Genomic DNA, 55483 nt, shown 5'->3' with positions numbered 1-55483 from the left:
CTTGGAGCGGCCGGAACTGGCCGATGCCCTGAAGGCGGAGATCCGGGCACTCCTCGGCGATGCCTGAACGTTCCATGCGTGCGCCCGGCCAAGCTATGCGGCAAGCGCATGTGGGAATGTTATCACCGGGCTTGCGATTTGTGCGCCGCGATGCGATTTTTGCATTGCGAGATCGCGATGGCGTCGCGGTCCCGTAGCCCTTCTTGGGCGTTTCCTCCCTAGACTTCGGGCCGTCCTTCGGGGCGGCCTTTTTTCTTGTCTGAAGCGCTGCGGTGCTCGCACTGCGGGATCGCAGATCTACTCGGCCGCCACGCGGAGGGACGCTGCCTCAACCGTCTCGGCAGCGACCTCGGCGAAGACCTTGGCCAGATTGTCGGCCAGACTCGTGAAACCGGCCGTCACCGCCAGCGACTGCTCGTTCATGTACAGCGCGCGGTTGATCTCGATCTGCAGCGCGTGCCGTCCAAGTCCCGGCTCGCCGTAATGCTCGGTGATGAAGCCGCCGGCATAGGGCTTGTTGCGCACCACCTTGTAGCCGAGGATCCTCAGGCGGCTCTCGACACCCTCGACCAGCGAGGGCAGGCAGGCCGTGCCGAAGCGGTCGCCGAGCACGAAATCGGCCTGGGCGCTCTCGTCGCGCCCGAGGCTCGAAGAGGGCATCGAGTGACAATCGATGAGGAAGGCCTGACCGAAGCTCCGCGCCGTACGGTGGATCAGACCGCGCAGTGTCCGGTGATAGGGCTTGTAGAGCGTCTCGATGCGCTGCACCGCCTCCTCCACCGGCAGCCGCTCCCGGTAGATCTCCTGCCCATCGGCGACGATGCGGGGCACCGTCCCCAGCCCTCCAGCCACCCGCATCGAGCGGGTGTTGGCGAAGGAGGGCAGACGGCCCGCGAACATGCGCGGGTCGAGTTCGTAGGGCTCGCGGTTCACGTCGAGATAGGCGCGGGGGAAGTTCGCCCGCATCAGGGGTGCGCCGAGGCCGACGACCGAGGCGAACAGCCGGTCGACATGGGCATCCTCCGACCGACGCAGGGCGAGGGCGTCGAGCCGGGAGGCGGCCAGGAACGAGGCGGGATAATGCGCGCCGGAATGCGGCGTGTTGAACACGAAGGGAATCGCGTGCTGCGCCGGCTCGTCCACGACGAAGGGTGGATCGAACGCCTCGGGTCCATCGGGCTGTGAAGGGCTCATCGGGACGCGGAGGCCTGAGCGTGGCGCGGGAGGGACATCGCGCCACTTTGCGGCGCCTCGTCTGCCCTGTCCACCATGCGCCGCACCGAGGCGTGAGTGGGGTATGACAGGGGGCCGCGAGTCGGGTGCGACGCGGCACCGGTCCCATTTAACGCTCTGTTTACCAAGCCGACGCTTTATGAAATGAACACCCACCGAGGTCTCTCGCAAAGCGCCGGCCGCGCTGTCGTGCCCCGAGGGGGCATGGTAGCGACTGGGTGTTTCCTGAGACACTCCAAGGCGCATGGGCACCGGGACGCCGTTCGATGAAGATCCTGCTCGCGGAAGACGACAACGACATGCGCCGGTTTCTGGCCAAGGCGCTCCAGAACGCCGGCTACGACGTGCTGTCCTTCGACAACGGCCTGTCCGCCTATAACCGCCTGCGCGAGGAGCCGTTCGAACTCCTCCTGACCGACATCGTCATGCCGGAGATGGACGGCATCGAGCTGGCGCGCCGCGCCACCGAGCTCGATCCCGACATCAAGGTGATGTTCATCACTGGTTTCGCCGCGGTGGCGCTGAACCCGGATTCGAAGGCGCCCAAGGATGCGAAGGTGCTCTCGAAGCCCTTCCACCTGCGCGACCTCGTCAACGAGGTCGAGAAGCTGCTGGCTGCCTGAGCGGACGACGGCGCCGCGATCGTCCGAGGCTGTGTCCCGGCCGCAGTAGGAAGATCTGAGCGGCTCGCCTATACCCGTCGCTTCCCCCACTCGGGCGCGACGGACCTATGCAGCCGGTCACGATCTACACCACGGCCTGGTGCCCCTACTGCTCGGCGGCCAAGAGCCTGCTGCGCGAGAAGGGCGTGTCCTTCAACGAGATCGACGTCGAGAAGACGGCGGGCGCACGCGCGACCATGGTCCAGCGGGCCGGCGGGCGCACTTCGGTGCCGCAGATCTTCGTCGGCGACCGGCATGTCGGCGGCTGCGACGACCTCTACGCCCTGGAGCGGGCCGGCGACCTCGATCCGCTGCTCGCGGCATGACGGACCTGTCCGAACACAAGCCGTTCGTCGCGGCCTGCGTGCAGATGCGCGGCGGGCGAGACCCGGCCGCCAATCGCGAGGCCGCCGTGCAGGCGGTGCGCGAGGCAGCGCGCCGGGGCGCGGCCTATGTGCAGACGCCGGAGACAACCTCGCTGATCGAGCGCGACCGCGCGGCCCTGTTCGAGAAGGTCGGGCCGCAAGAGCGCGACGCAACGCTCGCCGCCCTGCGGGAGGTCGCGCGGGCGGAAAAGATCGTCCTGCAGATCGGTTCGCTGGCGATCCGCGAGGGCGAGAAGATCGCCAACCGCGCCTTCCTGATCGACGCCGCGGGCGAGATCCAGGTCTCTTACGACAAGCTCCACCTCTACGACGTCGATCTGCCCAACGGTGAGAGCTGGCGCGAGTCGGCGACCTATTCCGGCGGCGATTGCGCCGTCGTCGCCGAGACACCGCTCGCCAGCCTCGGGCTGACGATCTGCTACGACATCCGTTTTCCCGCCCTCTACCGGGCGCTGGCCGAGGCCGGCGCCACGGTGATGACCGCACCGGCCTGCTTCACCCGCCAGACCGGCGAGGCGCATTGGCACATCCTGCAGCGGGCACGGGCCATCGAAACCGGCTCCTTCATGATCTCCGCCGCGCAAGGGGGCCGGCACGAGGACGGACGCGAGACCTTCGGCCACTCGCTCATCGTCGATCCCTGGGGCCGCATCCTCGCCGAGGCCGAGGGCGACGCCCCGGGCATCATCCTCGCCGAGATCGACCTCGCGCGTGTCGCGGATGCGCGCGCCCGCATTCCCACCCTGTCCCACGCGCGCAGCTTCGGCGTGCGCCGCGCCTGAACCCTCCCCATCTCTCCCTCATGATCCGCTTCACCCTCGCCTGCGACTCGGGCCACCAGTTCGAGAGTTGGTTCCCGTCCAACGCGGCCTACGACGAGCAGTCGGCCCGTGGCCTCGTCACCTGTCCATTTTGCGATTCGGCCCGGGTCGCCAAGGCACCGATGGCCCCGGCGGTGGCACGCACCGACCGCGGCCGGGCCGATGCGCCCGCGCTGCAGCTTCCCGTCCCGGCAAGGTCGGCCGAAGCCCCAGGTCCGGCCGAGGCTCCGATGCCGATGATCGCGGCCGAGCCGGAGCGGCAGTTGCGTGCCCTGCTGCGCGCTGTCCGCGAGCACGTCGTCGCGAGCGCCGAGCATGTCGGCGACCGCTTCGCCGACGAGGCGCGGGCGATTCATTACGGCGATGCGGAAGGCCGCGCGATCTACGGTGAGGCGAGCCCGCAGGAGGCGCGGGCGCTGCTCGATGAGGGCATCGACGTGATGCCCCTGCCGCCGGCTCCCGACGACCGGCACTGACCCTCGATCACACGGGTACGGCTCAGGCCTCGATGCGCATTGCGGGGAAGCGGAATTCGACCGCGGTGCCCGTGGGATGTCGCGGCCGGACGCCATTCGTGCCGAACCCGTCATCCTCGACCGCCAGGAGCAGATCCTCCCCATGGCAGGCGATGTGAAGGGTGAGCCGTCCGGCGCGTGATGGGAAAGCATGGCGGATGGCGTGGGAGACGACCTCGTTGACGATCAGCGCGAATGGTCCCGCCGCCTTGGGCCGGATGCCGGACGGTGCAAGATCGTACGAGACGGCGATGTCGCGCCGGCCCGACGCCTCGACCAGGGTCTCGGCGATCTCACGGGTGAGATCGGCGAGATCGTGCTGAGGGCATCGACGCGCCCGATCGCCTCGCCGAGCGCGGCGCGAACCGTCGGATCGGTGCTGTTGCTGCTCTGAAGCGTCAGCATCGCCGAGATCATCTGGAGATCGTTGCGGGCGCGGTGGCCGATCTCGCGCAGCAGCAGAGCGTTCGCATCGAGGGCCGCTTTCGTCCGGTCGCGCTCGGCGGCGAGCGCGTGGCGCTCGCTCACATCGAACTGCGAAGCGAAGAAGAACAGCAGCGTGCCGTCCTCGTCGTGGACGGGGCTGATGTACAGCGCGTTGTGGAAGGTCGAGCCGTCCTTGCGGTAGTTCAGAAGCTCTTCATTCACGTCCTGCTCGGCATCGACGACCGCACGGATCCGCGCCACGGCGTCGAGATCGGTGCCGGGCCCCTGCAGGAAGCAACACTTGCGGCCCGTCACCTCCAGCCGGGTGTCCCCGCTAAGCCGCAGGAACGCGTCGTTGGCGCAGATGATCCGATTGTCGAGCCGGCGCGGGTCGGTAATGATTGTCGCCATCCGCGTCGCCCGGACGGCCGCCGCGAAGGGGTCGCCCTTGCCGGACCGGGCGCTGCCCGAACACGCGCCGTCAGTCGTCAGTCGTCGCCAGGCTCCATCCGCGTGTGATCGCTCCCCAGGTCAATCCGCGGCGCGGGCCGTCAAGGACGCAGCCTCGTCTGCCCCAGTCGCCAAAGCAGACAGAGATGACCATATCTAGCGAAATCGAGTGAGTCGTGAGTGAGACGACCGGCGGTTCGCCGACCGCGCGCCGCGATGATCAGAGGAACCAGCGATGCTCCTGTTCCGTAAGCGGCCCGAGATGCCGACGCCGTCCGAGGCGCTCCCCGGCCGGCCGCATCCCCTACCGACCGCCGAGCGCCACTTCGTCAACGGCAACCCGCTGAAGGGGCCCTATCCGGACGGCACCGAGACGATCGTGCTCGGGTTCGGCTGCTTCTGGGGGGCCGAGCGCAAGTTCTGGCAATTGCCGCAAGGGATCCACGTGACCGCCGTGGGCTATGCCGGCGGCTACACGCCGAATCCGACCTACGAGGAGGTCTGCAGCGGCCTGACCGGGCACAACGAGGTCGTGCTCGTGGCCTTCGATCCCGCCGTGCTGCCGCTGGAGGCCGTGCTCAAGACCTTCTTCGAGAGCCACGACCCGACGCAGGGCTATCGCCAGGGCAACGATGTCGGCACGCAGTACCGCTCCGGCATCTACACGAGCGATGAAACCCAGGCCGCGACGGCACGGGCGGTGCGGGACAGCTATGCGCGGGCGCTGGACGCGCGGGGCTACGGACCGATCACGACCGAGATCGTGCCGCTCGACACGTTCTACTTCGCGGAAGAGTACCACCAGCAATACCTCGCCAAGAACCCCGGCGGCTATTGCGGGCTCGGCGGCACCGGTGTGTCCTGCCCCGTGGGTGTCGGCGTGGCGGCGGAATAAATCCGCCCCGGCTCCTGCAAGGCTGACCCAAGCTTGACCGTCTTGCAGGGGCGAAGCGCCCATGCCAAATCCCGGCCCCCTCGAATGGCCGGGACTGAGAGACTATGCTGGAACGTGGCTTCGAACGCTTCCTCTTCGCCTGCCGGTGGCTGCTGGCGCCGTTCTACGCCGCGCTGACGGTTGCCCTCGTCGTCCTGCTGGTCCGGCTGCTGATGGAGCTTGGCCACGTGGTGGCGCACGCGCTCGAATCCACCGAGTCGCAAACCATTCTCGGCGTGCTCGCGCTGGTCGATCTGACCTTCACGGCCTCGCTGCTGATCATCGTGATCTTCTCGGGCTACGAGAACTTCGTCTCGAAGTTCGATCACACCGACCACAAGGACTGGCCCACTTGGATGGGCACCATCGACTTCAGCGGGCTGAAACTGAAGTTGATCTCCTCGATCGTCGCGATCTCGGCGATCCAGCTCCTGAAATCGTTTCTCGACGTGAAGAACTACAGCGACCGCGATCTCTCGTGGCTGGTGGGCATCCACATGGTCTTCGTGGTGTCCGGCCTGCTGATGGCGCTGACCGATCGGCTCTCGGCCGGACATCACGAAAAATAGGCAACGACTACCGCGCGTGCAGCACCGCGCGGCAGGCATCCGGCAGGCCGGCGAGCGTCATCGGCGGGCGGGGCTTCGGCGGCGTCTTCGGCTTGGGCGGGTTCAGCACCGCCGCGCTGAACCAGTAATCGAGCTCGGCCCCGCAGCCGTCACCCGGAGGAGGGGGCGCCTGATCATCGCAGGAGGCCTCGCCGCCGGGGCAGGCGAGGCGGATATGGTAGTGGTAGTTGTGCCCGTACATCGGGCGCACCTTGGTGAGCCAGCCGCGATCCCCACCCGCCTCGCGGCACAGGGCCTTCTTGATCGCGGCGTTGACGAAGATCCGCGCCACCTCCGGCTGCTTGGCCGTCATGCGGATCAGCGCGGTATGGTGGCGCGTCCAGACGTCGGGATCGATGTCGAGTCGGTCGGAGCGCACCATGTCGGTGGCCGAGGTCTCCTCGCGCTCGGCCCGGGTCATGCGGCGGTCCGGCATGGGAGTGAGCCAGACGTCCACATCGAGACCGAGCTGGTGCGAGGCGTGGCCTGTGAGCATCGGCCCGCCGCGGGGCTGCGACATGTCGCCGACGAGAAGGCCGGGCCAGCCGGCCTGCGGCGCGCGGGCGGCGAGCCGCTCGATGAAATCCACGAGATGGGGCGTGCCCCACATCCGGTTGCGCGAGGGCCGCATCACCTGCCAGGTCGCCCCGTCGAGGGGCAGCGCCTCGCCACCGGAGAAGCAGCCCTTGGCATAGGAGCCGAAGGAGCGGGCCGGACCGCTGGTCGGCCCGGTGACGCGGCCGAACAGGGCCTTGGCCGGCGTCGAGGGATCGTCGGGATTGGCCAGCGGCGGCAGCGGCTTCGGATTGACGCTGCCGCGGTCCTGCGCCGCGGCCGATCCCATCAGAGCCGGCAGGGCGAGCGCGAGGGTAGAGAGAGTCAGGCGGGGCAGCGGCATGCGCGTCGGCTCGTCCGGGAATGCAGGGCAGGGGCGGAACGGGCCGGAACGTGCCCGGCCGCATGGGCGTTTTTTATGGCAAGCTGTAACAACGTTGCAGGGTGAGCGCCATGGATCCGGTTCGTTCCGAAGCTGCGGCCGATGTGGAACTGCCGCCCCGCAGCCTGATCGCCAGCGATCGCGTCATCGGCACCGAGGTGCGCAGGATCGACGGAAGCAAGGTCGGCCGCATCGAGCGGCTGATGCTCGACAAGCGCTCGGGCCGCGTCGCCTACGCGGTGATGAGCTTCGGCGGCTTCCTCGGGATGGGCGAGGAGTACTACACGCTGCCCTGGGCGGTTTTGCGCTACGACACCGGCCTCGACGCCTACGTCGTCGACATCACCGAGGCGCAGTTGCGCGACGCGCCCGCCCGCTCGCCGGAGGGCGGCGACCCGGAGGACGAGCGCGCCTGGGAGGAGCACGTTCACCGCTACTACAATGCGGCGCCGTATTGGGGGATTTGAGGAGGCCTGAAGAATCGTCCTGAATATCGAAATCAGGACGATTCTTCAGGCACTTGTTTTTGCATCGTCTTTTTCCGAAAGCCGCGGGCCACCTTTCGGGACGATGTTCTACGGCCGCGTCAGAAATCCGATCGGCTCCCGCGGCGGCTGGCCGAGCCAGACCAGGACTGCCCCGAGGCCGAGCCCGAACAGGGCCGCCGGGACGAAGCCGAGCGGTGTCAGCAGAACCGTATCCGCCCAAGGCGCCGTCTGCCGGATCGTCGTCCCAAGGGCGGTGATCCGCTCCTGCGGCAGGGATTGGATCAGTTCGGCGAGGCTCGTCACCCGCAGGCCGTTATTGGCGATGGAGCGGGCGCCGTCGTAGCAGAGCTGCACGAAGCCCGCCGCCATCACCACGAGCCCGAGCGCCCGACTGAAGAACGGCAGTCCGAGGAAACGGGAAACGGTTCGCAGCATGTTCGTCCTCGCGCGGAAGCGGCCGGCTCCCGCGACGTCTCTGTCCCGCCGTGACTAGGCCGTGGGGGGAAGTCAGGCAAGAACTCTGGCCGGAACGCCGGCGGCGAGAGCCGTTCGGAGTGTCTCTTGCTCAGACCTTCGGCACGCGGGGAGCGGAGCGCGCGAGAAGGGCGGCCCCAAAGATGCCCGACAGCAGCGAGCCACCGAGCACCCCGAGTTTCGTCTCGGTCCCGTGCAGGCCATCGGTGAAGGCGAGCGCGCCGATGAACAGGCTCATGGTGAAGCCGATCCCGCACAGGAGCGCGACGCCGTAGACCTGGCGCCACGTCGCCCCCGCCGGCCGGGCGGCGAAGCCCGCGGCGACGGCGAGACGGACACTGAGGAAGATGCCGATCTGCTTGCCGAGAAACAGGCCGAGCGCCACGCCGAGGGTCACCGGATCGAAAAGCGCCCGGGCCGGCAGACCGACCAGCGTCACTCCCGCATTGGCGAAGCCGAAGATCGGCACGATGACGAAGGAGACGAACGGGTGAAGCGCGTGCTCCAGCCGGTGCAGCGGCGAAGTCGCATCCTCCGGTCGTCCTGGACTTGGCCGGATCGGCACGAACAGAGCGAGCAGCACCCCGGCCACGGTGGCGTGGACGCCGGAGCGCAGCACGAAGAACCAGAGCGCGAGGCCGGCGACGAGGTAGGGCGTCAATGCCTGCACGCCGAGGCGGTTGAGGACGAAGAGCCCGGCGAGGAGGCAAGCGGCGCCCGCCAGCATCCCTGAGTCGATCTGCCCGGTATAGAACAGGGCGATGATGACGACCGCACCGAGGTCATCAACGATCGCCACCGCCGAGAGGAAGATCTTGAGCGAGACCGGCACCCGCGACCCCATCAGAGCCAGCACGCCGAGGGCGAAGGCGATGTCGGTGGCCGCCGGGATTGCCCAGCCGCGGGCGGTCGCCTGCCCGGCATTGAAGGCGAGGTAGACGAGCGCCGGCGCCACCATGCCCGCCCCCGCGGCGAGCCCCGGCAGCACCCGGGCCGGCCATGTCCGCAACTGCCCGTCGATGGCCTCGCGCTTGATCTCCAGCCCGACGAGCAGGAAGAACACAACCATCAGCCCGTCGTTGATCCAGTGCAGCAGGCTGAGGGGCCCGACCGGGACGTGCAGCAGATGGTGGTAATCGTCGGCCAGCGGTGAATTCGCCACGACGAGCGCGGCGGCGGCGGCCATCATCAGTACGAGGCCGCCCGCGGATTCGTTGGAGAGCAGGCTGCGCAGGGCCGAGAGCGGACGAGGCGCGATGGGACGGGGCGAGGCTGTCATCGGGCAACTGACTGCCCCGCGGAGTCCGCTCAGGCAAGCTCAACTAGGATGTCGAAGCCCCGAGCGCGGCGCGGATCAGCCGCTTGCCGTCCTCGCTCGACCATTCGGCCGGCCCCTTCATCACACCGAGCGTGCAGCCCTTGGCATCGATCAGCATCGTCGTCGGCAGCCCCGTTGAACCGACCGCGGACTGGATCGCGGGCAGCACCTTGCCCTCGGGATCGCCGTAATAGGTCAAATGAGCGATGCCGTTGGCCTTGAACCAGGCCGGTGGCTTGTCGAGGTTGCGCGTCTCGACATTGATCGCCACCACTTGGAAGGCCTCGGCGCCGAGTTCCGCCTGAAGCCGGTCGAGGGCCGGCATCTCGGCCTTGCAGGGAGCGCACCACGTCGCCCACAGATTCACCAGCAACGTCTTTCCGCGTAAGGCGGCGAGGTCGGTCGGCGCCCCGTCCGCTCCCTTGAACGCGACGGCCGGTGCGGGTTTCGGCGAGGCTGAGGCATCGAAGGCCGCGACGTCGCCGCGGGCCAGCGGCGCGAGCCGGGCCGACACGGGGCCCGCCTCAGTGCAAGGACCGGAGGCCACGAGGTTGCCGAGGTTCGAGCCGGTCCCGTATAGGGCGAGGCCGCCGACGAGGACGGCGGCGAATGCGCCGCCCGCGGCAAGGATTATCGGGGTCGCCTTCACGGCCGAGCCTCGTTTCGCGTGCGGAAGGTGGGATCAGCCATGAGCAACCGGATGTGGGGCGGCCGCTTCGCCAGCGGACCGGCCGAGATCATGGAGGAGATCAACGCCTCCATCGGGTTCGACAGACGGCTCGCGCCCCAGGACATCCGCGGCTCGCTGGCGCATGTCGCGATGCTGGGCAAGCAAGGCATCCTGCCGGCCGAGGATGTGGCAGCCATCGAAGCCGGGCTCAAGTCCGTCGAGGCGGAGATCGAGCGCGGCGAATTCGTCTTCCGGCGCGAACTGGAGGACATCCACATGGCGGTGGAGAGCCGCCTGACCGAGATCGTCGGCCCCGCCGCCGGGCGCCTGCACACTGCCCGCTCGCGCAACGACCAAGTCGCCACAGACATGCGGCTGTGGGTGCGCGACACTCTCGACGCCCTCGACGCGCAGGTCGCCGACCTCCAGCGGGCGCTGGCCGAGACGGCGGTGAAGCATGCCGGGACGGTGATGCCGGGCTTCACCCACCTGCAATCGGCCCAGCCCGTCACCTTCGGCCATCACTGCCTCGCCTATGTCGAGATGCTGGCGCGCGACCGCGGTCGGTTCCGCGACGCGCGGGCTCGGCTCAACGAGTGCCCGCTCGGCGCCGCCGCGCTCGCCGGCACCTCCTTCCCCATCGATCGCCACGCCACGGCCGCCGCCCTCGGCTTCGACCGGCCGACCGCGAATTCGCTCGATTCCGTGGCCGATCGCGACTTCGCGCTGGAATCGCTCGCCGCCGCCTCGATCTGCGCGGTCCACCTCTCGCGCTTTGCCGAGGAACTGGTGGTGTGGACCTCGGCCCAGTTCGGCTTCGTGCGGCTCTCCGACGGCTTCACCACCGGCTCGTCGATCATGCCGCAGAAGCGCAATCCCGACGCCGCCGAACTCGTGCGCGCCAAGGCGGGTCGCATCATCGGCGCGCTCACGGGCCTGCTCATCGTGATGAAGGGCCTGCCGCTCGCCTATTCAAAGGACATGCAGGAGGACAAGGAGGGCACGTTCGACGCCCTTCAATCGCTCTCCCTGTGCCTCGCCGCCATGGCCGGCATGGTGCGCGACCTCGAACCCGTGGCCGAAACGCTCAAGCGCGCGGCGGGCTCAGGGTTCGCCACCGCCACCGACCTCGCCGACTGGCTGGTGCGCGAGCTGAACATGCCGTTCCGACAGGCGCATCACGTCACCGGTCGCGTCGTCGCGGCAGCCTCCGAGCGCGGAATCGGCCTGGAGGAGCTTTCCCTCGACGTCATGCAGGCAATCGAGCCGGGGATCACGGAGGCGGTCTTCGCGGTTCTCGGGGTCGAGAATTCGGTCGCGAGCCGTACCAGTTACGGCGGAACGGCGCCGGGCAACGTGCGCCGGCGGGCGGAGGCTTGGCTGGAAAAGCTCGGCTCTGTGGAGAAGTAGGGGTAACCCTGCGGGAACGGGCACGGAAAATGCGGCGTTCAGGTTTCAGCTAACTGAGCTTGGCTATCGGACCGTCCGAACCTGCGGAGTGCCGTCGATGAACGTTGTGAGTTGGATCACCGTCGAGGAGACCCCGGCCCTGGCGGCGGAGGCGATGGCGGTCATCGATGCTCGCCTCGCGCGCCTGACCGACGCGGAGCGTGGTGCCTTCTGGGCGTCGATCCGCAAGGCCTACAACACGCCCTACAATGATCCGGTGAAGCCGGCGCAGCCGAACCCGGTCGAGCCGGCGCCGGGCGCCGCCCCGACGGCCGTCGAGATCCGTCTCCCCGAGATCGATCCGTCGATCGACCTGCCCGCGGCAGCGCTTGCCGCCGCGGCCCTGACGGCGGAGATGCGGGCGGCCTGACGGCGCATCCGGTAGCGAAGGCTGCGTCGATAGGCGGGGCCAATGACCGTTTTCGGTTGATCGAAGCGGGCAGGGCTTTCCTGTTCCGCCGCGGCCCGTCATCCTGACGACGCGTGAAGATGGCCCGCCCGGCCGTCCGTACACCCGAGTAGAGATGCAGCGGCACCGATTTTCGATCTTTGACCCCGCCGGTCGTCCCCTCGCAGCCCTCGTGCTGGCCACCGCGGTTGCGGCGACTCTGGCCGCATCGCCCGGGCGAGCGCTGGCGCAGCAGGGTGTGCAGGGAGCGGAGATCATCCCCGCCCGTGCGAGCCGCCGCCAATCGAAGAGTTCGGCGCTGCCGCCAGGGATGCAGCAGGCGGTGCCGCTCGCGGTGTTCGGCGACTGGAACGTCTTCACCAACGGCGCACAGGGCCGCGACAAGCTCTGCTACGTCATCGCCCAACCGACGACGCGCAGCCCCAAGACGCTCGCGCGCGACACCGGCTACCTGTTCGTGACCTTTCCCAAGGGCGGCGCCCAGGGGGAGATCGCGGTCATGCTCGGCTTCAAACCGAAGCCCGCCGCCGCGCAGGGGAAGCCCGGTGCGGCTGCCGCGCCGAGTGACCCGTACCTGACGGTTGGCAATACCCGCTACGGCCTCGTGGTGAAGGACGAGAACGCCTGGATCCAGAACCAGGCGGACGAGCCGCGCATCGTCACAGAGATGAGCCGAACGCAGACCGCCACAATCCGCACCGTCTCCCAGCGCGGCAAGCCGACCCAGGACGACTACGCGCTGGGCGGGTTCGCGGAAGCGCTCAAGCGCGCCCGCGAGGAGTGCAAGTAGGCCGGGCTCCGGTGTTGCGGTCGCGGTTGTTCGTCGTGCGCCCCTGACCGGACCGTGCCGGCCTTTCTGCGGGGCAGGGGAATACGGATCCTGGCTTGATCGTTACCGAGCTCAAGCAGAAAAGCCGGCGGCTCCGTGGGAGCCGCCGGCTTTTCTCGAATGGGTGTCCGTCAGTGGAACGGGTCACACCGCGCGCAGGCGCGGCTGGCGGCCCTTCTCCCGCGCAGCGCGGGCGGCGCGGGCGGCTTGCTCGACCGTGCGGAACAGGGTGCCGTCGAGGCCGTCAAAGCGGCGCTCGGACGAGAAGAAGCGGACGCCGCCGCGCTCGGGCACGGCAATGCCGGCAGTGACCTCGCCGATCTCGATCACGCGGGCGGGGGCAGCGTCCGCGCCGGAAAGGTCGAGCGCGTCGTCGTCGAGGTAAGCGGTCTGAACATGGGGCATGATGGGGTGAACTCCTGCGGCCTTCGTCGGCCGGTTGTCGGCAAGGCGTTCGTGGGCGCTGGATCGCTGCATCGTCTGATCCCGGCAGCCGGGGCTACCTTTCAGCGCGATGCTCTAGCCCACGGATGTGACTGTCCGCCGACAACACCCCCACACCCGGCTGTCCCATGCGCCGGGCTGTTTCGAAGTTTTCCAAATAACCAGGCCGATCAAGGCAAGTCCTCCTCTTTCGCGAGGACCACGGCGCAAGTGCGTCGTGATGCATTAGCGTTTGATAACGCGGCGCAAGCGTGCCACTACAAATCACCGCGGCGCGAAGTCGTTCGCACGTCCTTAAGATGAGTGGTCTAACCCCGACCGTCAACGGAATGTTCTTTCGAAGTTCAGCTTGACAGGGAAAGATCGCGCCGTGATTCGCGGCCCGGTTGGCGCGTCTTAGCTGTCCGGAGAAGCGCTTAGTCGCGACGCCGAGGCCCGCCTGCTCGAGCACATGGTTCAGTCAGGAAGCCGCTCTGCAGGACCCAGCGGGCGATCGCGTCGATGCCAATTCCGAGCGGCGGCGTCAGCGGCTCGTCGAGGATCTCGAAGGTTGAAACGTCCATCCTGCCACTCCTCGAAAGCGGCGCGGCTCGGCGGTTCGGATCGCACGCCGGCCGGGCAATCAGCCCACGACGACACGTGGCGGCACGAGCGAGAACGGCGGACGCGGCAGCGCTGAACGGAGAACCGCGCTTCTCACGCCCATCGCGGCGCCGGTAGCAACCCTGATCGCGATGGCACTTCCGCGTGCGCCGCACGAAGCCGCACCGCCCTGAGGCACGGGATGGCACGGGGCACTTCCGAGATACTCCGCATGCCGTGGAAGCCCCCCGCGGCGGGGGCCGCTCTCAGGCCGCGGCGACGATGCGGCCGAGCTCCGCATGGGCGGAGAAGACCGAGAAGGCTCCGGCTGCCAGGAGATCGCGCCCGTCCCTGTCGTGGCCCCAATGGCCGCCGCCGGTGAAGCCGACGACCCGCATGCCCGCGGCACGGGCCGCCTGCACCCCCGGCACGCTGTCCTCGATCACGAGGCAGCGCTCCGGCGCCGCACCCATCCGCTCCGCCGCGAACAGGAACAGGTCGGGGAAGGGTTTTCCGCGCGCGACCTGGGTGGAGGAGAAGACGTGGTCCTCAAACAGCGGCAGCAGGCCCGTCAGAGCGAGCGAGCGGCGCAGCCGCACCGGATCGCTGCTGGAGGCGACGCAGAAGGGCAGGTGCAGGAGGCCCAGGGCCTCCGCGATGCCGGCCATGGCGGTGAGTTCCGCCTCGAAGGCAGCCAGCGTCTCCGCCTTCACCCGCTCGACGAAGCCGTCCGGAGCCGTCACCCCGTCCTCGCGGGCGACGCGCTCCATGATCGAGGTCATGGAGGTGCCGGCGAACCGCTCGCGCACGCTGTCGAGGCTGATGGCGAGCCCGATTTCGTTGAGGCCGCGTGTCAGGGTCGCGAGGCTGATCGGCTCGCTGTCGATCAGCACGCCGTCGCAGTCGAAGATCACGAGGGCGAGGGGCGGCGAGGCGGGGAAGGCGTCCGTCATCGGCGGCTCGTCTCGCACGGCCATCGGAGCACCGCAACGCGGTTGTCGCCTCGCGTGCCGGCGTGTAGCCCGGCAGCATGCGCACCTATCTCGGCCTCGCCACGACCTTCCACGATCCGGCGCTCGCCCTCGTCGGGCCGGACGGGACCGTGCTGTTCGCGGAAGCCGCCGAGCGCTACCTGCAATACAAGCGTGCCCCGAACTGCGAGCCCGATCCCGGCACTCGCATGGCGGGCCTGCTGAAGCGTCACGTTCCCGAGGGCACGGACCTCGTCATCGCCACCTCCTGGGGCGAGCAGTTTTCCGACTTCCTGAAGGGGCAGGCGGCCTCGGGCGCCTTCGACCTGCCGGCGCTCGCCGAGCATCCCTCCACCCTCAACCGCTCCTTCGTGCCGGAGCGGGCCGAGCGGGTCTTCATCGCTGATCTTCACGCCATGCAGGCGCGGGCCGGCAACGGCACGATCCTCGCCCTCGACAACGAGACGCGGGGCTTCGGCGCCCCACCCCGCGCGAAAATCGCCGGAAGGCGCCGCTACGCCCACCACCTCGCACATGCCGCCTACGCCCTGTGGGGCAGCCCGTTCGAGGAGGCGACCGCGCTCATCGTCGATGGCATGGGCGAGACCGGCGCGGCGGCGATCTACCGCCTGAAGGACGGCCGGATCGAGGAGGTGCGGCGCCAGCGCGGGCGTGGCTCGGTCGGCTTCCTCTACGGGCTGGTGACGGACCTCGCCGGCTTCGATCAGATCAAGGGCGAGGAATGGAAGATCATGGGGCTCGCGCCCTATGGCAACACCGACCCGGACCTGATGGCGATCCTGCGCCGCCTCTACACGGTCGAGGACGGGCGCCTGAAATTCGCCGACGCGGCGACCGTGCAGGCGGTCGCCGCCGAGATTCTGGTCCGGCGCCCGAAGGATGTCGGCGAGCAGGGCTGGGCCGACCTCGCCCGCTGCGGCCAGGATATTTTTTCGGAGTTGATGGACGTGCTGGTGGCGGAGGCGTGGCGGCTGGCGCCGTCGGAAAACCTCGTGATCGCGGGCGGCTGCGGGCTCAACTCCTCCTATAACGGGCGGGTGCTCGAGCGTTCGGGCTTCCGGCGCCTGCACGTCCCCTCGGCGCCGGCCGACGACGGCAACGCCATCGGCGCCGCCTGGCTGGCGCTCGCCGAGGATGATTCCGACTGGAAGGGTCCGCCGCGCGCCGCGCGCCCGCTCACCCCCTATCTCGGCTCAACCGTCTCGACCGAGCCGCTGGAGCGGATGGCGGAGTGGGAGCCCCGCGCCCGCCGCCTCGGCCACGACGGCGTGACGCGGGAAGCCGCAAAAATCCTGGCCGAGGGCGGGCTCGTCGGCTGGGTGCAGGGCAGGGCGGAGTTCGGCCCCCGGGCGCTCGGCAACCGCTCGATCCTCGCCGACCCGCGCCCGGCCCACGCCAAGGAATCGCTCAACGCCAAGGTGAAGTACCGCGAGGCGTTCCGCCCCTTCGCCCCCTCGATCCTGGCCGAGGCCGGACCGGACTGGTTCGAGGATTATTGCGATAGTCCCTACATGGAGCGGACACTGGTCTGGCGCGAGGCGGTGCGCGAGCGCGTGCCGGCGGTGGTCCATGCCGACGGCACCGGCCGGCTGCAGAGCGTCACGCGGGAGCGCAACCCGGCCTACACGGCGCTGATCGAAGCGTTCGCGGAGCTGACCGGGGTGCCGATCCTGCTCAACACCAGCTTCAACGTGATGGGCAAACCGATCCTCCACACGGCGGAGGACGCGATCCTGATGTTCTTCACCACCGGCCTCGACGCCATCGTAGTCGAGGACTGGATCCTGACGAAGAAGGCGCCCGCCTGAGGCGGACGCCTTACCTTCTCGCACGGGGCAGCGAGAACGTTATTCGCAGACCTCGACCCGGCGGTAGGTGAACTCGACCTCGTCGAGCCAGACCTTGCGCCGTTCGTAGTGGCAGATCGGGCCACGGCGCGGCGGCGGCGCGACGTAGACCGGCTCCTCCTCGACATAGACCCGGCGCGCGGGCGGCGGCGGAGGCGGAGCGGCGCCGTTGAGGAGAGCACCAACGGCCAGGCCGCCGATCACGCCGGCCGCCGCGCCGCCGATCAGGGCGCCGTTGCGGCCGTCACGGGCGGAGGCCGGGGCGGCGGAGAGGAGGGCGGCGCCAAGAAGAGCCGCGCAGACGCCCTTTCGGGCCAGGACGGAGAGGGACAGGGCAGGCACGAGAACCGATCCTTTGGACAACCGAACTGATCAGGCAAGGAAACGATAGGCAAACGACAGGCATTGCGCCCGAGTTAATCGGGGCAAGCTTAAGGATTGGCGAACGTGCCGTTGCCGGGGGTTCAGATCACCGCATCGAGGCCCTTCACGACCGCGCGCGGCGGCTGGTCTGGGTACTCGTCGGGCTGGCCTTTGCGGTTCACCCACACCGCGTCGAAGCCGAAGGCGGTGGCCCCCGCGATGTCCCAGCGGTTCGAGGAGAAGAACAGCACGCCGCTCCGATCGATGCGGAGCCGATCGAGGACCATCCGGTAGGCGGCGGGTGCCGTCTTGAAGGTCTGCACGGACTCGACCGAGAGCACCGCGTCGAGCCGGGTGCCCAATCCCGCCGAGGCCACCGCCCGCTCCAGCATCGCGGCGTTGCCGTTGGAGAACAGGACCGTCTTCACGTGCCGCTCGCGCAGGCGGTCGAGGACGCCGGGCACGTCGGCGTAGGCGTCGAGATCGCGATAGGCGTCGAGGAGTTTTTCTCGGGACGCCCGGTCGATTTCGGGGTGCCGGGCCAGCGCGAAGTCGAGGGCGCGCTCGGTCAGGTCCCAGAAGCCGACGTAGCGCTCCATCAGGCCGTGGATCCAGGAATATTCGAGCTGCTTGGCCCGCCACAGCTCGGACAGGTTTTCCGCCCGCGGTCCGAGTGCGCCCGCATGGCGGTGAACCGCCGAATGCACGTCGAACAGGGTGCCGTAGGCGTCGAAGACGGCGTGGGTCTTGCCGGCGAGGAGATCGGAAGCGCTCATGCGGCGTGAGATGGGGCAGGCTCCGAAGACCTACCTGCGGCGCAAGCGCACGCCGAACGCCCCCATCACCGCGAGCAGTGTGCCGGCGTAGGTCAGCGCTCCGGCGATGCCGAGCAGCCCCAGTACGGCGATCTCACGCAGATGGGGTAGGGCCGGCACGGCCCGCTCGGCGAAGGGAAGGCCGTAGACGGCGAGCCCCGCCAGCACCGCGCTCGCCACGACGACCGCGGCGACGGTTACGCCGAGCACCCGCCCCGGCGCGGTCCAGCCACGGCGCAGCGCCAGCCCGTAGAGCAGGGCTAGGTTGATCCACTGGCCGATGGCGGTGGCGAGCGCGAGGCCGGCGACGCCGTAGGGCCCGGTGAGCACGAGTTTCAGCGCGACATTGACGGCGATCGCGGTCAGCGAGGCGTAGAGCGGCGTCGTGGTGTCCTGCCGGGCGTTGAAGCTCGCGACCGCCGAACGCACCAGGACGACCGCGGGGAGGGCGAGCCCGTAGGCCGCGAGCACGGAGGCCGCGCGGGCGGCATCCTCGGCAGTGAAGGCGCCGCGCTGGAACAAGGCCGCCATGATCAACCCCGGCAGGGTCAGGAAGGCGACCGTGAAGGGAGCCGAGAGCGCGAGCGAGAAGCCGGCGGCCCGGTTCTGCGCCGCGTGCGCGCCGGCCACGTCGCCCGCGGCGATGCACCGGCTCATCTCGGGCAGAAGCACGGTGCCGGCGGCGATGGCGATTACGCCGAAGGGGAGCTGGTAGAGGCGGTCGGCGTAGTAAAGCGCCGAGACCGCGCCGGTCGGCAGGAAGCTCGCGATGATGGTGTCGGCGAAGGTCGCGATCTGGAAGCCGGCCGAACCGATCACGGCAGGCCCCAGGATCTTGAAGAAGCGGATCAGATCGGGATCGCGCAGGGTCGGCTTCGTCAGCCGCGGCGCGTAGGCGCGCGCGCGCGCATCCCACCAGACCAGCGCGAATTGCAGCACGCCGGAGACCGAGACGCCCCAGGCCGCGGCATAGGCCGCGTTCGGAAACAGGAAGGCCAGCGCCAGCGCGACCAGCATGGCGAGGTTGAGCAGAACCGGCGCGCCGGCCGCGGCGGCGAAGCGGCGATGCGCGTTCAGGATGCCGGAGAACAGCGTCACCAGTGTCATGAACAGAAGGTAGGGGAAGGTGATCCGCGTCAGACTCACGGCGAGCGTGAACCGCTCCCCGTCCCCGGAAAAGCCCGGCGCCAGCGCCCGCACGATCCAGGGCATCGCCGGCAGCGCGAGGGCCAGCAGCACGAGCTGAACGATCAGCATCAGGGTGAAGACGCGGTCGGCGAAGCGCGCGGCCGTGCCCGCCGCGCCGGCCTGCTCCAGATGGGTGTAGGCCGGCACGAAGGCGGTGTTGAACGCGCCCTCGCCGAAGATCGCCCGAAAATGGTTCGGCAAGCGGAAGGCGACGACGAAGGCATCCGCCACCGGTCCCGCGCCCATCACGGCGGCCGTCACCACGTCGCGGGCAAAGCCCGTGACCCGCGAGACCAGCGTCCAGCCGCCGACGGAGAGGATCGAGCGGATCATGTTTTGCGGTCGGTCCCGTGCGGACGGGCGATCCCATCGGCCCCTCAGGACGAGGGCGAGGGCGGGATCGCCACATCAGAAGCCTTCGCCGTGCAGTAGGCCGTCGAGACGCGGCGCGACTAGGGCCGCGGGGTCACGCCGCGCATGAAAAAGCCGCCCCGTCGGAAACGGGGCGGCGTCATCAAATCCCGACGCGGATCAGGCCTTGGCTTCGCCGTACAGCTTCTCGACGTACTCCCAGTTCACGAGGTTCTCGATGAACGCCTTGAGGTAGTCGGGACGGCGGTTGCGGTAGTCGATGTAATAGGAGTGCTCCCACACGTCGACGCCGAGGATCGGGGTCGCGCCGTGAACCAGCGGGTTCTCGCCGTTCGGGGTCTTCAGGATCGCGAGCTTGCCGTCCTTGACCGCGAGCCAAGCCCAGCCCGAGCCGAACTGGCCGACGCCGGCCTGGATGAAGTCGGCCTTGAACTTCTCGTAGCCGCCGAGATCCTCGTCGATCTTCTTGGCGAGTTCGGCCGGGGGCTGACCGCCGCCGTTGGGCTTCATCCAGTTCCAGAAATGGAGGTGGTTGTAGTGCTGGCCAGCGTTGTTGAAGAGCGCCTGGTTGGTGTTGTAGCTCGCCTTGACGATCTCCTCGACACTCTTGCCCGCGAGGTCGGTGCCCTCCAGCAGCTTGTTGCCGGTGTCGACATAGGCCTTGTGGTGCTTGTCGTGGTGGAACTCGAGGGTTTCCTTCGACATGTAGGGCCCCAGCGCGTCGTAGGCGTAGGGCAGCTCGGGCAGGGTGAACGTCATGCGTGTCTCCTGGGTTGTCCGGGTCTCGCGGGGAGCGGAGGCGAAGCGCGCGGGCGGATTGAAGCGCGCGGCCGGCGAGGTGACGGGCGGGTAGGTAAGTCGGTGGGCCGGGCTCGGCAACGCCACCGGAGCCATGTCCGCGCGCCTGTCACCGGCAAAAGCGCGGCATCCACCGTTTTGCGCGGGCCTTCGGCTGTGCAAGGAGAGACGGAAAGGCCGGTTTCCATGGACAATGGGGCCGGGCGATTTTGCAATGCGCGGGCCGGGGGTTATCCTGTTCTCCCACGCCGCCCGCGACAGTCAGTCGAGAGTAACATGGTCGTCGCGCTGCTCGCGCTCAGTTCCGTCATGATCCTCGGTGGCATCGCCGCCGTGGTCCAAGGCTTTCCCTATGTCCGTCTGGAGAGCGGGCTCGCGATGGTGATTGGCGGCTCGACCGCGGCTTCGGCGGGCGTGGTCCTGCTCGGACTGACGGCGGTCGTTCACCGCCTGCTCAAGCTCCACGGCGCCGTTTCCGAACTGCGCGCCGCATCCCCGCAGTCGAGCGTTCCGGCCGAACTTCCCGCTGGGTCGGTGCCCTGGGAGGCCTCGACGCCGGAGGCACCGGCCTTCGTGGCTCCCGAGGTCGCACCGCCGGAGCGGCCCTCGCTCGCCGGCATCGGGGCGGCCGGTGCGGGCGCGGCCGGCCTTGCAGGACTGTCGATCGGCGCGCTGCGACCGGGCGGCCGGGGCTCCGAGCCGGTTTTTGAGGATCCGGCCCCAACCGCCGAACCGCAGCCGAGTGCCGCCGAGCCGCTTCTACCCGATCTGCTGCCGGAGCCCGCGCCGCATGCGAGCGACGACGACCTGTTCCGCACCCCTGAACTCATGCACGAGCCCGCACCTGCGCCGGCCCCTCCCGAGCCGGTGACGTCCGCAATCCCGGTCGTCGAGCCGAAGGACCCGGAGCGGGTCGAGGTTCAGGCACCTTCTGTCGAACCGATCGGCCTGCGCTCCTTCCTCGACGAGCCGGCGTCTGCTCCGGTGCCGGCGGCACCAGCCGAACCGTCGCCCGAGCTGGAAGCCGCCGCACCGGAGCTGCAGGAGCCGGCGCCGCAAGCACCCGAGCCGGAGAAGACCGCCTCCGAGGAGCGGCACGCGGTCGGCTCCTACGCGTCGGGCGCCAACACCTACGTGATGTTCTCCGACGGCTCGATCGAGGCCGACACGCCGCGCGGTCGCTTCACCTTCGGCTCGCTCGACGAGTTGAAGAGCTTCGTGAATGCTGGCGGCGAGGAGGCGCGGGGCGCAGCCTGAGAGCGGCTGCGATCCGTCTTCCTGCTGCCGCAGGCGCCTCCGGTCCCGTCATGCGACTGGATTGCTTCGGCTCCGCCTTGCCTTGATGGGGAGGGGCTCGGATCGTTGTCGCAAGCACCCGCGCGCGGTCCGGCGGCGCGATGCACTGCGGAAAATCCATCATCGACTTCCGCGATCGCGCCCATAAGACGGCAATACGCGGCGGCCATTCGCCTCTCAGGCCAGGGGGTTGAGTGCTGGGTTGCGCTCCGGCAGCGGCGCGGCGAGGGTCAGGTGAAAGCCCTCCGGCGCGTAATCCGTCGTGATCTGCGCCTGGACCTGGGTCGTCAGCACCCGCTGCAGCAGGCGTGAGCCGAAGCCCTGGCGGGTCGGCGGGGCGACGGTAGGGCCGCCGCTTTCGCGCCAGTCGAGGTGCAGCACGCCGGCCTCGACGCTCCAGGTGATCGCGACCCGGCCGCGGCCCGTCGAGAGAGCCCCGTACTTGGCCGCGTTGGTGGTCAGCTCGTGGATCGCCATGCCGATCGGCACGGCGATTTCGGAGGGCAGATCGACCGCCGGGCCGTCGAGAACGATGCGCAGGTCCGGCGAGGTCTCGGTTTCGCTCTCGGCATAGGGCATCAGTTCCGAGGCCAGCAGGTCACGCAGACTCGCCGTCTGCCACGTCGCCTCGGTGAGCACGCTGTGGGTGTGGGCGAGCGATTTGATGCGGCCGACGAAGGCCTCGTGGAAGCTGTCGATGCTGGTGGCGGTGCGCGCCGTCGAGCCGACGATGGCCTGGACCGTGGCGAGCGTGTTCTTCACCCGGTGGTGCAGCTCGCGGATCAGGAGGCTGCGGCGCTCCTCGGAGAGGTGACGGTCGGTCACGTCGGCGACGACGCCGATCAGGCGCCGCGGCAGGCCGCCCGGCCGGGCCCGCTCGAAGCGACCCGCCATGTCGATGGTGCGCCACTGACCGTCATCGTGACGGCGGATGCGGCCGGTGGCGTGCAGGATCGTGTCCTCGCGAAGGGCCCGCAAGATCGCCTGCCGGAACACGAGGCGATCCTCGGGATGCAGGATCTCCTTGAGGAATGTGGACTTGCCGATGCTGCCCTCTTCCGGCCGGCGGCCGAAGATCGCGAACATCCGCTCGTTCTCCCAAGTCGCCCGGTCGTCGAGGACGTGCCACTCGAAGATGCCGAGGTTGGCGACCGTGGTGGCGACCCGCAGGCGCTCCTCGCGCTCGGCCAGGGCCTCCCGGGCCTCGACCCGGGTGGTGACGTCCTGCACCACCCCGACGATGCCGACCGGCGTGCCGTCGGCGGCGAGAAGCGCCTCACCGCGGGCGTCGATCCAGATCTCGGCACCGTCGGTGGCGCGGTGGAAGCGGGTCTGAAACGCGTAGGGCCGCCGCTCGGCGATGGCGGCTGCGACCGCGGCCTGAATCCGCTCGGCATCCGCCGGATCGACCTGGCCGCGCATCCCCTCCCAGGTGACGGAGCGCCCCGGCGCGTAGCCGAGGATCTGCGCCGCGCGCCGCGAGAACACCATCTGCCCGGTGACGAGATCCCAGCGCCACTCCCCGAGGCCCGCCGCCGTCAGGGCGTCGCGGTTCTGCTCGGCCCGGACGAGATCGTCTGCATCGACGAGGGTCACCACCGCGACCGTTTCCGCCGCGTCCTCGCCGGAGAGGGTCAGGCGCAGATCGAGGCTGCCGCCGTCGGCTCGCAGCCAGCGACGGATGCCGGCCCTCACATCCGGGCTTCCTTCGCCGAAGGCTTCGCGGCCGATCACCCGATCGATCGGGCGGCCGTCGAGTGTGCCCGGAGCGTAGCCGAGCCAGCGGCACAGGCAAGCATTGGCGGTGCGGACCGTACGCCGGTCGGGTGTGAAAACGGCGAGGCCGACCGGTGCGCCGTCGAAGGCCGCACGGTACAGGGCGGGCGACAGGTCCGCCGGTGGAGAGCCCTTGTCCGCGCTGTCGTGCACGCCACTTCCCGTTCAGCCGCCCGCTGCGGGTGCAAGCGGGACCGTCCGGAGGGCGGCACCATGACGGAGGCCGCCGCGGACGACAAGATCCCCCCTTCAGGCAAGCCTCATCGACCGCTGCCGGTCAACAGCCGCGGCAGGGCCCCTGTCAGCATGAGCCCTGCGCGGATCACCGCAGCCGCATCCCCTGCCTTGCCCCGTACCAGCGCCCGGCCGAGGCGCACCGGCAGGTTCACGGCGAGCGCGGCGGCCAGCACGGCGAGAAAAGCCGCCCGGCCGTGATGCTTGCGCGCGTAGAGCGCCTGCGCCCGCAGGAAGTAGAACAGGCGCCGATCCTTCACTGCCTCGGTGGTGCCCTGGCCGCGGTGGCGGATCTCGGCCTGTGCGACGTGGCACACGCTGAAGCCTGCAGCAGAGGCGCGGGCGCAGAGGTCGGCATCCTCCCAGTAGACGAAGAAGCGCTCGTCGAACCCAGCGAGCCGGGCGAAGAGCGGGCGCCGGATCATCAGGAACGCGCCCATCACCGCATCGACCGCCCGCGTCTCGGCATGGTCCCAATCGAGCAGGAAGTGCGGGCGAACGCGACCGGGCAGCAGCCGGTCGAGGAACAGGGTGTGGGCGATCAGGCTCACGCCCGTCGGGTGGCGGGCACACGTGCGGTGCGTATGCCCCGCCTCATCGACCAGCCGGGCGCCGACGATGCCGATGCCGGGGTCGGAAACGAGCCGCGCGCGGGCGATGGCGATGCCGTCCCGGCTCACCTGCGTGTCGGGGTTGAGAAACAGGATGACCTCGGACGATCCGTGGGCGGCGCCCTGGTTGCAGGCGCGGGCGAAGCCGAGATTCTCAGCGTTGCGCAACACCGTGAGCGCGAGACCCGGTCGGTCCAGACTCTCAGCCGAGCCGTCGCTTGAGGCGTTGTCGACGACGACGACGCGCAGGTGCTCCGCCCCGTCGCTTTCGGCGAGGCTCGCGAGGCAGGCCCTGAGCTGGTCCGCGGCGTTCCAGTTGACGATGACGACGTCGATGGCCGCCGTGAGGACTGAAGTCACAGCGGCGCGTCCGCCGGCCGGCCGAGCCGCCCGGCCAGCCCCTGCGCCAGCGCCGTGAGCAGGCGCGCGAGCACGCGGGGCGAGAACCGGTGCCGGCACCAGTAGAGCCCGATCTGCAGCGGGAGGTAGGCAGCCTGTTTCAGCTTCCACCGGACCGGCACGTGCGGCAGGCGCCAACCATAGGCGGTGTTGCGCACGTAGACCGCCATGCGGAACAGCGGCTGGTCGGGCATCGCCACGGGCAGGAACCGCGCCCGGATGGTGCCGCGGCCGACGCTGTGCGGGATGGCGGTGCCGGGGTCCATCCAGCAGCTCCAGCCCCGTGCCCAGGCGCGAAAGCACCATTCGAGATCGACCGCGTCGATGAAGAAGTCCTCGCGAAACGGGCCCACCCTCGAGAAGGCTGCGAGATCCACGAGCGAGCCGGACGTCGCCAGGAACTCCACCGGCCGAAGGTTTTCGTGGGGCGGAACGCCGGGGCGCGGCGGATAGACCGGCGCCTTGTGGCCGGGCTTCGGCGCGGGTGCCGGCCCGACCAGGGCAGGGGGGGGGGTCGTGCCCGCGGCCCGATCCAGGGCGTGGCCCAGGGCGCGCGCCGTCTCGACGGTCGTGTCGGCATCCTGGTCGAGCAGGAACAGGCGGGAAAAGCCCGCTGCGATCGCCGCGTCGGCGAGGGCATTGAGGGCGGCGGCGATGCCGTGATTGCGCCCCTCGCCGAGCCGGGTGAGCCCATCCGCGCTCCGCAGCCGCGCCAGCGCCTCGGGCGGAATGCCGCCATTGTCGTAGACGAGAACGGGCATGCGCCCGGCGAAGCGCTCCACGATCCGCGCGACCTGTTCGGTCGAGGGACGGAAGAACACGACCGCGACGGCGGTGTCGGCTGAGGGATCGGGGCGCTGCACGTCGGACCTGTTTCGCGGCCAACGGCCTAGGCGCCGTCTCCCGGGCGCGCAAGCCCGGCGGTCCGAAACCCTACTCGACCACGAGCTTGTAACCCTGTCCGGGCTTGACCGTCGCGCCGCGCTGCAGGCCGTTGAGCACGAGGAAGCGATCAACGGCGCGATCGGACACGCTCATGCGGCGGGCCAAGCCCTCTACGGTGTCGCCCGGGGCGGCGGTGACGATCCGCAGATGCGCCGGCTTGAGGGAGGCGGCCTCCTCCGGCTCGATCGGCCGGAGGCTCTCCAGCCAGCGTCGGAAGGCCGGCTCGGGATCGGTGGCGCCCTTGGCCGCCATGATCATGCGGTAGGTGGTCTCGCCCATACGGATCGCCGCCAGCCGAAACGTCCAGTCTTTGCCGCGCGAGAGAGCCGTTGCGGCCGAGCGCCCGCCGATGATGCGGTTCTCGACCGAGCCCGCCTCGATGGCGTCGTTCCAGGTCGCGCGCAGCACGTCCTCAAGGCTGCGGTCGCCGCTCGCCTCGACCTGATCGAACAGCAGGCGGCGGCTGCCCTCCTGCGTGGTGCCGAGCACGGCATTGCGGGTGTTCTCGATGGCAAAGGCATCCGGCACCTCGAAGGCAATGCCGAGGCCGGGATGCAGGAAGCGCCGTCCACGCACGAGCCCCTCGCCGGGATTGTCGCCGTAAGAGAGGCCGTCGATCGCCGCGAGGTAGCGGGCGCGGTCGTCGTCGCCGAGGCCGGGGGCGCCGATGCGCCGGGCGGCGCGGGTGACGAGCGCGATTCGCTCGGCGGTCGCCGGATGCGTCGCGAGCATGTCGGGCTCGGCCGCGCTGCCGTTGCCGGACTTGAGCGCCATCGTGCGCTGGAGCGCGTCGAGAAAGCGGCCGGCCCCGAAGGGATCGTAGCCGGCCTGGGCCAGCACGCGCACCCCGTTGGTGTCCGCCTCCAGCTCCTGCTCGCGGGAGAAGCGGGCAAGTGTGAACTTCGATTGATGCTCGAGCTGCGCGCCCGTGACGGGATCGTTCAGCACGTCGGCCACGACGCGGCTCACGAGTTGCGAGCGCAGGGCCAGCTCGCTGCGGGCGGTCGCGTGGCGCAGCGTCACGTGGGCGATCTCGTGGGCGAGCACGGCCGCGACCTCTGAGCTGTCGCTCGCGAGCGACAGCAATCCGCGGGTCACGTAGAGACGGCCGCTCGGCAGGGCGAAAGCGTTGACGACGGGCGAGTCGAGCAGCGTGACCGCGTAGCTCTCCTCCGGCCGGTCGCTGGCGCGCACCAGACGTTCGGTAATCTCGGTGATCAGCCGGTGGGCGGCAGGCGCGCGGTACTCGCCGCCGAAGGAGGCCACGAGCTTGGCGTGGTCCGCCTCGTCCGAGCGGGTGCGCCCCGTCGTCTTGGGCGCCTGCTCGGGCACCTTGATCACCGCGGGCGTGAGCACGCTCCCGGTCTGATCGGCGGCGCAGGCGGCGAGCAGGCCCGCGAGCGCGGCAAGCGCCCCGAACCGCGCAACGCTCTGCGCAAGCCGTTCCCGGCGGCGTCCGCACGCGCCCCGCCGCTTCGATTCGTGCTGCCGATCCCCCGCCATGCCGTTCTAGCGCCGCAGCGCTCGCTCCCCCTCGACGACCTCGATGCCTTCGACACCGGCAAGATCGATAAGCGGTCCCCGCCCGATCTCGACCATGCCGCGGATTCTCACGAGGCGGCCCTTCAGCGTGGCCGCAGACAAACCATGTTCGCTCAGCGTCCGCCAAGTGCGTTTCTGCACCGTTACGGTCAAGCCCTGCTCACCCCGGCGAGCGAAGTCGAGATAGGTCCGCGCCGAGCGCTCACCGACATGCAGGATGCGCCCCTCCACCACCGCGAAACGCCCGGCCCGCGCGCTCAGGGCCGCCGCATCGGTCGCGGCGAGCGGGAGTCCCGCCCACAGGCCGAGCCCGGCCGCCCGCGGCGCCGCTTCAAGGGTGCGGAGCGCCGGACGGCAGAGCGCGTCGGCTTCGTCGGCATCGGCATAGGCGAGCCCGGCTGCCACCAGCCCCGCGGCGAGATCGACGGGCTCGGCCTCGCCCGCGATCCCGTCGGCACGACGGCGGCCCCAGCGATCCTCAGGACCGCGCTCGGTCAGCATCAGAGACGCGCCCCGGAAGGGCATGAGCCATGCGCGGGCACGGGCGTCGAGCGCCGGCTCGTCGGGCCAGCGCAGACCCGAAAGCACCGCCCGGCGGCCGGAGGCGAGGATCAGCTCGCCGCGGCGCCCGACATCGGCCAGACGATCCTCCCGCGCGGCGGCCGGCCGGCACGTTTCCTCGGCTCCTGGGGCTGCCGAGACACTGAAAGAGTTCAAGCTCCCGCCGCAGGCGGTCGCCAGGATCCAAGCCAGGGCCGGAGCGCCGCGGCGGCCCGTTCGACGCCCGCAGGGAACACCGTCGCGACCATCACCGCGCACCATCACCACCGCTCGCGCTCGGCCTCTCGTCACGGGCGAGGATGCCGCGCGAAAAGCGCCCGGATCGCGGCGATCGAGGGCATCGAGGCCCCACAATCGCGGATTGTCGCCCCGTGAGTCCGCCGGGCCACAGGTCGAAGATTCGGGGTCCGCAGCGCAAGCTGTGTAATCTTCACCGTCCGGGACCCGAGTGGTTGGCGGTCCCGCGCGATGATGCTAAGCCTGGATGGACGTCTCCGTAGCTCAGCTGGACAGAGCACAGGTTTCCTAAACTCCACAATTGGGCGCCGCGATGGGAAACCGCGCGGCGGATCCGCTCAAATTCGGGGAAAGCTTCCGGCGTCGTGGCGCCCTGCCGATCCCGAGCCAAGCCTGAAGCCCCTTGCGGGTTGCGGGAAGGTGTAGAGACTAGACGGGCGGCACCTAAAGGCCTCGCTTGAGGCCCAGGGTGAAGGGATAGTCCAGGCCACGAACGCGCGGGCAGTGCGGCGGCGAAAGCCGAAGTGGTATGAAACCTGGGGTCGCAGGTTCGAGCCCTGCCGGGGACGCCACTCTTTCTTCGACCCTCTGATTGCGGCGCATCTGCCCTTTCACGCTCCGATAGGCCTGCGACGCCGCGCCGCACCTTTAACAAATGACATATTGCGTGCGTCGTCGCTGTTGCCACTTGCTTGGCCTTGCAACAGGAAAGTTTTCGATCGAAGCATCGCCCAATAGAGTGTGGGCAGAGTGCAGATGGCAGGCCAGAAGACCGATGAGCGCGACGTCCTTCTCGGACGCCGTATTGCTGAGCAGCGCAAACGCTCGAAGCTGACGCAGCGCGCCGTTGCCGATAGCTTCGGGATGTCGGCTGCTCAGCTCCAGAAGTACGAGAAGGGAGTCAATCGGATCAGCGCCATCCATCTCGCGATCCTGAGCCGTCTCACCAATACTCCTGTCTCCGATTTCCTCGACGGCATTCCTCATCCTGATCCCGAAACGGAACGCGGCTTTTCGGACAACGGACAACAGTCTTACACGGCCGAGCCCTGGTCTGATCTTGCTCGAGCCTTCGCTCGCCAGTTCGTCGAGACGTTCAGCGAGGAACAGCGCCGCGAACTCTCCGCCGCCGTCGAAACGCTGAGCCGCGAACTCAAGACCTGACCCGTCACAGCCTCGAATCCGTCCCACGGCTCCAGATTGCCGGCCGCACATGATCTCGGGCGGCGCGTCGAAAGCGGTATCACATCGTTCGTTAAAACGGACGATTTCGCCATTCCGGCTTGACCGTCCGAAACGTCGATGCGACAAGCCGCGCCTCTGGAGACCGGGTCAAGCGCCGTTGCAACACGAGGCGCGCCCGACAATCGGGGGTGCATGATGCCTCGTTCCGACTACCTCTTCACCAGCGAATCCGTCTCCGAAGGCCACCCCGACAAGGTGAGCGACCGGATCTCGGACACCGTGGTCGATGCCTACCTCGCCGCGATGCCGGAGGCGCGGCTCGGCGTCGAGACGCTGACGACGACGAACCGCGTCGTGATCGCGGGCGAGGTACGCGGCCCCGATTCCGTGACCTTCAAGGACCTTGAGGAGCTGACCCGCGAAGCCGTGCGCGACATCGGCTACGAGCAGTCCGGCTTCCACTGGAAGAACAACGACGTCGCCATCCACCTGCACGCGCAGTCGGCCGACATCGCCCAGGGCGTCGACGCCGCCGGCAACAAGGACGAGGGCGCGGGCGACCAGGGCATCATGTTCGGCTACGCCGCCGATGAGACCCCGGCCCTGATGCCGGCCCCGATCTTCTACGCCCACAAGATCCTCAAGGATCTCGCCGACGCGCGGAAGGCCAAGCAGGGCGACGCGGCCAAGCTCGGTCCCGACGCCAAGAGCCAGGTCACCGTGCGCTACGCCGATGGCCGTCCGGTCGAGGTGACGCAGATCGTGCTGTCGACGCAGCATCTCGACGAGTCGCTCGACTCGGCCGACGTGCGCGCCATCGTCGAGCCCTACATCCTCAAGGCCCTGCCGGAGGGTTGGGTCAACGAGGGCACCGCCTGGCACGTCAACCCGACTGGCAAGTTCGTGATCGGCGGCCCCGACGGCGATGCCGGCCTCACCGGCCGCAAGATCATCGTCGACACCTATGGCGGTGCGGCGCCCCACGGCGGCGGCGCCTTCTCGGGCAAGGATCCGACCAAGGTCGACCGCTCGGCCGCCTACGCCGCCCGCTATCTGGCCAAGAACGTCGTCGCCGCCGGGCTCGCCCGCCGCGCCACGATCCAGCTCTCCTACGCCATCGGCGTGGCCAAGCCCCTATCGATCTACGTCGACCTGCACGGCACCGGCACCGTGGACGAGGCGAAGCTCGAGTCGGTCCTGATGGACGCCCTCGACCTCTCGCCCCGCGGCATCCGCACGGCGCTGCAGCTCAATAAGCCGATCTACGCCCGCACCTCGGCTTACGGCCATTTTGGCCGCGAGCCCGATGCCGACGGCGGCTTCTCCTGGGAGAAGACCGATCTGGCGGCCAAGCTGAAGTCGGCCTTCTGAGCCCGACCCGCATGAAGGGGAGGGATGACAGCATCCCTCCCGAAACGGGTGGGACCGGTGACGCCGAGCGGGCCTTCTACGGGCGTCGCAAGGGCAAACGGCTGCGTCCGGGCCAGGAGCAGCGCCTCGAAGGGGCGCTGCCGCGCTTGCGCGTCGCGCTGCCCGAGCGCGGCGAATTCCTGGATCCGCCGAGCCTGTTCCCGGTTCCGATCGACGAGGTCTGGCTGGAGATCGGCTTCGGCGGCGGCGAGCACCTCGCGGCCCAGGCCGAGGCCAACCCGCGGACCGGCATCATCGGCTGTGAGCCCTTCGTCAACGGCGTGGTCAAGCTGCTGCGCGCGGTGGACGAGCGGTCTTTGCGCAACGTCCGCGTCTGGGACGAGGACGCGACCGCTCTGCTCGCCGCTCTTCCGGATGCGAGCCTCGCTCGAGTCTACCTGCTCTATCCTGATCCCTGGCCCAAGCGCCGCCAGCGCAAGCGCCGATTCGTATCGGACGCCTCACTCGCCGAGATCGCCCGGGTGCTGCGCCCCGGCGGCCATTTCCGTTTCGCCAGCGACATCGACGATTACGTTGGCTGGACCCTGGTCCGCGCCGCCCGCTGCCCGCAGCTCCGCTGGACGGCCGAGACCGCCGATGACTGGCGCCGACCGTTTCCCGGCTGGCCAGGCACCCGCTACGAGGCCAAGGCCCTCGCGGCCGGCAGGCGGCCGAGCTACCTGACGTTCGAGCAGGTCAGCGAGGGCTGACAGCGCCGCGATCTCCCTCTCCACTCCGCGGGAGAGGATGGCCCCGGTAGGAGGTCGGGTTAGAGAACCCAGACTTCCGCTCGATCGAGGCCGGCTGTGAGGGCACCGTCGTGCTGCCCCTCTCCCGCCTGCTCCGCAGATACCCTCTCCCACAGAGGGGAGAGGGTATCTTCAGGCGCGCCTCAGCTCGCCTTCGTTTTCGCGGAAGCCTTCTTCGCAGCCGCCGGCTTGGTCGCAGCCTTCGCCGCCGTCTTGCGGACCGCCGGCTTCTTCGCCTCAGCGCCGTCCGCCTTCTTCGTCGCCGTGCGGGCGCGGGCCGCCGTCTTGCGAACCGGCTTCTTGCCGCCGCCCGAGGCGCGCTTGGCATTGATGAGGTCGATCGCCTGCTCCAGCGTCAGGCTCTCGGCCGCCATGGTTTTCGGCAGCGTCGCGTTCACCGAGCCGTCGCTGACATAGGGACCGTACTTGCCCGCCTTGACCACGAGGTCGAGCCCGCCCGGATCCTTGCCGACCACGCGGCCGGGATCGGAGGAGGGGCGCCCGCCACCCTGCTCCTTGGCGACGATGAGATCGATGGCGCGGTTGGCGCCGATCTCCAGCACGTCGTCGTCCTTGCCGAGATTGGCATAGGTCTTTCCGTGCTGCACGTAAGGCCCGAAACGGCCAAGATTGGCCAGGATCGGCTCGCCGGTCTCTGGATGCTTTGCCACCTCGCGCGGCAGCGACAGCAGGCGCAGCGCGATCTCGAGCGTCACGCCGCTCGGGCTCATGCCCTTCGGAAGCGAGGAGCGCTTGGGCTTCTCCGCCCCCTTCTCGGACGACGCCTCGCCCAGCTGCACGAACGGCCCGAAGCGTCCGTCACGCAGGGTCACGGGCAGGCTGGTGGCCGGGTCGTCACCGAGCACCCGCACGCCGGGCTGGCTACCCTCGGCCGAGGAGCCATCGCCCTCACCCTCGACGCCGGACGCCGAGAGCTGCCGGGTGTACTTGCACTCGGGGTAGTTCGAGCAGCCGATGAAGGCGCCGAACTTGCCGAGCTTGAGCGAGAGCTGGCCCGAGCCGCAGGTCGGGCAGGCGCGCGGGTCGCCGCCATCCGCCTTCTCGGGGAAGATGTGGGGGCCGAGCAGCCCGTTGAGCGCCTCAAGAACTTCCGCGACGCGCAGTTCCTTGGTTCCGCCGATGGCAGCAGAGAAATCGCGCCAGAAGTCGCGCAGCACCGCCCGCCAATCGATCTCAGCGTTGGAGACCCGATCGAGCTGCTCCTCCAGACTCGCGGTGAAATCGTACTCGACATAGCGCTTGAAGAAGCTCTCGAGGAATCCGGTGACGAGCCGGCCCTTGTCCTCGGGCATCAGCCGCTTCTTCTCGATCTTGACGTATTCGCGATCGCGCAGCGTCTGGAGGATCGCCGCGTAGGTCGAAGGACGGCCGATGCCGAGCTCCTCCATCCGCTTTACGAGGCTCGCCTCGGAGTAGCGCGGCGGCGGTTCGGTGAAGTGCTGGGTCGAGGCGATACGCTCGCGCTTCAGCGGATCACCCGCCTTCATCGCCGGCAGGCGCTTCGAATCCTCGTCTTCCTCGTCGTCCTTGCCCTCTTGGTAGAGGGCGAGGAAGCCGTCGAACTTCACGACCTGACCTGTCGCGCGCAGGTCGATCCGGCGCGGGCCGACACTCGCGGTGACATCGACGGTGGTGCGCTCGAGTTCAGCCGATTCCATCTGGCTCGCGATGGTGCGCGTCCAGATCAACTCGTAGAGCCGGGCCTGCTCGGGCTCGAGATAGCGGGCGACCTGCTTCGGCAACCGGCCCATATCGGTCGGGCGCACGGCCTCGTGGGCCTCCTGCGCGTTCTTGGCCTTCACCGAGTACTTGCGCGGCGCGCCGGGGACGTAAGCGTCGCCGAACTCGCGGCCGATCACCCGGCGGGCATCCGCGATCGCCTCCGGCGCCATGTCGACGCCGTCGGTTCGCATATAGGTGATGATGCCGACGGTCTCGCCGCCGACATCGACGCCCTCGTAGAGCCGCTGCGCGACGCGCATGGTCTGCGCCGGCGCCATGCCGAGTTTTCGCGAGGCTTCCTGCTGGAGCGTGGAGGTCGTGAACGGAGGCTGCGGGTGGCGCTTGGCGGGCTTGGCCTCGACGCTCGCCACCTGGAAGGTCGCGAGTTCGAGGTCGCGCTTGAACGCCGCCGCTTCCTCGGCATTGCCGACATCGAGGCGCTGGATGCGCTTGCCATCGGCTCCCACGAGGCGTGCCTCGAACACGCCGCCGTTCTCGGTCGCGAGCGTGGCCACGATCGACCAGTACTCGCGGGGCTTGAAGCGCTCGATCTCCATCTCGCGCTCGACGACGAGACGGAGCGCAACCGACTGCACCCGGCCGGCGGACTTGGCGCCCGGCAGCTTACGCCACAGCACCGGCGAGAGATTGAAGCCGACGAGGTAATCCAGTGCCCGTCGAGCCAGATAGGCGTCGACCAGCGCTTGATCGATCTCACGGGGCTTCCTCATCGCCGCATCGACGGAGGCTTTGGTGATGGCGTTGAAGGTCACCCGCTCGACCGGGATGCCCTTGAGCGCCTTGCGGGCCGTGAGCGCCTCGATGACGTGCCAGGAGATCGCCTCGCCCTCGCGATCCGGGTCGGTCGCGAGGATGAGCTTCTCGGCGCCCTTCACGGCGCGTGCGATCTCGGACACGCGCTTCGAGCCGCGATCCTCCAACTCCCAGATCATGGCGAAATCGGCTTCCGGATCGACCGAGCCATCCTTGGCCGGCAGGTCGCGGATATGGCCGAAGGAGGCCAGAACCTCGTAATCGCGCCCCAGGTATTTGTTGATCGTCTTGGCCTTGGCCGGCGACTCGACGACGACGACTTTCATGAACCTCTGCCTCTCGCCAGAGCCTCACCGCGGGTACGGTTTTGGGGATGGCGCGGATGCGTACCGGTCGGGGGCCGGCTCTCGCGCCGCGCAGAAGTGGGTGAGCGGCGCGGCGTTGTCAAATCGGGAGAACGGGTGAGGCGCCGCCTCAGATGCCCGCGTACCACTCGTAACCGCGGTCTTCCCAGTAGCCGCCGTTGCCGTCGCCGATGCCCTTCAGGCCCTCGGTCACCTCGATCCGCATGACATATTTCGCCTGCTTGTATCCGAGTTGCCGCTCAACTCTCAGACGAAGCGGAGCGCCGTTCGAGACGGGCAGAGCCTGGCCGTTGAGGTCGTAGGCGAGGATCGTCTGCGGGTGATAGGCGTCGGTGAGATCGATGCTCTCGTAGTAGCGCACGGGCGTGCCCTGCACCTCCTCCCCCTCGTCCGTCGGGGCCTCGGCAGCGGCGGGCTGCGAATCGCTGGCTTGGTTCTCGGCGCCTTCCGGCCGCGACTCCATTCCGGGAGCGGCGGTCTTTTCCGTCTCCGCCGCCTCGTCGTCGCTGCCAGCCGCATATTCCATCGTGTCGGCGCAGTGGAACACGATGTAGCGGGCATTCGGCTTCAGGCCTGCGCGCTGCAGCACCTCCGAGAGCGGCACGCCGGTCCACTTGCCGATGGCGCTCCAGCCCTCGACGCAGTCGTGCCGCGTCGTCTGGGTACGGGCAGGCAGCGCCCGCAGGTCGGAAAGGCTCAGATCCTGCGGCCGCTCGACGAGGCCGTCGACGCGCAGCTTGAACCCCTCGAAACCCTTGGCGGCGAGCGCCTTGTAGGCCCGGTCCGGCGGCTCGATCGTGCCGTTCGGCTTGAACCAGGGCGAGATCTCCGAATCCGGAAATTCCTTGGCGAGCGAGGCCGGCGTGAGCAGCAGGCGCTGCACGAACAGATTGGCGTTCTCGCCCGCCTTCAGGGCGCGCTGGCCGGTCGGGCTCGCGGCGAACCGGTCGCAGCCGCCGAGCGCCGAGACGCCGAGGAGGCCGGCCGCCGCCGTGAGGAAGCCGCGGCGCTGGGGGCGGGGGATCTGCAGGCGGGGTCTCACAGGGCAGGGGGTCATGGGATCTCTCCCGAGCCGGCGGGAAGTTTTTTACGCTCGATCACGAACCAGCCGGTGATCATGCTGCGCATGTTGTTGGCCACGCCGGAGAGCAGCACGAGCAGAACGTGGACGATCACGAACAACACCAGCAGGTTGGTGACGATGAAGTGGACCGTGCGGGCCGATTGCCGGCCACCGAACAGGTCGGGCAGGGGTATCACGGCGTTGACGCCCGGCGACATCGACAGGCCGGTGATCAGCATCAGCGGCAGCAGCACCGCGACGACGACGAGATAGGAGAGCTTCTGCAGCACGTTGTAGCGCTTGGCCTCGTCGCCCTCGGGAAAGTGCAGGGTCAGGTGCTCGCGGATCGAGGAGCCGAACCCGCGCATCTGGTCGCCGTCAGGGATGAGGCGACGGCGCAGCTGTCCGGTGCCGATGCCGTAGAGCAGGTAGATCAGCCCGTTGATGACGAAGGCCCAGGCGAACAGAAAGTGCCAGCGCCGCCCCGTGGCGAGATCCTGGTGCGCCGGCAGAGTCGACCATGAGGGGAAGGCGCGGCCCGCCGGCTGGCCGTTGAGGTTCGACAGGCCGAGCACGCCTGTGGTGTCGAAGGTGTGGCCGGCGATGGTGACGATGCCGCGCGGCGTGCCGTCGTCCCGCTGGTCGTCGGTGATGGCGACGAACGGCTTGTCGAAGGTCGAGGCCGCGCCCCAGTAGAGCGCCGGATGAGCGTTGAAGATCTGCAGCCCGCTCATCAGCAGGATGGCGAGGCAGACCACGTTGATCCAGTGCGCCAGCCGGATCACCAGCGGGTGGCGAAACATCCATCGCCGCCGCACCGTCTCGACGATGTCGGGTCCCGAGAGCATCGATCCTGCGGCCACGGCGCGCTGTTCCCTGCAGAAGCGTTCCCGGCGGACATCGCGGACGAGCCGGCCCGGGAAAGCACGAAAAGCTTTCGCTCGAGACGAAAAAGCCCGCCCGGTCTAACCGGGCGGGCCAAGGATCGCCTAGATGGCGAGCCGGTCACAGTCGGGTGACGGGTGGATCACATTCCGCCCGCTCCGGACTCCATGCCGGAGCCGGAATTCATGCGCTTGGAGCGCATCATCTTCTTGCTCTTCATGGGCTTTTTCATCTTCTTGGTGCTGCGCTTCATCGGGCGCTGCTCCTGGCCCATGTCGTCGCCCATCGCACCCTGCTGCATTTGGCCGCCCATCTGGCCGCCCGTTTGCCCACCCATGCCGGGCTCCATGCCGCCCCGCTGCATGCCCTGAGCGTAAGCGCCCGACGAGAGAGCGAGACCGAGCGAGAGTGCGCCGGCGGTCAGGAGAAGTCGCGTATTCATGGGCTACCTTTCGTTTCGGGTAGGCAAGCAAATACCGGGACAGGCATTCGACGCGCTCAAACCCCAACAGATGTTCGGAAAACGGAAGCGGGGCCGGTTCGTTCAGATTTTTCTCGATCACGGGCTCGCGATGACGAAGAAAATCTCCCATCGGCGATGGGACGAGATCGTTTTTCCCTCACCCCGTCGCCCGTGCCGGTCGTCCCAACGCTCCCGTGCCTTGCCGCGTCCCTTCCGGACACCTATAGCGCGGGGCCGACGCCAGAACCGCCGCATGACCGCTCAGACCGCACCCGCCTTCCCGCACCGGCACCTGCTCGGCATCGAAGGCCTGAGCCGTCCCGATATCGAGTCGCTACTGGAGCGCGCCGATGCCGCCGTCGCCCTGTCGCGGCAGGTCGAGAAGAAGCGCACGGTCTTACGGGGTCGCACGCAGATCAACCTGTTCTTCGAGCCCTCGACCCGCACACAGTCTTCGTTCGAACTCGCGGGCAAGCGCCTCGGCGCCGACGTGATGAACATGTCGGTGGCCTCGTCCTCGGTGAAGAAGGGCGAGACGCTGATCGATACGGCGGCGACGCTCAACGCCATGCGGCCCGACATCATCGTGGTACGCCACCATTCCGCGGGCGCCGTGCATCTGCTGGCCCGCAAGGTCGATTGCGCGGTGGTGAACGCGGGCGACGGCGCCCACGAACACCCGACCCAGGCGCTCCTCGACGCCCTCACCATCCGCCGCAACAAGGGCGGCATCGAGGGCCTTCAGGTCGCGATCTGCGGCGATGTCCTGCATTCGCGGGTGGCGCGCTCGAACATCATCCTGCTCCAGGCGCTGGGTGCCCGGGTGCGGGTGATCGGCCCCTCGACGCTGCTGCCCACCGGCATCGAGCGCTTCGGCGTCGAGGTCTTCACCAACATGCGCGAGGGGCTGAAGGGCTGCGACATCGTGATGATGCTGCGCCTTCAGCGCGAGCGCATGAACGGCTCCTTCGTGCCGAGCGTGAAGGAGTATTTCCGCTATTACGGCCTTGATGGCGATAAGCTGGCGCTCGCCAAGCCCGACGCCCTGGTGATGCATCCCGGCCCGATGAACCGAGGCGTCGAGATTGCCTCCGACATCGCCGACGGGGCGCAGTCCCTGATCCGCGAGCAGGTCGAGATGGGCGTCGCCGTGCGCATGGCCGTGCTGGAAGCGCTGGCGACCCACCTGCCGAACGGGTGACCCGAATGAGTGCGCTCATCCTCTCCAACGCCCACCTCCTCGATCCAGCCACCGGCCGCGAGGGTCCCGGGGCCGTTCTCGTGCACGACGACCGTATCGCCGACGTTGCTTGGGGCGCCGCGCCCGGCGCGCCCGAGAGCGCTCAGAACATCGATTGCGGCGGGCTCACCCTCGCGCCCGGCCTGATCGATCTGCGCGCCTTCGTCGGCGAACCCGGCGCCGAGCACCGCGAGACCCTGGCCTCGGCCAGCGCCGCAGCGGCGGCAGGCGGGGTGACGACCCTGGTCTGCATGCCCGACACCAACCCCGTCATCGATGGGCCGGCCATCGTCGATTTCGTGCTGCGCCGCGCCCGCGACACGGCGAGCGTCAACGTGCTGCCGGCCGCCGCCATCACCAAGGGGCTGGCCGGTCGCGAGATGACCGAGTTCGGCCTGCTGGCGGAAGCCGGCGCGGTGGCCTTCACCGACGGGCTGAAGGCGGTCACCAACGCGCAGGTGATGCGCCGCGCGCTGACCTACGCCCGGGACTTCGGCGCCCTGCTGATGCAGCATGTCGAGGAGCCGGATCTCGTCGGCGACGGCGTGATGAACGAGGGCGAGATGGCCTCGCGTCTCGGCCTGCTCGGCATTCCCCGCGAGGCCGAGACGGTGATGCTGGAGCGCGACATCCGCCTCGTGCGCCTCACCGGCGGGCGTTACCACGCGGCGATGATCTCCTGCGCCGATTCGGTCGAGATCGTGCGGCGGGCGAAGGAGGCGGGCCTGCCCGTCACCTGCGGCGTCTCGGTCAACAACCTCGTGCTCAACGAGGGCGACATCGGCCACTACCGCACCTTCTGCAAGCTCTCGCCGCCACTTCGCCGCGAGGACGACCGCAAGGCGGTGATCGCCGCGCTCAACGAAGGCGTGATCGACGTCATCGTCTCCGACCACAACCCGCAGGACGTCGAGACCAAGCGCCTGCCGTTTGCCGAGGCCGCCGACGGCGCGCTCGGCATCGAGACGCTTTTGGGGGCCAGCCTTCGCCTGCTGCACACCGGCGACGTGACGCTGAAGACGCTGCTCACTGCGCTCTCCGCCAATCCGGCCAAGCTGCTCGGCCGCGAGGCAGGGCGTCTCGAGACGGGGGGGCCCGCCGACCTCGTCCTGATCGACCCCGACCTACCCTACCTGCTGGACAAGCGTCAGCTGAAGTCCCGCTCCAAGAACTCGCCCTTCGACGAGGCCCGGCTCCAGGGCGCAGCGGTGCTGACGCTCGTCGGCGGCCGGATCGTCCACCACTCCGACCTTTCGGCCGTCGCCGCATGACCACGCTGCTCGCGGCCAGCTGGCCGGCCCTCATCGCCGCCCTCGTGTTCGGCTACGCCTGCGGTGCGATCCCCTTCGGGTTGATCCTCACGAAGTTCGCAGGCCTCGGCGACGTGCGGGCGATCGGCTCCGGCAATATCGGCGCGACCAACGTGCTGCGCACCGGCCGCAAGGGACTCGCGGCCGCGACCCTTCTCTGCGACGCGCTCAAGGGCACGCTGCCGGTGCTCGCCGCTGGCCACTGGGGAGAGGGGCCGGCGCTCGCCGCCGGGCTCGGCGCCTTCCTCGGCCACCTCTTCCCGGTCTGGCTCGGTTTCAAGGGCGGCAAGGGCGTGGCGACCTTCATCGGCGTACTGCTGGCGCTGAGCCCGCTGACCTTGCTCGCCTTTGCCGCGGTCTGGCTCGGGCTGGCCTATGCCCTGAAATACTCCTCGCTTGCGGCGCTAGCGGCCTCGGCTGCCACGCCCGTCATGCTGTGGGCACTCGGACACGGAGCGGTTGCAGCGCTCTTCCTCGTGCTCGCGGCGCTGCTATGGTGGAAGCACGCGCCCAACATCCGCCGACTCGCCGCCGGCACCGAGGGCCGGATCGGGCAGAAGGGCTGAAGACGGCCCCCTCCCGTCAGGAGGGGACCGGATGCAGCTCACCGACGAACAGCGCCTCGATTGGCTGCGGCTGATCCGCACCGACGGCATCGGCCCGCGCACCTTCCGCGGCCTGATCAACCGTTTCGGCAGCGCGGCCGCCGCGCTCGACGCCCTACCGGACCTGACGAAGCGCGCGGGCAAACACGCCGTTCCGCTCTCGAAGGCGGAGGCCGAGCGCGAGATGGCCGCCGCCGCCCGCCTCGGCATCCGCTTCCTCGCCATGGGGGAGGCGGCCTATCCCAAGGCGCTGCACGCCACCGAGACCGCGCCACCGTTGATCGCGCTGCGCGGTGACCCGGCCACGCTTCTGAAAGCTTCGGTGGCGATGGTCGGCTCGCGCAACGCCTCGACGGCCGGCCTCGCCTTCGCCGAGCGGCTCGCCCGCGGGTTCGGCGAGGCCGGTCTCGTCGTGGTGTCCGGCCTCGCCCGCGGCATCGACGCCCGCGCCCACAAGGCCACGCTCGCCACCGGCACCGTCGCGGTCCTCGCGGGCGGTCAGGACCGGATCTATCCGGAGAACCATGCCGGCCTCGTTGAGGAGATTGTCGGAGCGGGCGGGGCAGTGGTCGCCGAGATGCCGATGGGCTGGGTACCGCGTGGGCGCGACTTTCCCCGGCGCAATCGCATCATCTCGGGGCTCAGCCTCGGCACGGTCGTCGTGGAAGCCGCACGCCGCTCCGGCTCGCTCATCACCGCCCGCTTCGCCTTGGAGCAGGGTCGCGAGGTTTTCGCGGTTCCGGGCTCGCCCCTCGATCCGCGGGCGGAGGGCACCAACGACCTGATCCGTCAGGGGGCGACTCTGGTCTGCGAGGTCGAGCACGTCCTGTCCGCTCTCGCCCCGCTGATGGCCGGGGGCGTGCCGCCCGCGGACGGCCTGAACGACCGCCCCGAGGCGTCGGGCACTCTCGATTACTGGGATGAGATCGATTTCGACGGTAGCGCTTCGACCGCCCTGCCGCTGTTTGCCGATGCGGCGGAGGCGGCCGACCCCTTCCTCGAATCCCAGGACGACCGCGCCCGGCTGATCGCCTGTCTCAGCCCCACCCCGGTCGGGACGGACGAGCTCGCCCGCTCGTCCGGCTTGCCGGTTCGGATCGTGCAGACGACGCTGCTCGAACTTGAACTCGACGGACGGATCGAGCGGCACGGGAGCGGGACGGTTTCCTTGGCTTCGCGGGCATGAGCCAAGTGATCCCGCTGGCGAATACGGGCGAGGCAGGCGGCAGACCGGTGCCGTTGCAGTTCTCGATCGCTGTTTCCGAGGATGCGCGATGGTGCCGTGAGGACACAGCAGATCGACCTCCGTCAGCGCGATGAGAAACCGGAGCCTCTCGGACCTCGCAACAGCGTCAAACGACGTGCTCCTATAACCAAAGAACCGTTCATCCGGCGCTCGCGCTTAAGAGTCTGTCAAACACTGCGCATTGCCGTTGTGACGAATCATGATTATTGAGCCGCAATCCGACCTCGATTCGGGTAGAAGGATCGAAATCGGTAGTTCCGCGAAAGCCCCCGGACGAGGCGGCACGCGGGCGGGGGCTTGAAAGCGGTGGTGCGGTTTCTTCGTCATGCTCGGATGCGGGTAGTCCTCATTGGACGTCCGCGGCGGCTCGCCGGCGCGGCGGCGCTGATGCTGGCCCTCACCCTCTCCTCGACCGCGGTCCTCGCCTACGCCGACCTGCTGCCGGCGAGCCTCGATCTGGATCTCGGCCTGTTCGAGGACGCCGCGCCGGGCAGCCTTCCGCACGTCGCCCAGAAGATCGCGTTGGGCGGGTCACTGACCATCGTCGCCTTCGGCTCCTCTTCGACGGAGGGCATCGGCGCCAGCACGCCCGCCGCCGCCTACCCCGCCCGCCTCGAAGCCGGTCTACGGCGTGCCCTGCCGCATCTCGCCGGCAGGATCACCGTCGCCAACCGCGGTATCGGCGGCGAGGCGGTGGACGAGATGCTGGCCCGGCTCGACCGCGACGTGATCGCCCCTCGGCCCGATCTCGTGATCTGGCAGACCGGAAGCAACGATGCCCTTCGTGGTGTCTCCCTCGACCATTTCCGCGAGGCGACCGAGGCGGCGCTGGAACGCATCCGCGCGGCGGGCATCGACGTGGTGCTGATGGAGCCGCAATGGTGCCCGGCCCTCGACGCGACGCCCGGCGCCGACCGGTTCCGCGACGCGGTGCGCGCCCTCGGCCGCGACCTCGACATCCCGGTGATCCGCCGCTCGGAGCTGATGCGCGACTGGATCGGCCAAGGGCGCCTGACCCACACCGAATTGTTCGCCAAGGACGGCCTGCACATGGCGGATGGCGGCTACGCCCTGCTCGCCGAGGCCGCGCAGGATACCGTGCTCGACGGCGCCGACGCGGCGCCGGTCGCCGTCGCTGCGGCGGGGGCGGATTGAGGCACTCCCTCGGGGCGGCTCGCCTCGCCCGCTGCCTCGCAGCCGGCCTGCTGCTCACAGTCGCACCGGTCGCGGCGGCCGACACGCGCCTGCTGCCCGAGAACCCACGCTACGCCCGCAACAGGGCTTGCGCGGATGTGACCGTGGCGGCGCCGGCGCGGCGGCCCGGCACGCACCCGCTCGACGACAGGATCAGCCCCAATCCCGCTCTGTCGCCGATGAGCCAGGGCGACAGCGCGATCTGTTTCGCCTACGCCACCGCCGACATGATCTCGCAGCGCATCGGTGTCACCGTTTCGGCGCTCGATGTCGCCACCCGCTACTACTTCGCCGACCCGGCGGGCTTGCTGCACAGCCGCGACCGCGCGTTGCGGAGCTACCTGCGCCGGCATCCCGATCTCGCGGAAGAGATCGCCGAGAGCCGCAACGATACCGAGGCGAGCCGCGAGCGCAATCCGGGCCGGAAGCCCTATTTCGACAAGCTGGAGGACGGGCAGGAGGAGGCGGCGGCGCTCCTCTACAATCTCGGCGGCCTGTGCACGGATCGGGACCTGCCCTCCTTCGACGGCTACGGCCAGCACGCCCGCACCCTCAGTGCCCTGCGCTGGCGCAGCCGCGTCGCCGCCCCGAAGATCTCGTGGCGCAGCCTCGGCGGGACGGTGCCGCGTCTGCGCGACCCGGCCACCGACGCCTTCAACGCGGGCTGGATCGCCCATGTCGAGCGGCGCTGCCGGCGAAAGCCCCTGCCGGTGCCGCTGATCCCGGTCTCGGATTCGATCGCCGACAACCAGCTCGACTTCATGGACAAGGCCGCCCGTCAGGAACCGGGCCTGACGGCCGGCACCGACCGGCTGATGGCGATGATCGACTACGCCCTCGACCGGGGCCGCCTGCCGGTGATCGGCTACTCCTGGTACGTGCTGGAGGAGCGCAACCCGAAGGACCCGGACATCGCCGCCGACCATTCGAGCCCGATCATCGCACGGCGCAAGGCGGGCGGGCGCTGCCAGTACCACCTGCAGGACAATACCGGCGAATACTGCGCCCGGATGCGGCCGGGCATCCGGGAGCGCTGCGACCACGGCCGGGTCTGGCTCGACGAGGACGAGTTGCGCGCCTCGCTCTACAGCGTGATCTATCTGCGGTAGATCTTTTCGAGCGCGGGATAGGGGCCAGGATTCGGGACATGACGATCGAGATCGGCTTCCTCGTCTTCCCCCGGGTGCAGCAACTCGACCTCACCGGGCCCTACGAGGTGCTGGCCATGGTGCCGGGCACCCGCGTCCACCTCGTCGCAAAGGAGATGGGACCGATCGCGAGCGCCACCGGCCTTGTGCTCACGCCCTCGGTCACCTTCGCCGAATGTCCGGTCCTCGACGTGATCTGCGTGCCCGGCGGCAGCGGCGTGAACCCGCTGATGGAGGATGCCGAGACCCTCGACTTCCTGCGCCGTCAGGCGGAGAGCGCGCGCTATCTCACCTCCGTCTGCACCGGTGCCCTGGTGCTCGGCGCAGCGGGACTCCTGCAGGGTAAGCGCGCCACGACGCATTGGGCAGCGCACGACCTGCTCGCCGCCTTCGGGGCGATCCCGACACAGGGACGCGTGGTGCGCGACGGCAACCTGATCACCGGCGGCGGCGTGACCGCGGGCATCGATTTCGGCCTGACGCTCGCCGCCGAACTGGCGGACGAGGCGACCGCGAGGGCGATCCAACTCCATCAGGAATACGCGCCGGCTCCGCCCTTCGATGCGGGCCGGCCGGAGAGCGCCGGGCCCGAGATCCTCGCGGCCGCCCGCGAGCGGCTGTCGGCGACGCGCCGGGAACGGGAGGCCATCGTGGCGCGGCTCGCCCGATCCGGAGCCTGACGCGCAGGACTCGGCCTGGCTTCTCGATGGCTCGTGATGACGGTCGAGGCAGGGGTTAAAACGCGTCCGTGTCCTCTTCCCTTCCCAAGAGGCCGCCCATCACGTCGAGGCAGCTTTGCAGGATGTAGGCGGCGGCGAGCTTGTCCACGAGTTCGCCACGCCGCGCCCGCGACGCGTCCGCTTCGAGCAGGGTGCGGGTGACGGCGGCGGTGGAGAGCCGCTCGTCGAAGAACAGCACCGGCAGAGGCAGCAGCGGCTTGAGGTTGCGGGCGAAACTGCGGCTCGATTGCACCCGGGGGCCTTCCGAACCGTCCATGTTGAGCGGCAGGCCGATCACGAGGCCACCGACCGCGTGGGTCGCGCAGAGCGTCACGATCCGTTGCGCGTCCGGCGTGAACTTCACCCGGCGGATGGTCTCCAACGGCGAGGCGATCTGCCGTCCCACATCGGACAGGGCAAGCCCGATGGTCTTGGTGCCGAGGTCGAGCCCGATCAGGCGCGGCGCTCCGGCCGAGGCTTCGGCAAAGGCCACGATCTCTTCCCGGTTCACGAAGCCGTCGCTCCGAGCTGTTCCAGGGCCGCCGCGTCGTCGCCCTCGAAGGTCGCGGGCAGCGGACCTTCCCCGTCGCCGAGGATGTGCAGGATCTCGAGTCCCTGAAGCCCGCGCAGGAAGGTGGTGAGGTCGGCGCCGCCGAAATGCACCGTCTCCAGATCGGCGCACAGCACCCAGATGTCGTATTCGGGAAAGCCCGGCGTCACGTCGAAGAACAGGAAGTCGCCCCGCTCGGTCTGTCCGAAGAAGCAGGCCCGCTCCATCAGCTCGGCATCGGCGTCACCCTCGATGGTGAAGCGGTGCGGCTCGTCGCTGTCCTCGTTGCGCAGGCCGTCGAGGGCGAGCGCGACGCCGTGCGAGATCAGATGCGCGCGCGCGCTGAGATCGGCCGCCGCCATCGGAACAGGGGTGAAGATGCGCAGATGCCCGCCGATCCGCCCGGCGCCGCAGCTCTGCGCGAAGCTGCGGTAGCTCTGTGGGAGGGGGAAGCCGAGCTCCGCCTCGGCGCGGGCGAGATCCGCCTCGCTCGACGGCAGGCCCGGACGCAGCTCCCGGAAGACGCTGTCCCACATGCCCCGTCCTCCCCATACATCCGAAGAGGGAGGGGCTTACGCCTGCCCGCGCGGACTTGTCCACCGCGCAGATTAACCAAGCCCGACGGTTGTCCGTGCCGGGATGGAGCGACGAACGGAAAGCGGTGTTAAAGCTTCGTTAACTACGTCGGAGCCGCCTCGCCCCATGCCGCTGCCAGCCGTCAATTCCGGATCAGGCCGCTTATCGCGGCGGCACGTGTTGATGCTGATGCTCGCGTTGGAAATCCTTGTCGCCGGCACCTACAACGCCGACCGCTACCGCCGTCCCGGCATCAGCGTGGACATGCCGGTGACGCGCGGCCACGTTATCGTCTGAATCCCCTGAAGAGCGGCCGGCCGCCATCGGCGTTGCTCCTGCGCGAAGGCGGGTGCTATAGCCCGGCGCATTCCGGGCAGGGCTCTTTCCCGCCCGAGACAGGCAAGGCGGCATGTCGGTCGACGAGAAGACGGTACGGCGCATCGCGCATCTGGCTCGCATCGCGGTGACCGACGAGGAGGTCGGCCCGCTGAAGGGCGAACTCAACGCGATCCTCGCCTTCGTGGAGCAACTCGGCGCTGTCGACGTCGAGGGCGTCGAGCCCATGACCTCCGTCACTCCGATGCGCATGAAGAAGCGCGAGGATGTCGTGAACGACGGCGGGCGGGCGAGCGACATCGTCGCCAACGCCCCGGAGACCGAGGACAACTATTTTCTCGTGCCGAAGGTCGTCGAGTAAGGTTTCTCGGCATCGTCGGAGCAGCTTCTCCGGCCCCTCGCGGAGGCGAACCAACGCCCGCGGGGTCGGGCGCGTAGGTCTGGAACGGGCATGACGGCACTCAACGAACTCACCCTGGCCGAGGCCCGCGACGGGCTGAAGGCCAAAGATTTCTCGGCCCGCGAGATCGCGCAGGCGCATCTCGACGCCATCGACAAGGCGCAGGCGCTCAACGCCTACATCGTCGCGACGCCCGACCGCGCCCTGAAGATGGCCGACGTCTCCGACCAGAAAATCGCCAAGGGCGAGGGCCGGCCCCTCGAAGGCTTGCCGCTCGGCATCAAGGACCTGTTCGCGACGCAAGGGGTGCACACCACGGCGGGCTCGAAGATCCTCGAAGGGTTCGAGCCGCACTACGAGTCGAACGTCTCGGCCCAGCTCTGGCGCGACGGCGCAGTGATGCTGGGCAAGCTCAACCTCGACGAGTTCGCCATGGGCTCGTCCAACGAGACCAGCGCCTACGGCAAGACGATCTCGCCCTGGCGCCGCCAGGGCTCGGACGCACCGCTCGTGCCCGGCGGTTCGTCGGGCGGCTCGGCGGCGGCGGTGGCCGCGCATCTCTGCCTGGGCGCCACCGCCACAGATACCGGCGGCTCGATCCGCCAGCCTGCGGCTTTCACCGGCACGGTGGGCATCAAGCCGACCTATGGGCGCTGCTCGCGCTGGGGCATCATCGCCTACGCCTCCTCTCTCGATCAGGCCGGGCCGATCGCCCGCACGGTGCAGGATTGCGCGATCCTGCTCGGCTCCATGGCCGGTCACGACCCGCGCGACACCACCTCGGTCGACCTGCCGGTGCCGGATTTCGAGGCGGCGATCTCCCGCGGGGTGAAGGGGCTCACCATCGGCATCCCGCGGGAATACCGGGTCGAGGGCATGCCCGCCGAGATCCAGCGGCTGTGGGACCAGGGCGCGGACTGGCTGAGAGAGGCCGGCGCGACGATCAAGGAAATCTCGCTGCCGCACACGCAGTACGCGCTGCCGGCCTACTACATCGTGGCGCCGGCCGAGGCCTCCTCGAACCTCGCCCGCTACGACGGCGTGCGCTACGGCCTGCGGGTGCCCGGCAAGGACATTGCCGGGATGTACGAGAACACCCGCGCCGCCGGCTTCGGACGCGAGGTGAAGCGGCGCATCATGATCGGCACCTACGTGCTGTCGGCGGGCTACTACGACGCCTACTACGTGCGGGCGCAAAAGATCCGTACGCTGATCAAGCGCGACTTCGAGGCGGCCTACGCCTCCGGCATCGACGCGATCCTGACTCCGGCGACGCCGTCGGCGGCCTTCGGCATCGGCGAGATGGCGAGCGCCGACCCGGTCGAGATGTACCTCAACGACGTGTTCACGGTGACGGTGAACATGGCCGGGCTGCCCGGCATCTCGGTGCCGGCCGGCCTCGACGCGCAGGGGCTGCCGCTCGGCCTTCAGTTGATCGGGCGTCCCTTCGACGAGGAGACGCTGTTTGCTGCCGCGCAGACGATCGAGAACGCGGCCGGGCGGATCAGCCTGCCGAAGGCGTGGTGGGCGTGAACGCGGCTCCCGTCGTCCCGGTCTACGCGTTCTCGGTCTGGATCCTCGCCGGGTTCGATCCCCTGCTGATCCTGATCGCCGTTGTCCTGGGCTGGAAGGCGGATCAGTTCGGCAAGGTGTTCATCGCGGCCATCGCCGCGCTGGCCGTCTCGGTGCTGTTCGCGTGGCTCGTCACACGGATCGGCCTGCCTTGGCCGGCCCCGGTCGCGGCCGACCTGCCGACCTTCTTCCCGGTGCGGACGGTGTCGGCCTTTCTATGGGCGGCGCTCGGGTACGGGGCGCGGCGGGTGCTGAAGCGCTGAACGGGCGCCAATCCCGCCCTGATTCCTGAAGCATCCTTCGAGGCCGCTTCGCGGCACCTCAGGATGAGAGGGGTTGAGCGGGATGAACCGGCTCGTGCCGGCGGGCGTTTCGCCAAAAACTGCACCCTGTCCCAAACCTCTGCGATCAGCGCTTCCTTCTTGGCGCTGCTCCAGCCCTTGATACGGCGCTCGGCCGCGATCGCATCCGTGATGCGGTCGAACCACTCAGCGTAGACCCATACTACCGGGCGACGGTGATAGGTGTAGCCGACATGCGTTCGGGCTTGATGTTCGGCCAGCCGCCTGTCGAGGGACACGCCGCGGGCCGAATCGACATGATACCTGCCGTCGGCACACGGCGGCATGTAGACGAACGCGGTCGAGACGGCCTCGGTGAAGGGAAGGCGAACCTCTCACCTTTGGTCGGATTCGCGATCCGCCTTCAGCGTCGACGGAATCCACCACGCTCCCCATACTGAGGTGCGCGCGGCACGCGCAGCTCGAAGCAGGCGCGCCGCTCCTCCCATCCGCTACTCCGCCGGCACTGAGTGACTGTGGCCAGCCCTGTGGGTCTCCTCCGGCGTCGCCTCGGCGGTCTCGCCCGCGGCCACATCCTTGCGCCGGAACAGGCGCATCACCACCACGAAGAACACCGGCACGAAGAACACCGCGAGCACGGTGGCCGAGATCATGCCGCCCATCACGCCGGTGCCGATGGCCTGCTGGCTCTTCGAGGAGGCGCCGGTGGCGATCGCCAGCGGCACCACGCCGAAGATGAAGGCGAGCGAGGTCATCACGATCGGCCGGAAGCGCAAGGTCGCCGCCTGGATCGTCGCCTGGGCGATGTTGGTGCCGGGCTTCCACAGGTCCTTGGCGAACTCCACGATCAGGATCGCGTTCTTGGCCGACAGGCCGATGATCGTGATGAGCCCGATCTTGAAGTAGACGTCGTTGGGCAGGCCGCGCAGGTACACCGCTGCCACCGAGCCGATCACGCCGAGCGGGATGACGAGCAGCACCGAGACCGGGATCGCCCAGCTCTCGTAGAGCGCGGCGAGGCACAGGAACACGATCAGCACCGAGAGGGCGAGGAGCAGCGAGGCTTGGCTTCCCGCCTTCTTCTCCTGCTCAGACTGGCCGGTCCAGGTGTAGCCGAAGCCCTTCGGCATCCGCGTCATCAGCCGTTCCATCTCGGCGATGGCGTCGCCCGAGGTGTAGCCCGGTGCCGGCTCGCCGGTGAAGCGGACCGACTGATAGCCGTTGAAGCCCACTATCTGGCTCGGACCCATGCTCCACTTGAGATCGGCGAAGGAGGACATCGGCACCATGGTGCCCTGGCTGTTCTTCACCGCGTAGTTGAGGATGTCGGCGGCCTGCATGCGCTGCAGCTGCTCCGCCTGCACGTAGACGCGCTGCATCTTGCCGAGGTTCGGGAAGTCGTTGGTGTAGACCGAGCCGAGATTGACCTGGATCGCGTCGTTGATGTCCTCGAACTTCACCCCGAGCGCGGCCGCCTTCTCGCGGTCGATGATGAGCTCGGCCTGCGGCGTCGGCGGGAGACCCTCGACCTTCACCTTCTGGAGGATCGGGCTCTGCCGGGCCAGCGACAGCAGCTGGGCCTCCGCGGCGGCCAGCGCCGAGTAGCCCTTCTGCGCTCGGTCCTGCAGGCGGAACGAGAAGCCCGCCGCGTTGCCGAGGTTATCCACCGGCGGCGGCTCCTGGGCGTCGACGACGGCGTCGCGGTAGCCCGCCATCGCCTCGTTGGTGGCGGCCACGAGGGCGGCCGCGGAGTTCGCCGCGTCGCGCTCGGACCACGGTTTCAGGGTGACGAAGGCCTGACTCAGGTTCGGCCCCTGGCCCGAGAACGAGAAGCCGTTGAGCGTGGTGACCGTGGCGACACCCGGCTGCGCCAGCAGGAACTCCTCCACCTTGCGCACGGCGCCTTGTGTCCGGTTGAACGAGGCACCGGGCGGGGTCTGGATGTCGACGGTGAAGAAGCCCTGGTCCTCGATGGGCAGGAAGCCCTCGGGCAGACGGATGAAGGCGAAGGCGGTGCCGGCGACGAGGATCAGGTAGATCACCATGACCCGGCCGGACTTCTTGATGCACCACGCCGCGCCGCGGCCGTAGCGGGCCGTCTCACGGTCGACGATCCGGTTAAACCAGCCGAAGAAGCCGCCCTTGGCGTGGCCGTGTCCCTTCTCGATCGGCTTCAGCAGCGTGGCGCAGAGCGCCGGGGTCAGGGTCAGCGCCAGCAGCGCCGAGAAGGCGATCGAAGTCACCATCGCGATCGAGAACTGACGGTAGATGATGCCGACCGAGCCGGGGAAGAAGGCCATCGGGATGAACACCGCGACCAGCACCAGCGTGATGCCGATGATCGCGCCGGTGATCTGCTCCATCGCCTTGGCCGTCGCCTCCTTGGGCGGCAGCCCCTCCTCGTTCATGATGCGCTCGACGTTCTCGACGACGACGATGGCGTCGTCGACGAGGATGCCGATGGCGAGCACCATGCCGAACATCGTCAGCACGTTCACCGAGAAGCCGGCGAGCAGCATCACCATCACGGTGCCCATCAGAGCGATCGGCACGACGATGGTCGGGATCAGGGTGTAGCGGATGTTCTGCAGGAACAGGAACATCACGACGAAGACCAGCACCACGGCCTCGACGAGGGTCATCATGACCTTCTTGATCGAGGCCTTCACGGCGGGCGTGATGTCGTAGGGGATGTCCCACTTCAGGCCCGGCGGGAAGAACTGCGACAGCTCCTCCATCTTGGTGCGGATGGCGTTGGCGGTCTCCAGCGCGTTGCCGTCGGGGGCCAGCGTCACCGAGATGCCGGCCGCCTCGCCGCCGTTGAGCCGCGTCGAGAACTGGTAGGCATCGCCGCCGAGTTCGATCCGGGCCACGTCGCGCAGGCGCACGTTCGAGCCGTCGGGATTGGCCCGCAGCACGATCGCGCCGAAATCGTCCACGGTGCTGAGCTGGCCCTTGACGATGATGGGCGAGAAGACCGCGTGATCGACCGGGCTCGGCTGCGCGCCGACGGCACCGGAGGCGATCTGGATGTTCTGGTTGCGGATCGCGTCGGTCACGTCGCCGGGGGTCAGCGACAGGCCGCGCAGCTTGTCCGGATCGACCCAGACGCGAAGGCTGCGCTCGGTCGAGTAGAGAGTGGCGCGGCCGACCCCCGGGATGCGGCGGATCTCGTTGATCACGTTGCGCATCAGGAAGTCGCCGAGCCCGATCTCGTCCATCTTCCCGTCGGTCGAGACCAGGGTGATGATGTTGAGCGTGGCGGCGGAGGCTTCTTCGACGAGGATGCCGTTCTGGCGCACCTCCGCGGGCAGGCGCGCTTCGACGCGCTTGAGGCGGTTCTGCACCTCGACCGAGGCCAGCGCCGGGTCGGTGCCGGGCTCGAAGGTCGCCGTGATGTTGATCGAGCCGAAGGAGTCGGTCGTCGACTCGAAGCTCATGATGTTGGCCGCGCCGTTCAGCTCGTCCTCGATGAGGCGGGTCGTCCCCGTGTAGAGGCTCTCCACCGAGGCGCCGGGGAAGGCGGTCGAGAGGGCGATCGAAGGGGGCGCGATCACCGGGTATTGCGCAACCGGCAGCAGCGGAATCGAGAGGGCGCCGCCCAGGATGATGAACAGGGCGACCACCCAGGCGAAGACCGGCCGGTCGATGAAGAAGCGGGCCATGAGGGGGCTCGTAGCGTCGTGTCGGGTTCGAGCCGGCGGGATCGGGCGATCCGCCGGCGGCACGGCATCGGGACGATCAGTCGGCGGTCAATCGGCGAACTGAGCGACGGGCTGGGCGACCGGATCGGTCGCAGCCGAACCCTTCTCGTTCGTTTCCTTGCCGTCGGTGTCGTGGCTGTCGGTATCGATCGGCTTGCCCTCGTCGGCAGCCGCCTCCGTCTTCCAGGGGACGGTCTTCACCTGAATGCCCGCGGTGATCTTCTGGAAGCCCTCGACGACGACCTTCTCGCCCCCCTCGAGCCCCTCGCGGATCAGCCAGTTGCCGCCGACGACCGGACCGACCTCGACCGGCTGGAGCATGACCTTCCCATCGGGCTTGACCACCCAGACCTCCGGCTTGCCGTCGCTGGTCCGCTGGATCGCCTGCTGCGGCACGGCGATGGCGTCCGCGTCGATGCCCTGCTTGATCCGGGCGCGGACATACATGCCGGGGAACAGCTCGTTGTGCGGGTTGGGGAACTGCACCCGAAGCGTCACCTGACCCGTGCTCGGATCGGCGGTGACGTCGGAGAAGAGCAGGCGGCCGGCCGAGCCGTAGAGCGAGCCGTCATCCATGATGAGGTGGACGTTGGCGGTATCGGCGGCGAGCTTGGAGAGTTCACCCGAGGCGATGTCGCGGCGCAGCTTGTTCAGTTCGCCCACCGATTGGGTGATGTCGACATAGATCGGGTCGAGCTGCTGGATCGTGGCGAGCACGCCGGTGATGCCGGACTCGATCAGCGTGCCCTCGGTGAGCAGCGCCCGGCCGATGCGGCCGGAGATCGGCGCACGCACGTCGGTCCAGGACAGGTTGAGCCGCGCCCGGTCGCGGGCCGCCTTGGCACCGGCGACCTCGGCCTCGGCCTGCTTCTTGGCGGCAAACGCCGTGTCGTACTGCGCCTGGCTCGCGGTGTTGCGGGCGAGCAGCGTCTCAAGGCGTTCGGCCTGCTGGTTGGCCAAAACCAGGGCGGCCTCGCGGTTGGCCAGCGCCGCCTCGGCGCTCGCGAGTTCCACCTGATAGGGGGCCGGGTCGATCTTGTAGAGGACGTCGCCCTCGTTGACGTAGCTGCCCTGCTCGAACAGCCGCTTGACCACCAGACCCGAGACCCGCGAGCGCACCTCGGCGATGCGCATCGGCGCGACGCGGCCGGGGAGGTCACGGACATAGGGGATCGGCTGCGGGCGCACGCTGACGACGCTGACCTCGGGCGGCGGCAGGGGAACGGGCGCGGCGGCCTTCTGCTCGTTGCAGGCCGAGACGGCGACGAGGACGGCGCCGACGAGGAGGGAGGCCGGCAGGGTCCAGCGGAAACGGCTGCGGCCGGTCTTGTCGAGACCGGGCCCGCGACCGGGCGACTGGGGGGACGGCGTCACGATGAGGTTGCTCCTACGATGCTCTACAGGTCGCATCGGCGTCTTTCTGCCGGCGGTCAGCCGTCGGGCCAATGCGACGGACGCGGGCGGCGATCTTCGCGTCAAGGAAGCCGCTCCGCGTCGCGGGGGCGGGCGGAGACCGGGCCGGTCTCGCGCACCGTTGCAATCACCGGGCCGCCACGACGATCAAGGATCGGGAGGGCCCTGGACGAGGATGCCGAAAGCATCGGGGATCGGCCGTGCAGGACGATGGAGTGCGGTCGACCTGCATCCTGGGCGCGAAGTTTGGCAATCCGACGACAGCGTGGACGTGCGCCGTGCCATCGCTCAAGCCCTTCGAGATGCCCGTCCCTTCGGGGTACCTTGCGGCCGGGACGGCCCGCAGGTCAGGTCCGGGGCGGACGCTCGAACGGACCGCTTTCCGCCGCAGTGGGGTTCCGATCGGAAGCCGGGCGCGGAAGGGTCGAGGCGTCCGCGCCATCCGGGCCGGGAAGGATCGCGCTCAAGCGCCCGTGGCTCGCCACCTCGTCGAGATCGAGCATCACCCGCCCGACCCGCGCGCTCGCGAGCGGGTCCATGTCGGGGCACTGCTCGAACGTCGCCACGGCGCGAGCCTGGGGGACACCGCCGAGAGCCGCACCGTCGGCCGGTAGGCCGATGACGACGAGCAGGCTCAGCAGCCCGACCACGACGGACAGGACGATACGGGTCGGAAGGCCGGCATGTGCACGGCCCGGCGAGGCAGGGCGGGGCATGAGGGTCACGGTGACATCATTGTGGTGGACGAAACGTTGCCATGCAATCGAGTGCGACATTCTGGCCGGCTCACCGGCGCAGCCTCTAAGAGCTCCCATCCTGCGAAACATACCGAGGCCGTCGGTGGATGTGCCAGGCGGCACGGCGTTCCGGGCAGGCCCGGCGATTTGGCGCGGGCGTTGCCCAGAACCCACACCCTTGCCTTCCTCCTGCCGTGACCGGCCGGCCAAAAGCGCTCGATCGGCCCGCCGGACTTCGCTCGCGGCGGCGCCCCTTCGAGGAGGACTCCCGTCTTGACGACCCGATCCTTACCCGCCCCATGCCGGCCGCACCGTCCGGCGCTTTCGCGCGTGGCCGCAACGCTCGCCCTCGGTGGCGCCCTCGCGATCGCCGCGCTCGCGCCGGCGCACGCCAACCCGCTCGACAGCGGGCCGCTCGCCGACTTCATCAACGTCTTCAAGACGCAGGCCATCCCCCGCGAGACGGTGGCCTATTCGGGCAAGGAGAAGCCCGGCACGATCGTGATCTCCACGAGCCAGCGCCGGCTCTACTACGTGCTCGGCGGCGGCGAGGCGATCCGCTACGGCGTCGGCGTCGGGCGGCGCGGCTTCTCGTGGTCGGGCACGAAGACGATCACGGGCAAGAAGGAATGGCCGGCCTGGCGCCCGCCATCGCAGATGCTCGCCCGCCGCCCGGACCTGCCGCGCTACATGGCCGGCGGCCAGGACAATCCGCTGGGCGCACGCGCCATGTATCTCGGCTCCTCGCTCTACCGCATCCACGGCTCCAACGAGCCCGAGACAATGGGCGCGGCGGTGTCCTCCGGCTGTATCCGCATGACCAACAAGGACGTGGTCGATCTCTACGACCGGGTGCGGGTGGGGACGAAGGTGATCGTGAAGGACTAACGGAAAGCGCCCTCCGCCCGGATCGGGTGGAGGGCTCTTGGCCGTGTCACTCAGGCATGGACCCCATTCGGGCTCAGCGCGGGTCGGGCGGTCCTTCGCCCTTGCCGACGAAGGGGATGCCCTCGATCGGGCATTCCTCGGTGCCGACGCTCGAACGTGTGATGGCGCGCACCGCGTCGCGGGTGCCGTCGGGGTCCTCGATCCAGCGGCGGTAGAAGTCGTAGGGGCATTCCGACATCCCGTGCCGGTTCTCCTTCGAGTTGATCATGCCCGTGTAGCCGCGGTGCAGGAGCTTGAAGAGGTGGTTCTCCGACTGGCCGTGAGCTCGGAAGTCGCGGATCAGGAACTTCGACAGCGCCGCGTACTGGATGCCCATCTCCTCCTCGCCGCACTCGCCGAGCGTGCGGCCGTCGAAGCCGATGATCGCCGAGTGGCCGAAGTAGGAGTAGACGCCGTCGAAGCCGGCGGCGTTTGCGACCGCGACGTAGGTGTTGTTGGCGAACGCCATCGCCTTCGAAATGAGAACCTGCTGTTCCTTGGCCGGGTACATGTAGCCCTGGCAGCGGATGATCAGTTCGGCACCACGCATGGCGCAGTCGCGCCAGATCTCGGGATAATTGCCGTCGTCGCAGATGATCAGGCTGATCTTGAGCCCCTTCGGGCCATCGGAGACGTAGGTGCGGTCGCCCGGATACCAGCCCTCGATCGGGGTCCAGGGCATGATCTTGCGGTACTTCTGGACGATCTCGCCCTGGTCGTTCATCAGGATGAGCGTGTTGTAGGGCGCCTTGCGGGGATGCTCCTCGTGGCGCTCGCCGGTCAGCGAGAACACGCCCCAAACTCCCGCCTTGCGGCAGGCATCAGCGAAGATCTCGGTCTCGGCGCCGGGAATGGACGAGGCGGTCTCGTACATCTCGGATGCGTCGTACATGATGCCGTGGGTCGAGTATTCAGGGAAGATCACGAGATCGAGACCTGGCAGGCCGGCCTTCATCCCGATGATCATATCGACGATCTTCTTGGCGTTCTCGATGACCTCAGCCTTGGTGTGCAGGCGCGGCATCTTGTAGTTCACGACCGCGACGCCGACGCTGTCCTGACTCGATGAAATATCGCCGTGCATCATGGCGGTGTTTCCTCCGGTTCGTGAGAGGGGAGGGGCCCGCCGCGCGAGTCCCGGTCTTGGCTCGAGGCGAGGGCTAGCCCGGTGCGAGTCCGAGGAGGGTTCCGAGCGGAACGACGAGGGTGAAGCCGCCGTAGAATCCGTCCTTGGCGCGGCGCGCGGTGAAGGGGTT

At 68.9% G+C, this 55483-nt stretch carries 56 protein-coding genes and 1 pseudogene (1 of these 57 cut by a window edge); 28 read left to right on the top strand and 29 right to left on the bottom strand.

The window, feature by feature from the left end; translation table 11 throughout:
* Positions 1–67: the final stretch of a UTP--glucose-1-phosphate uridylyltransferase GalU gene (gene galU, locus FHU13_RS05115; protein WP_183434808.1), read on the top strand. The gene continues 800 nt to the left of window position 1, outside the view; the window shows 67 of its 867 coding nt (coding positions 801–867); the start codon falls outside the window, past its left edge; the stop codon is at positions 65–67.
* 230 nt (positions 68–297) lie between these two features.
* On the opposite strand, the gene FHU13_RS05110 is transcribed toward galU, so the two are convergent.
* The gene (locus FHU13_RS05110) at positions 298–1194 is read right to left on the bottom strand and encodes an N-formylglutamate amidohydrolase (protein ID WP_183434807.1); all 897 of its coding nucleotides are present in this window, start codon (positions 1192–1194) and stop codon (positions 298–300) included.
* Positions 1195–1499: 305 nt separating this feature from the next.
* Between FHU13_RS05110 and cpdR the strand changes: the two genes are divergently transcribed.
* From cpdR to FHU13_RS05090, 4 genes are all read left to right on the top strand, one after another.
* A complete protein-coding gene (gene cpdR / locus FHU13_RS05105; RefSeq protein ID WP_003603128.1) occupies positions 1500–1856 on the top strand; it encodes a cell cycle two-component system response regulator CpdR in 357 nt (118 codons plus the stop codon).
* 107 nt (positions 1857–1963) lie between these two features.
* Complete coding sequence (gene grxC / locus FHU13_RS05100) at positions 1964–2221, top strand: glutaredoxin 3 (protein ID WP_012455341.1); 258 nt, start codon at positions 1964–1966, stop codon at positions 2219–2221.
* The gene (locus tag FHU13_RS05095; RefSeq protein WP_183434806.1) at positions 2218–3063 is read left to right on the top strand and encodes a carbon-nitrogen hydrolase family protein; all 846 of its coding nucleotides are present in this window, start codon (positions 2218–2220) and stop codon (positions 3061–3063) included. Before grxC ends, FHU13_RS05095 begins: the two co-directional genes overlap by 4 nt.
* A 20-nt stretch (positions 3064–3083) precedes the next feature.
* Positions 3084–3578 carry a DUF1178 family protein gene (locus tag FHU13_RS05090; protein ID WP_183434805.1) on the top strand — a complete coding sequence of 165 codons (495 nt, stop codon included), beginning with the start codon at positions 3084–3086 and terminating at the stop codon, positions 3576–3578.
* A gap of 225 nt (positions 3579–3803) precedes the next feature.
* Here FHU13_RS05090 and FHU13_RS05085 read toward each other — a convergent pair whose 3' ends face one another.
* On the bottom strand, positions 3804–4454 hold the full coding sequence (locus FHU13_RS05085) for a PAS domain-containing protein (RefSeq protein ID WP_246714492.1): 651 nt from the start codon (positions 4452–4454) through the stop codon (positions 3804–3806).
* A 274-nt stretch (positions 4455–4728) separates the two neighbouring features.
* Between FHU13_RS05085 and msrA the strand changes: the two genes are divergently transcribed.
* Together msrA and FHU13_RS05075 are read left to right on the top strand one after the other, a co-directional pair.
* Complete coding sequence (msrA, locus tag FHU13_RS05080) at positions 4729–5388, top strand: peptide-methionine (S)-S-oxide reductase MsrA (RefSeq protein WP_183434804.1); 660 nt, start codon at positions 4729–4731, stop codon at positions 5386–5388.
* Between the two features lie 104 nt (positions 5389–5492).
* Positions 5493–5996 carry a TIGR00645 family protein gene (locus tag FHU13_RS05075; RefSeq protein WP_183434803.1) on the top strand — a complete coding sequence of 168 codons (504 nt, stop codon included), beginning with the start codon at positions 5493–5495 and terminating at the stop codon, positions 5994–5996.
* A gap of 7 nt (positions 5997–6003) precedes the next feature.
* Here FHU13_RS05075 and mepA read toward each other — a convergent pair whose 3' ends face one another.
* Entirely contained in the window at positions 6004–6933 is a 930-nt protein-coding gene (gene mepA, locus FHU13_RS05070) for a penicillin-insensitive murein endopeptidase (RefSeq protein ID WP_183434802.1), read from the bottom strand.
* A gap of 110 nt (positions 6934–7043) precedes the next feature.
* Between mepA and FHU13_RS05065 the strand changes: the two genes are divergently transcribed.
* Positions 7044–7439, top strand: a complete 396-nt coding sequence (locus FHU13_RS05065) for a PRC-barrel domain-containing protein (RefSeq protein WP_183434801.1) — start codon at positions 7044–7046, stop codon at positions 7437–7439.
* 108 nt (positions 7440–7547) lie between these two features.
* Here the strand turns inward: FHU13_RS05065 and FHU13_RS05060 are convergent, their stop codons facing one another.
* The 3 genes from FHU13_RS05060 to tlpA all read right to left on the bottom strand — a co-directional run bounded on the left by FHU13_RS05060 (position 7548) and on the right by tlpA (position 9901).
* Positions 7548–7895 carry a PetM family of cytochrome b6f complex subunit 7 gene (locus tag FHU13_RS05060; protein ID WP_183434800.1) on the bottom strand — a complete coding sequence of 116 codons (348 nt, stop codon included), beginning with the start codon at positions 7893–7895 and terminating at the stop codon, positions 7548–7550.
* A gap of 130 nt (positions 7896–8025) precedes the next feature.
* A complete protein-coding gene (gene nhaA, locus FHU13_RS05055) occupies positions 8026–9213 on the bottom strand; it encodes a Na+/H+ antiporter NhaA (protein WP_183434799.1) in 1188 nt (395 codons plus the stop codon).
* A gap of 43 nt (positions 9214–9256) precedes the next feature.
* Complete coding sequence (gene tlpA / locus FHU13_RS05050) at positions 9257–9901, bottom strand: thiol:disulfide interchange protein TlpA (protein WP_183434798.1); 645 nt, start codon at positions 9899–9901, stop codon at positions 9257–9259.
* Between the two features lie 39 nt (positions 9902–9940).
* Between tlpA and argH the strand changes: the two genes are divergently transcribed.
* From argH to FHU13_RS05035, 3 genes are all read left to right on the top strand, one after another.
* On the top strand, positions 9941–11332 hold the full coding sequence (gene argH, locus FHU13_RS05045) for an argininosuccinate lyase (RefSeq protein ID WP_183434797.1): 1392 nt from the start codon (positions 9941–9943) through the stop codon (positions 11330–11332).
* A gap of 97 nt (positions 11333–11429) precedes the next feature.
* Positions 11430–11741, top strand: a complete 312-nt coding sequence (locus FHU13_RS05040) for a hypothetical protein (protein ID WP_183434796.1) — start codon at positions 11430–11432, stop codon at positions 11739–11741.
* 154 nt (positions 11742–11895) lie between these two features.
* Positions 11896–12570 carry an invasion associated locus b family protein gene (locus tag FHU13_RS05035; RefSeq protein ID WP_183434795.1) on the top strand — a complete coding sequence of 225 codons (675 nt, stop codon included), beginning with the start codon at positions 11896–11898 and terminating at the stop codon, positions 12568–12570.
* 183 nt (positions 12571–12753) lie between these two features.
* On the opposite strand, the gene FHU13_RS05030 is transcribed toward FHU13_RS05035, so the two are convergent.
* The 3 genes from FHU13_RS05030 to FHU13_RS05020 form a co-directional block, all read right to left on the bottom strand.
* A complete protein-coding gene (locus FHU13_RS05030) occupies positions 12754–13014 on the bottom strand; it encodes a hypothetical protein (RefSeq protein ID WP_183434793.1) in 261 nt (86 codons plus the stop codon).
* Between the two features lie 455 nt (positions 13015–13469).
* A complete protein-coding gene (locus tag FHU13_RS05025) occupies positions 13470–13616 on the bottom strand; it encodes a hypothetical protein (protein WP_183434791.1) in 147 nt (48 codons plus the stop codon).
* Positions 13617–13901: 285 nt separating this feature from the next.
* On the bottom strand, positions 13902–14588 hold the full coding sequence (locus FHU13_RS05020; protein ID WP_183434789.1) for an HAD family hydrolase: 687 nt from the start codon (positions 14586–14588) through the stop codon (positions 13902–13904).
* Positions 14589–14665: 77 nt separating this feature from the next.
* Here FHU13_RS05020 and FHU13_RS05015 point away from each other — a divergent pair, with 77 nt between their 5' ends.
* A complete protein-coding gene (locus FHU13_RS05015; protein ID WP_183434788.1) occupies positions 14666–16435 on the top strand; it encodes a carbamoyltransferase in 1770 nt (589 codons plus the stop codon).
* Between the two features lie 39 nt (positions 16436–16474).
* Here FHU13_RS05015 and FHU13_RS05010 read toward each other — a convergent pair whose 3' ends face one another.
* The 4 genes from FHU13_RS05010 to FHU13_RS04995 all read right to left on the bottom strand — a co-directional run bounded on the left by FHU13_RS05010 (position 16475) and on the right by FHU13_RS04995 (position 19971).
* Positions 16475–16816 carry a hypothetical protein gene (locus tag FHU13_RS05010; protein WP_183434786.1) on the bottom strand — a complete coding sequence of 114 codons (342 nt, stop codon included), beginning with the start codon at positions 16814–16816 and terminating at the stop codon, positions 16475–16477.
* A 122-nt stretch (positions 16817–16938) separates the two neighbouring features.
* Positions 16939–17613 carry a haloacid dehalogenase type II gene (locus FHU13_RS05005; protein ID WP_183434784.1) on the bottom strand — a complete coding sequence of 225 codons (675 nt, stop codon included), beginning with the start codon at positions 17611–17613 and terminating at the stop codon, positions 16939–16941.
* 30 nt (positions 17614–17643) lie between these two features.
* Positions 17644–19173 (bottom strand): murein biosynthesis integral membrane protein MurJ, encoded by a 1530-nt coding sequence (murJ, locus tag FHU13_RS05000; RefSeq protein ID WP_183434782.1) that lies wholly within the window; start codon positions 19171–19173, stop codon positions 17644–17646.
* A 198-nt stretch (positions 19174–19371) separates the two neighbouring features.
* Complete coding sequence (locus tag FHU13_RS04995) at positions 19372–19971, bottom strand: superoxide dismutase (protein ID WP_183434780.1); 600 nt, start codon at positions 19969–19971, stop codon at positions 19372–19374.
* A gap of 315 nt (positions 19972–20286) precedes the next feature.
* Here FHU13_RS04995 and FHU13_RS04990 point away from each other — a divergent pair, with 315 nt between their 5' ends.
* Positions 20287–21267: a hypothetical protein gene (locus FHU13_RS04990; protein ID WP_183434778.1), complete on the top strand. Its 981-nt coding sequence runs from the start codon at positions 20287–20289 to the stop codon at positions 21265–21267.
* A 216-nt stretch (positions 21268–21483) separates the two neighbouring features.
* Here FHU13_RS04990 and FHU13_RS04985 read toward each other — a convergent pair whose 3' ends face one another.
* The 5 genes from FHU13_RS04985 to FHU13_RS04965 form a co-directional block, all read right to left on the bottom strand.
* A complete protein-coding gene (locus tag FHU13_RS04985; protein WP_183434776.1) occupies positions 21484–23235 on the bottom strand; it encodes an HWE histidine kinase domain-containing protein in 1752 nt (583 codons plus the stop codon).
* A 107-nt stretch (positions 23236–23342) separates the two neighbouring features.
* A complete protein-coding gene (locus FHU13_RS04980; protein ID WP_183434774.1) occupies positions 23343–24287 on the bottom strand; it encodes a glycosyltransferase family 2 protein in 945 nt (314 codons plus the stop codon).
* Complete coding sequence (locus FHU13_RS04975; protein ID WP_183434773.1) at positions 24284–25189, bottom strand: glycosyltransferase family 2 protein; 906 nt, start codon at positions 25187–25189, stop codon at positions 24284–24286. The genes FHU13_RS04980 and FHU13_RS04975 overlap by 4 nt, the downstream gene beginning before the upstream one ends.
* A 70-nt stretch (positions 25190–25259) precedes the next feature.
* Positions 25260–26774, bottom strand: a complete 1515-nt coding sequence (locus FHU13_RS04970; protein ID WP_183434771.1) for a M48 family metalloprotease — start codon at positions 26772–26774, stop codon at positions 25260–25262.
* Between the two features lie 6 nt (positions 26775–26780).
* Entirely contained in the window at positions 26781–27635 is an 855-nt protein-coding gene (locus tag FHU13_RS04965; RefSeq protein ID WP_183434769.1) for a DNA-binding protein, read from the bottom strand.
* A gap of 732 nt (positions 27636–28367) precedes the next feature.
* Here FHU13_RS04965 and FHU13_RS04960 point away from each other — a divergent pair.
* From FHU13_RS04960 to FHU13_RS04950, 3 genes are all read left to right on the top strand, one after another.
* The gene (locus tag FHU13_RS04960) at positions 28368–28775 is read left to right on the top strand and encodes a helix-turn-helix domain-containing protein (RefSeq protein ID WP_183434768.1); all 408 of its coding nucleotides are present in this window, start codon (positions 28368–28370) and stop codon (positions 28773–28775) included.
* Positions 28776–28991: 216 nt separating this feature from the next.
* Complete coding sequence (gene metK, locus FHU13_RS04955; protein ID WP_183435097.1) at positions 28992–30167, top strand: methionine adenosyltransferase; 1176 nt, start codon at positions 28992–28994, stop codon at positions 30165–30167.
* A gap of 11 nt (positions 30168–30178) precedes the next feature.
* Positions 30179–30916 carry a tRNA (guanosine(46)-N(7))-methyltransferase TrmB gene (locus FHU13_RS04950; protein WP_183434766.1) on the top strand — a complete coding sequence of 246 codons (738 nt, stop codon included), beginning with the start codon at positions 30179–30181 and terminating at the stop codon, positions 30914–30916.
* 182 nt (positions 30917–31098) lie between these two features.
* On the opposite strand, the gene topA is transcribed toward FHU13_RS04950, so the two are convergent.
* The 4 genes from topA to FHU13_RS04930 all read right to left on the bottom strand — a co-directional run bounded on the left by topA (position 31099) and on the right by FHU13_RS04930 (position 36227).
* A complete protein-coding gene (gene topA, locus FHU13_RS04945) occupies positions 31099–33798 on the bottom strand; it encodes a type I DNA topoisomerase (protein ID WP_183434765.1) in 2700 nt (899 codons plus the stop codon).
* Positions 33799–33946: 148 nt separating this feature from the next.
* Entirely contained in the window at positions 33947–34894 is a 948-nt protein-coding gene (locus FHU13_RS04940) for a molybdopterin-dependent oxidoreductase (RefSeq protein ID WP_183434763.1), read from the bottom strand.
* Positions 34891–35763: a cytochrome b/b6 domain-containing protein gene (locus tag FHU13_RS04935; protein WP_183434761.1), complete on the bottom strand. Its 873-nt coding sequence runs from the start codon at positions 35761–35763 to the stop codon at positions 34891–34893. The genes FHU13_RS04940 and FHU13_RS04935 overlap by 4 nt, the downstream gene beginning before the upstream one ends.
* A gap of 164 nt (positions 35764–35927) precedes the next feature.
* Positions 35928–36227 (bottom strand): hypothetical protein, encoded by a 300-nt coding sequence (locus FHU13_RS04930; RefSeq protein WP_183434759.1) that lies wholly within the window; start codon positions 36225–36227, stop codon positions 35928–35930.
* A gap of 274 nt (positions 36228–36501) precedes the next feature.
* Here FHU13_RS04930 and FHU13_RS04925 point away from each other — a divergent pair, with 274 nt between their 5' ends.
* The 7 genes from FHU13_RS04925 (at position 36502) to FHU13_RS04895 (ending at position 43671) form a co-directional block, all read left to right on the top strand.
* Positions 36502–37449: an aspartate carbamoyltransferase catalytic subunit gene (locus tag FHU13_RS04925; RefSeq protein WP_183434757.1), complete on the top strand. Its 948-nt coding sequence runs from the start codon at positions 36502–36504 to the stop codon at positions 37447–37449.
* 5 nt (positions 37450–37454) lie between these two features.
* Positions 37455–38759: a dihydroorotase gene (locus tag FHU13_RS04920; RefSeq protein ID WP_183434756.1), complete on the top strand. Its 1305-nt coding sequence runs from the start codon at positions 37455–37457 to the stop codon at positions 38757–38759.
* Positions 38756–39364 carry a glycerol-3-phosphate 1-O-acyltransferase PlsY gene (plsY, locus tag FHU13_RS04915; protein WP_183434754.1) on the top strand — a complete coding sequence of 203 codons (609 nt, stop codon included), beginning with the start codon at positions 38756–38758 and terminating at the stop codon, positions 39362–39364. Before FHU13_RS04920 ends, plsY begins: the two co-directional genes overlap by 4 nt.
* 31 nt (positions 39365–39395) lie before the next feature.
* Positions 39396–40589, top strand: a complete 1194-nt coding sequence (gene dprA, locus FHU13_RS04910) for a DNA-processing protein DprA (protein ID WP_183434753.1) — start codon at positions 39396–39398, stop codon at positions 40587–40589.
* 393 nt (positions 40590–40982) lie between these two features.
* Positions 40983–41804, top strand: coding sequence for an SGNH/GDSL hydrolase family protein (locus FHU13_RS04905; RefSeq protein WP_183434751.1), 822 nt, complete (start codon positions 40983–40985; stop codon positions 41802–41804).
* Positions 41801–42952, top strand: coding sequence for a hypothetical protein (locus FHU13_RS04900; RefSeq protein ID WP_183434749.1), 1152 nt, complete (start codon positions 41801–41803; stop codon positions 42950–42952). Before FHU13_RS04905 ends, FHU13_RS04900 begins: the two co-directional genes overlap by 4 nt.
* A gap of 38 nt (positions 42953–42990) precedes the next feature.
* Complete coding sequence (locus FHU13_RS04895) at positions 42991–43671, top strand: DJ-1/PfpI family protein (protein WP_183434748.1); 681 nt, start codon at positions 42991–42993, stop codon at positions 43669–43671.
* 55 nt (positions 43672–43726) lie between these two features.
* On the opposite strand, the gene ruvX is transcribed toward FHU13_RS04895, so the two are convergent.
* Positions 43727–44221: a Holliday junction resolvase RuvX gene (gene ruvX, locus FHU13_RS04890; protein WP_183434746.1), complete on the bottom strand. Its 495-nt coding sequence runs from the start codon at positions 44219–44221 to the stop codon at positions 43727–43729.
* Positions 44218–44796: an SMI1/KNR4 family protein gene (locus tag FHU13_RS04885; protein ID WP_183434745.1), complete on the bottom strand. Its 579-nt coding sequence runs from the start codon at positions 44794–44796 to the stop codon at positions 44218–44220. Before FHU13_RS04885 ends, ruvX begins: the two co-directional genes overlap by 4 nt.
* 166 nt (positions 44797–44962) lie before the next feature.
* Here FHU13_RS04885 and FHU13_RS04880 point away from each other — a divergent pair, with 166 nt between their 5' ends.
* The 4 genes from FHU13_RS04880 to FHU13_RS04865 all read left to right on the top strand — a co-directional run bounded on the left by FHU13_RS04880 (position 44963) and on the right by FHU13_RS04865 (position 47407).
* A complete protein-coding gene (locus FHU13_RS04880) occupies positions 44963–45133 on the top strand; it encodes a hypothetical protein (RefSeq protein WP_183434743.1) in 171 nt (56 codons plus the stop codon).
* Positions 45134–45245: 112 nt separating this feature from the next.
* Positions 45246–45533, top strand: a complete 288-nt coding sequence (gene gatC, locus FHU13_RS04875) for an Asp-tRNA(Asn)/Glu-tRNA(Gln) amidotransferase subunit GatC (RefSeq protein ID WP_183434741.1) — start codon at positions 45246–45248, stop codon at positions 45531–45533.
* Positions 45534–45623: 90 nt separating this feature from the next.
* Positions 45624–47105, top strand: coding sequence for an Asp-tRNA(Asn)/Glu-tRNA(Gln) amidotransferase subunit GatA (gene gatA, locus FHU13_RS04870; RefSeq protein ID WP_183434739.1), 1482 nt, complete (start codon positions 45624–45626; stop codon positions 47103–47105).
* Positions 47102–47407 carry a hypothetical protein gene (locus tag FHU13_RS04865; RefSeq protein WP_183434738.1) on the top strand — a complete coding sequence of 102 codons (306 nt, stop codon included), beginning with the start codon at positions 47102–47104 and terminating at the stop codon, positions 47405–47407. Before gatA ends, FHU13_RS04865 begins: the two co-directional genes overlap by 4 nt.
* A 215-nt stretch (positions 47408–47622) precedes the next feature.
* Here the strand turns inward: FHU13_RS04865 and FHU13_RS28515 are convergent.
* The 4 genes and pseudogenes from FHU13_RS28515 to FHU13_RS04850 all read right to left on the bottom strand — a co-directional run.
* Positions 47623–47772: pseudogene (locus FHU13_RS28515) on the bottom strand (GIY-YIG nuclease family protein); the annotation flags it as partial.
* 165 nt (positions 47773–47937) lie between these two features.
* Positions 47938–51111, bottom strand: a complete 3174-nt coding sequence (locus tag FHU13_RS04860; protein WP_183434736.1) for an efflux RND transporter permease subunit — start codon at positions 51109–51111, stop codon at positions 47938–47940.
* Positions 51112–51198: 87 nt separating this feature from the next.
* Entirely contained in the window at positions 51199–52524 is a 1326-nt protein-coding gene (locus FHU13_RS04855) for an efflux RND transporter periplasmic adaptor subunit (protein WP_183434735.1), read from the bottom strand.
* A 386-nt stretch (positions 52525–52910) separates the two neighbouring features.
* On the bottom strand, positions 52911–53279 hold the full coding sequence (locus FHU13_RS04850) for a hypothetical protein (RefSeq protein ID WP_246714516.1): 369 nt from the start codon (positions 53277–53279) through the stop codon (positions 52911–52913).
* 351 nt (positions 53280–53630) lie between these two features.
* Between FHU13_RS04850 and FHU13_RS04845 the strand changes: the two genes are divergently transcribed.
* The gene (locus FHU13_RS04845) at positions 53631–54188 is read left to right on the top strand and encodes a L,D-transpeptidase (protein WP_183434732.1); all 558 of its coding nucleotides are present in this window, start codon (positions 53631–53633) and stop codon (positions 54186–54188) included.
* A 73-nt stretch (positions 54189–54261) separates the two neighbouring features.
* Here the strand turns inward: FHU13_RS04845 and FHU13_RS04840 are convergent, their stop codons facing one another.
* Entirely contained in the window at positions 54262–55314 is a 1053-nt protein-coding gene (locus FHU13_RS04840) for an aliphatic amidase (protein ID WP_183434731.1), read from the bottom strand.
* Between the last annotated feature and the right edge of the window lie 169 nt (positions 55315–55483).

This window comes from Methylobacterium sp. R2-1, from assembly GCF_014191355.1.
Classification (GTDB): Bacteria; Pseudomonadota; Alphaproteobacteria; order Rhizobiales; family Beijerinckiaceae; genus Methylobacterium.
Note: the sequence above shows the minus strand (reverse complement) of the source record. Positions and strands in the feature narration are given on the sequence as shown.

Excerpts from the sequence above, each read along its gene's own strand:
- grxC (WP_012455341.1), top strand. The coding sequence starts at position 1,964 with ATGCAGCCGGTCACGATCTACACCACGGCCTGGTGCCCCTACTGCTCG.
- FHU13_RS04880 (WP_183434743.1), top strand. The coding sequence starts at position 44,963 with ATGCCGCTGCCAGCCGTCAATTCCGGATCAGGCCGCTTATCGCGGCGG.
- FHU13_RS04895 (WP_183434748.1), top strand. The coding sequence starts at position 42,991 with ATGACGATCGAGATCGGCTTCCTCGTCTTCCCCCGGGTGCAGCAACTC.
- FHU13_RS04860 (WP_183434736.1), bottom strand. The coding sequence starts at position 51,111 with ATGGCCCGCTTCTTCATCGACCGGCCGGTCTTCGCCTGGGTGGTCGCC.
- FHU13_RS04995 (WP_183434780.1), bottom strand. The coding sequence starts at position 19,971 with ATGACGTTCACCCTGCCCGAGCTGCCCTACGCCTACGACGCGCTGGGG.
- FHU13_RS04950 (WP_183434766.1), top strand. The coding sequence starts at position 30,179 with ATGAAGGGGAGGGATGACAGCATCCCTCCCGAAACGGGTGGGACCGGT.
- FHU13_RS04905 (WP_183434751.1), top strand. The coding sequence starts at position 40,983 with ATGCGGGTAGTCCTCATTGGACGTCCGCGGCGGCTCGCCGGCGCGGCG.
- FHU13_RS05015 (WP_183434788.1), top strand. The coding sequence starts at position 14,666 with ATGCGCACCTATCTCGGCCTCGCCACGACCTTCCACGATCCGGCGCTC.
- topA (WP_183434765.1), bottom strand. The coding sequence starts at position 33,798 with ATGAAAGTCGTCGTCGTCGAGTCGCCGGCCAAGGCCAAGACGATCAAC.
- murJ (WP_183434782.1), bottom strand. The coding sequence starts at position 19,173 with ATGATCCGCTCGATCCTCTCCGTCGGCGGCTGGACGCTGGTCTCGCGG.
- plsY (WP_183434754.1), top strand. The coding sequence starts at position 38,756 with ATGACCACGCTGCTCGCGGCCAGCTGGCCGGCCCTCATCGCCGCCCTC.
- FHU13_RS04925 (WP_183434757.1), top strand. The coding sequence starts at position 36,502 with ATGACCGCTCAGACCGCACCCGCCTTCCCGCACCGGCACCTGCTCGGC.
- FHU13_RS05090 (WP_183434805.1), top strand. The coding sequence starts at position 3,084 with ATGATCCGCTTCACCCTCGCCTGCGACTCGGGCCACCAGTTCGAGAGT.
- FHU13_RS05110 (WP_183434807.1), bottom strand. The coding sequence starts at position 1,194 with ATGAGCCCTTCACAGCCCGATGGACCCGAGGCGTTCGATCCACCCTTC.
- dprA (WP_183434753.1), top strand. The coding sequence starts at position 39,396 with ATGCAGCTCACCGACGAACAGCGCCTCGATTGGCTGCGGCTGATCCGC.
- mepA (WP_183434802.1), bottom strand. The coding sequence starts at position 6,933 with ATGCCGCTGCCCCGCCTGACTCTCTCTACCCTCGCGCTCGCCCTGCCG.
- FHU13_RS04885 (WP_183434745.1), bottom strand. The coding sequence starts at position 44,796 with ATGTGGGACAGCGTCTTCCGGGAGCTGCGTCCGGGCCTGCCGTCGAGC.
- FHU13_RS05060 (WP_183434800.1), bottom strand. The coding sequence starts at position 7,895 with ATGCTGCGAACCGTTTCCCGTTTCCTCGGACTGCCGTTCTTCAGTCGG.
- gatC (WP_183434741.1), top strand. The coding sequence starts at position 45,246 with ATGTCGGTCGACGAGAAGACGGTACGGCGCATCGCGCATCTGGCTCGC.
- FHU13_RS05085 (WP_246714492.1), bottom strand. The coding sequence starts at position 4,454 with ATGGCGACAATCATTACCGACCCGCGCCGGCTCGACAATCGGATCATC.
- FHU13_RS04990 (WP_183434778.1), top strand. The coding sequence starts at position 20,287 with ATGGTCGTCGCGCTGCTCGCGCTCAGTTCCGTCATGATCCTCGGTGGC.
- FHU13_RS04930 (WP_183434759.1), bottom strand. The coding sequence starts at position 36,227 with ATGAATACGCGACTTCTCCTGACCGCCGGCGCACTCTCGCTCGGTCTC.
- FHU13_RS04960 (WP_183434768.1), top strand. The coding sequence starts at position 28,368 with ATGGCAGGCCAGAAGACCGATGAGCGCGACGTCCTTCTCGGACGCCGT.
- FHU13_RS04850 (WP_246714516.1), bottom strand. The coding sequence starts at position 53,279 with ATGCCCCGCCCTGCCTCGCCGGGCCGTGCACATGCCGGCCTTCCGACC.
- FHU13_RS04940 (WP_183434763.1), bottom strand. The coding sequence starts at position 34,894 with ATGACCCCCTGCCCTGTGAGACCCCGCCTGCAGATCCCCCGCCCCCAG.
- cpdR (WP_003603128.1), top strand. The coding sequence starts at position 1,500 with ATGAAGATCCTGCTCGCGGAAGACGACAACGACATGCGCCGGTTTCTG.
- FHU13_RS05065 (WP_183434801.1), top strand. The coding sequence starts at position 7,044 with ATGGATCCGGTTCGTTCCGAAGCTGCGGCCGATGTGGAACTGCCGCCC.
- FHU13_RS05005 (WP_183434784.1), bottom strand. The coding sequence starts at position 17,613 with ATGAGCGCTTCCGATCTCCTCGCCGGCAAGACCCACGCCGTCTTCGAC.
- argH (WP_183434797.1), top strand. The coding sequence starts at position 9,941 with ATGAGCAACCGGATGTGGGGCGGCCGCTTCGCCAGCGGACCGGCCGAG.
- FHU13_RS04965 (WP_183434769.1), bottom strand. The coding sequence starts at position 27,635 with ATGGTGCGCGGTGATGGTCGCGACGGTGTTCCCTGCGGGCGTCGAACG.
- msrA (WP_183434804.1), top strand. The coding sequence starts at position 4,729 with ATGCTCCTGTTCCGTAAGCGGCCCGAGATGCCGACGCCGTCCGAGGCG.
- FHU13_RS04920 (WP_183434756.1), top strand. The coding sequence starts at position 37,455 with ATGAGTGCGCTCATCCTCTCCAACGCCCACCTCCTCGATCCAGCCACC.
- gatA (WP_183434739.1), top strand. The coding sequence starts at position 45,624 with ATGACGGCACTCAACGAACTCACCCTGGCCGAGGCCCGCGACGGGCTG.
- FHU13_RS05040 (WP_183434796.1), top strand. The coding sequence starts at position 11,430 with ATGAACGTTGTGAGTTGGATCACCGTCGAGGAGACCCCGGCCCTGGCG.
- metK (WP_183435097.1), top strand. The coding sequence starts at position 28,992 with ATGCCTCGTTCCGACTACCTCTTCACCAGCGAATCCGTCTCCGAAGGC.
- FHU13_RS04970 (WP_183434771.1), bottom strand. The coding sequence starts at position 26,774 with ATGGCGGGGGATCGGCAGCACGAATCGAAGCGGCGGGGCGCGTGCGGA.
- FHU13_RS05035 (WP_183434795.1), top strand. The coding sequence starts at position 11,896 with ATGCAGCGGCACCGATTTTCGATCTTTGACCCCGCCGGTCGTCCCCTC.
- nhaA (WP_183434799.1), bottom strand. The coding sequence starts at position 9,213 with ATGACAGCCTCGCCCCGTCCCATCGCGCCTCGTCCGCTCTCGGCCCTG.
- FHU13_RS04840 (WP_183434731.1), bottom strand. The coding sequence starts at position 55,314 with ATGATGCACGGCGATATTTCATCGAGTCAGGACAGCGTCGGCGTCGCG.
- FHU13_RS05095 (WP_183434806.1), top strand. The coding sequence starts at position 2,218 with ATGACGGACCTGTCCGAACACAAGCCGTTCGTCGCGGCCTGCGTGCAG.
- FHU13_RS05030 (WP_183434793.1), bottom strand. The coding sequence starts at position 13,014 with ATGCCCCATGTTCAGACCGCTTACCTCGACGACGACGCGCTCGACCTT.
- FHU13_RS05025 (WP_183434791.1), bottom strand. The coding sequence starts at position 13,616 with ATGGACGTTTCAACCTTCGAGATCCTCGACGAGCCGCTGACGCCGCCG.
- FHU13_RS05020 (WP_183434789.1), bottom strand. The coding sequence starts at position 14,588 with ATGACGGACGCCTTCCCCGCCTCGCCGCCCCTCGCCCTCGTGATCTTC.
- FHU13_RS05075 (WP_183434803.1), top strand. The coding sequence starts at position 5,493 with ATGCTGGAACGTGGCTTCGAACGCTTCCTCTTCGCCTGCCGGTGGCTG.